Source organism: Amycolatopsis sp. lyj-346, assembly GCF_046548975.1.
GTDB lineage: Bacteria > Actinomycetota > Actinomycetes > Mycobacteriales > Pseudonocardiaceae > Amycolatopsis.
The window spans coordinates 114,387-170,743 of sequence record NZ_JAJPWT010000012.1 but is presented as its reverse complement, the minus strand read 5'-3'; the positions used below and the strand labels follow the sequence as shown (position 1 = coordinate 170,743).

52 protein-coding genes (2 of these 52 cut by a window edge) are annotated in these 56,357 nt (G+C 72.0%); 23 read left to right on the top strand and 29 right to left on the bottom strand.

Features of this window, described 5'->3' with window-relative positions:
* The 4 genes from ACLJQE_RS30740 to pknB all read right to left on the bottom strand — a co-directional run.
* Positions 1-695, bottom strand: partial view of a hypothetical protein gene (locus tag ACLJQE_RS30740; protein ID WP_410643007.1) — the 5' portion only. 7 nt of this gene lie to the left of the window's left edge; the window shows 695 of its 702 coding nt (coding positions 1-695); its start codon is at positions 693-695; its stop codon lies off the left edge, out of view.
* 138 nt (positions 696-833) lie between these two features.
* Complete coding sequence (locus ACLJQE_RS30735) at positions 834-2,339, bottom strand: SPFH domain-containing protein (RefSeq protein WP_410643006.1); 1,506 nt, start codon at positions 2,337-2,339, stop codon at positions 834-836.
* 54 nt (positions 2,340-2,393) lie between these two features.
* Positions 2,394-2,603: a hypothetical protein gene (locus ACLJQE_RS30730; protein ID WP_410643005.1), complete on the bottom strand. Its 210-nt coding sequence runs from the start codon at positions 2,601-2,603 to the stop codon at positions 2,394-2,396.
* On the bottom strand, positions 2,600-4,600 hold the full coding sequence (pknB, locus tag ACLJQE_RS30725; protein ID WP_410643004.1) for a Stk1 family PASTA domain-containing Ser/Thr kinase: 2,001 nt from the start codon (positions 4,598-4,600) through the stop codon (positions 2,600-2,602). The genes ACLJQE_RS30730 and pknB overlap by 4 nt, the downstream gene beginning before the upstream one ends.
* Positions 4,601-4,703: 103 nt before the next feature.
* On the opposite strand from pknB, the gene ACLJQE_RS30720 reads away from it, so the two are divergent.
* The 3 genes from ACLJQE_RS30720 to ACLJQE_RS30710 all read left to right on the top strand — a co-directional run bounded on the left by ACLJQE_RS30720 (position 4,704) and on the right by ACLJQE_RS30710 (position 6,834).
* Positions 4,704-5,072, top strand: coding sequence for an Rv2175c family DNA-binding protein (locus tag ACLJQE_RS30720; RefSeq protein ID WP_410643003.1), 369 nt, complete (start codon positions 4,704-4,706; stop codon positions 5,070-5,072).
* A 574-nt stretch (positions 5,073-5,646) separates the two neighbouring features.
* Complete coding sequence (locus ACLJQE_RS30715; protein WP_410643002.1) at positions 5,647-6,063, top strand: hypothetical protein; 417 nt, start codon at positions 5,647-5,649, stop codon at positions 6,061-6,063.
* Between the two features lie 249 nt (positions 6,064-6,312).
* Positions 6,313-6,834 carry a CGNR zinc finger domain-containing protein gene (locus ACLJQE_RS30710; RefSeq protein ID WP_410643001.1) on the top strand — a complete coding sequence of 174 codons (522 nt, stop codon included), beginning with the start codon at positions 6,313-6,315 and terminating at the stop codon, positions 6,832-6,834.
* Between the two features lie 55 nt (positions 6,835-6,889).
* Here ACLJQE_RS30710 and ACLJQE_RS30705 read toward each other — a convergent pair whose 3' ends face one another.
* From ACLJQE_RS30705 to merB, 5 genes are all read right to left on the bottom strand, one after another.
* The gene (locus ACLJQE_RS30705) at positions 6,890-7,669 is read right to left on the bottom strand and encodes an LLM class F420-dependent oxidoreductase (protein WP_410643000.1); all 780 of its coding nucleotides are present in this window, start codon (positions 7,667-7,669) and stop codon (positions 6,890-6,892) included.
* A complete protein-coding gene (locus tag ACLJQE_RS30700) occupies positions 7,666-8,589 on the bottom strand; it encodes a phytoene/squalene synthase family protein (protein WP_410642999.1) in 924 nt (307 codons plus the stop codon). Before ACLJQE_RS30700 ends, ACLJQE_RS30705 begins: the two co-directional genes overlap by 4 nt.
* Positions 8,586-10,061, bottom strand: a complete 1,476-nt coding sequence (gene crtI, locus ACLJQE_RS30695; protein ID WP_410642998.1) for a phytoene desaturase family protein — start codon at positions 10,059-10,061, stop codon at positions 8,586-8,588. The genes ACLJQE_RS30700 and crtI overlap by 4 nt, the downstream gene beginning before the upstream one ends.
* 7 nt (positions 10,062-10,068) lie before the next feature.
* The gene (locus tag ACLJQE_RS30690; RefSeq protein WP_410642997.1) at positions 10,069-11,160 is read right to left on the bottom strand and encodes a polyprenyl synthetase family protein; all 1,092 of its coding nucleotides are present in this window, start codon (positions 11,158-11,160) and stop codon (positions 10,069-10,071) included.
* Between the two features lie 61 nt (positions 11,161-11,221).
* Positions 11,222-11,911, bottom strand: a complete 690-nt coding sequence (merB, locus tag ACLJQE_RS30685; RefSeq protein WP_410642996.1) for an organomercurial lyase — start codon at positions 11,909-11,911, stop codon at positions 11,222-11,224.
* 95 nt (positions 11,912-12,006) lie between these two features.
* On the opposite strand from merB, the gene ACLJQE_RS30680 reads away from it, so the two are divergent.
* The 3 genes from ACLJQE_RS30680 to ACLJQE_RS30670 all read left to right on the top strand — a co-directional run bounded on the left by ACLJQE_RS30680 (position 12,007) and on the right by ACLJQE_RS30670 (position 15,702).
* On the top strand, positions 12,007-12,891 hold the full coding sequence (locus ACLJQE_RS30680) for a methylenetetrahydrofolate reductase (RefSeq protein ID WP_410642995.1): 885 nt from the start codon (positions 12,007-12,009) through the stop codon (positions 12,889-12,891).
* Positions 12,892-12,933: 42 nt separating this feature from the next.
* The gene (locus ACLJQE_RS30675; protein WP_410642994.1) at positions 12,934-14,622 is read left to right on the top strand and encodes a DUF885 domain-containing protein; all 1,689 of its coding nucleotides are present in this window, start codon (positions 12,934-12,936) and stop codon (positions 14,620-14,622) included.
* Between the two features lie 216 nt (positions 14,623-14,838).
* Positions 14,839-15,702: a DMT family transporter gene (locus ACLJQE_RS30670; protein ID WP_410642993.1), complete on the top strand. Its 864-nt coding sequence runs from the start codon at positions 14,839-14,841 to the stop codon at positions 15,700-15,702.
* 18 nt (positions 15,703-15,720) lie between these two features.
* Here ACLJQE_RS30670 and ACLJQE_RS30665 read toward each other — a convergent pair whose 3' ends face one another.
* Entirely contained in the window at positions 15,721-16,293 is a 573-nt protein-coding gene (locus tag ACLJQE_RS30665) for a GNAT family N-acetyltransferase (RefSeq protein ID WP_410642992.1), read from the bottom strand.
* Positions 16,290-16,802, bottom strand: coding sequence for a YbaK/EbsC family protein (locus ACLJQE_RS30660; protein ID WP_410642991.1), 513 nt, complete (start codon positions 16,800-16,802; stop codon positions 16,290-16,292). The genes ACLJQE_RS30665 and ACLJQE_RS30660 overlap by 4 nt, the downstream gene beginning before the upstream one ends.
* 216 nt (positions 16,803-17,018) lie before the next feature.
* Between ACLJQE_RS30660 and ACLJQE_RS30655 the strand changes: the two genes are divergently transcribed.
* The 5 genes from ACLJQE_RS30655 to ACLJQE_RS30635 all read left to right on the top strand — a co-directional run bounded on the left by ACLJQE_RS30655 (position 17,019) and on the right by ACLJQE_RS30635 (position 21,645).
* The gene (locus ACLJQE_RS30655; RefSeq protein ID WP_410642990.1) at positions 17,019-18,113 is read left to right on the top strand and encodes an SAV_6107 family HEPN domain-containing protein; all 1,095 of its coding nucleotides are present in this window, start codon (positions 17,019-17,021) and stop codon (positions 18,111-18,113) included.
* Complete coding sequence (locus ACLJQE_RS30650) at positions 18,103-18,870, top strand: maleylpyruvate isomerase family mycothiol-dependent enzyme (protein WP_410642989.1); 768 nt, start codon at positions 18,103-18,105, stop codon at positions 18,868-18,870. The genes ACLJQE_RS30655 and ACLJQE_RS30650 overlap by 11 nt, the downstream gene beginning before the upstream one ends.
* Before the next feature lie 58 nt (positions 18,871-18,928).
* Positions 18,929-19,660 (top strand): VOC family protein, encoded by a 732-nt coding sequence (locus tag ACLJQE_RS30645; RefSeq protein ID WP_410642988.1) that lies wholly within the window; start codon positions 18,929-18,931, stop codon positions 19,658-19,660.
* A 15-nt stretch (positions 19,661-19,675) separates the two neighbouring features.
* Positions 19,676-20,509 carry an alpha/beta fold hydrolase gene (locus ACLJQE_RS30640; RefSeq protein WP_410642987.1) on the top strand — a complete coding sequence of 278 codons (834 nt, stop codon included), beginning with the start codon at positions 19,676-19,678 and terminating at the stop codon, positions 20,507-20,509.
* Positions 20,510-20,583: 74 nt separating this feature from the next.
* Complete coding sequence (locus tag ACLJQE_RS30635; RefSeq protein WP_410643148.1) at positions 20,584-21,645, top strand: GNAT family N-acetyltransferase; 1,062 nt, start codon at positions 20,584-20,586, stop codon at positions 21,643-21,645.
* 2 nt (positions 21,646-21,647) lie between these two features.
* On the opposite strand, the gene def is transcribed toward ACLJQE_RS30635, so the two are convergent.
* The 5 genes from def to pdxA all read right to left on the bottom strand — a co-directional run bounded on the left by def (position 21,648) and on the right by pdxA (position 30,228).
* Entirely contained in the window at positions 21,648-22,148 is a 501-nt protein-coding gene (gene def / locus ACLJQE_RS30630; RefSeq protein WP_410642986.1) for a peptide deformylase, read from the bottom strand.
* Between the two features lie 330 nt (positions 22,149-22,478).
* Positions 22,479-27,176, bottom strand: coding sequence for a DEAD/DEAH box helicase (locus ACLJQE_RS30625; protein ID WP_410642985.1), 4,698 nt, complete (start codon positions 27,174-27,176; stop codon positions 22,479-22,481).
* Complete coding sequence (locus ACLJQE_RS30620) at positions 27,166-27,954, bottom strand: DeoR/GlpR family DNA-binding transcription regulator (protein WP_410642984.1); 789 nt, start codon at positions 27,952-27,954, stop codon at positions 27,166-27,168. The genes ACLJQE_RS30625 and ACLJQE_RS30620 overlap by 11 nt, the downstream gene beginning before the upstream one ends.
* Positions 27,926-29,203 (bottom strand): MFS transporter, encoded by a 1,278-nt coding sequence (locus tag ACLJQE_RS30615; RefSeq protein WP_410642983.1) that lies wholly within the window; start codon positions 29,201-29,203, stop codon positions 27,926-27,928. Before ACLJQE_RS30615 ends, ACLJQE_RS30620 begins: the two co-directional genes overlap by 29 nt.
* Positions 29,200-30,228 carry a 4-hydroxythreonine-4-phosphate dehydrogenase PdxA gene (gene pdxA, locus ACLJQE_RS30610; protein WP_410642982.1) on the bottom strand — a complete coding sequence of 343 codons (1,029 nt, stop codon included), beginning with the start codon at positions 30,226-30,228 and terminating at the stop codon, positions 29,200-29,202. Before pdxA ends, ACLJQE_RS30615 begins: the two co-directional genes overlap by 4 nt.
* A gap of 309 nt (positions 30,229-30,537) precedes the next feature.
* Between pdxA and ACLJQE_RS30605 the strand changes: the two genes are divergently transcribed.
* From ACLJQE_RS30605 to ACLJQE_RS30590, 4 genes are all read left to right on the top strand, one after another.
* Positions 30,538-32,373, top strand: coding sequence for an Hsp70 family protein (locus ACLJQE_RS30605; protein WP_410642981.1), 1,836 nt, complete (start codon positions 30,538-30,540; stop codon positions 32,371-32,373).
* Positions 32,374-32,418: 45 nt separating this feature from the next.
* Positions 32,419-32,613: a DUF3046 domain-containing protein gene (locus tag ACLJQE_RS30600; protein WP_410642980.1), complete on the top strand. Its 195-nt coding sequence runs from the start codon at positions 32,419-32,421 to the stop codon at positions 32,611-32,613.
* A 236-nt stretch (positions 32,614-32,849) separates the two neighbouring features.
* On the top strand, positions 32,850-33,896 hold the full coding sequence (gene recA / locus ACLJQE_RS30595; RefSeq protein ID WP_410642979.1) for a recombinase RecA: 1,047 nt from the start codon (positions 32,850-32,852) through the stop codon (positions 33,894-33,896).
* 85 nt (positions 33,897-33,981) lie between these two features.
* A complete protein-coding gene (locus ACLJQE_RS30590) occupies positions 33,982-34,509 on the top strand; it encodes a regulatory protein RecX (RefSeq protein ID WP_410643147.1) in 528 nt (175 codons plus the stop codon).
* A gap of 207 nt (positions 34,510-34,716) precedes the next feature.
* Here ACLJQE_RS30590 and ACLJQE_RS30585 read toward each other — a convergent pair whose 3' ends face one another.
* The 4 genes from ACLJQE_RS30585 to edd all read right to left on the bottom strand — a co-directional run bounded on the left by ACLJQE_RS30585 (position 34,717) and on the right by edd (position 40,735).
* Positions 34,717-36,030 carry an MFS transporter gene (locus tag ACLJQE_RS30585; RefSeq protein WP_410642978.1) on the bottom strand — a complete coding sequence of 438 codons (1,314 nt, stop codon included), beginning with the start codon at positions 36,028-36,030 and terminating at the stop codon, positions 34,717-34,719.
* A 22-nt stretch (positions 36,031-36,052) separates the two neighbouring features.
* Positions 36,053-38,020 (bottom strand): PEP/pyruvate-binding domain-containing protein, encoded by a 1,968-nt coding sequence (locus tag ACLJQE_RS30580; protein WP_410642977.1) that lies wholly within the window; start codon positions 38,018-38,020, stop codon positions 36,053-36,055.
* 214 nt (positions 38,021-38,234) lie between these two features.
* Positions 38,235-38,849: a bifunctional 4-hydroxy-2-oxoglutarate aldolase/2-dehydro-3-deoxy-phosphogluconate aldolase gene (gene eda, locus ACLJQE_RS30575; protein ID WP_410642976.1), complete on the bottom strand. Its 615-nt coding sequence runs from the start codon at positions 38,847-38,849 to the stop codon at positions 38,235-38,237.
* On the bottom strand, positions 38,846-40,735 hold the full coding sequence (gene edd, locus ACLJQE_RS30570) for a phosphogluconate dehydratase (RefSeq protein WP_410642975.1): 1,890 nt from the start codon (positions 40,733-40,735) through the stop codon (positions 38,846-38,848). Before edd ends, eda begins: the two co-directional genes overlap by 4 nt.
* A gap of 235 nt (positions 40,736-40,970) precedes the next feature.
* Between edd and ACLJQE_RS30565 the strand changes: the two genes are divergently transcribed.
* The 5 genes from ACLJQE_RS30565 to ACLJQE_RS30545 all read left to right on the top strand — a co-directional run bounded on the left by ACLJQE_RS30565 (position 40,971) and on the right by ACLJQE_RS30545 (position 46,018).
* Positions 40,971-41,258 (top strand): hypothetical protein, encoded by a 288-nt coding sequence (locus ACLJQE_RS30565; RefSeq protein WP_003054488.1) that lies wholly within the window; start codon positions 40,971-40,973, stop codon positions 41,256-41,258.
* Positions 41,255-42,079 carry a hypothetical protein gene (locus ACLJQE_RS30560; RefSeq protein ID WP_410642974.1) on the top strand — a complete coding sequence of 275 codons (825 nt, stop codon included), beginning with the start codon at positions 41,255-41,257 and terminating at the stop codon, positions 42,077-42,079. Before ACLJQE_RS30565 ends, ACLJQE_RS30560 begins: the two co-directional genes overlap by 4 nt.
* A 61-nt stretch (positions 42,080-42,140) precedes the next feature.
* Positions 42,141-44,057, top strand: coding sequence for a fumarate reductase/succinate dehydrogenase flavoprotein subunit (locus tag ACLJQE_RS30555; RefSeq protein WP_410642973.1), 1,917 nt, complete (start codon positions 42,141-42,143; stop codon positions 44,055-44,057).
* A complete protein-coding gene (locus ACLJQE_RS30550) occupies positions 44,054-44,806 on the top strand; it encodes a succinate dehydrogenase/fumarate reductase iron-sulfur subunit (RefSeq protein WP_360184347.1) in 753 nt (250 codons plus the stop codon). Before ACLJQE_RS30555 ends, ACLJQE_RS30550 begins: the two co-directional genes overlap by 4 nt.
* A gap of 90 nt (positions 44,807-44,896) precedes the next feature.
* Positions 44,897-46,018 carry an amidohydrolase family protein gene (locus ACLJQE_RS30545; RefSeq protein WP_410642972.1) on the top strand — a complete coding sequence of 374 codons (1,122 nt, stop codon included), beginning with the start codon at positions 44,897-44,899 and terminating at the stop codon, positions 46,016-46,018.
* On the opposite strand, the gene ACLJQE_RS30540 is transcribed toward ACLJQE_RS30545, so the two are convergent.
* From ACLJQE_RS30540 to ACLJQE_RS30510, 7 genes are all read right to left on the bottom strand, one after another.
* Positions 46,012-46,200 carry a DUF397 domain-containing protein gene (locus ACLJQE_RS30540; protein WP_410642971.1) on the bottom strand — a complete coding sequence of 63 codons (189 nt, stop codon included), beginning with the start codon at positions 46,198-46,200 and terminating at the stop codon, positions 46,012-46,014. The genes ACLJQE_RS30545 and ACLJQE_RS30540 overlap by 7 nt on opposite strands.
* A gap of 3 nt (positions 46,201-46,203) precedes the next feature.
* Positions 46,204-47,055 carry a helix-turn-helix domain-containing protein gene (locus tag ACLJQE_RS30535; protein WP_410642969.1) on the bottom strand — a complete coding sequence of 284 codons (852 nt, stop codon included), beginning with the start codon at positions 47,053-47,055 and terminating at the stop codon, positions 46,204-46,206.
* A gap of 367 nt (positions 47,056-47,422) precedes the next feature.
* On the bottom strand, positions 47,423-48,160 hold the full coding sequence (locus ACLJQE_RS30530; RefSeq protein ID WP_410642967.1) for an SDR family NAD(P)-dependent oxidoreductase: 738 nt from the start codon (positions 48,158-48,160) through the stop codon (positions 47,423-47,425).
* A 73-nt stretch (positions 48,161-48,233) separates the two neighbouring features.
* A complete protein-coding gene (locus ACLJQE_RS30525; protein ID WP_410642966.1) occupies positions 48,234-49,094 on the bottom strand; it encodes an amino acid ABC transporter permease in 861 nt (286 codons plus the stop codon).
* 73 nt (positions 49,095-49,167) lie between these two features.
* Positions 49,168-49,815 carry an amino acid ABC transporter permease gene (locus ACLJQE_RS30520; RefSeq protein WP_410642964.1) on the bottom strand — a complete coding sequence of 216 codons (648 nt, stop codon included), beginning with the start codon at positions 49,813-49,815 and terminating at the stop codon, positions 49,168-49,170.
* A gap of 86 nt (positions 49,816-49,901) precedes the next feature.
* Complete coding sequence (locus ACLJQE_RS30515) at positions 49,902-50,828, bottom strand: glutamate ABC transporter substrate-binding protein (RefSeq protein WP_410642963.1); 927 nt, start codon at positions 50,826-50,828, stop codon at positions 49,902-49,904.
* A 55-nt stretch (positions 50,829-50,883) separates the two neighbouring features.
* Complete coding sequence (locus ACLJQE_RS30510; protein ID WP_410643146.1) at positions 50,884-51,612, bottom strand: amino acid ABC transporter ATP-binding protein; 729 nt, start codon at positions 51,610-51,612, stop codon at positions 50,884-50,886.
* 281 nt (positions 51,613-51,893) lie between these two features.
* Between ACLJQE_RS30510 and ACLJQE_RS30505 the strand changes: the two genes are divergently transcribed.
* The gene (locus ACLJQE_RS30505; RefSeq protein ID WP_410642961.1) at positions 51,894-52,568 is read left to right on the top strand and encodes a response regulator transcription factor; all 675 of its coding nucleotides are present in this window, start codon (positions 51,894-51,896) and stop codon (positions 52,566-52,568) included.
* A 3-nt stretch (positions 52,569-52,571) separates the two neighbouring features.
* The gene (locus tag ACLJQE_RS30500; protein ID WP_410642959.1) at positions 52,572-53,969 is read left to right on the top strand and encodes a sensor histidine kinase; all 1,398 of its coding nucleotides are present in this window, start codon (positions 52,572-52,574) and stop codon (positions 53,967-53,969) included.
* On the opposite strand, the gene ACLJQE_RS30495 is transcribed toward ACLJQE_RS30500, so the two are convergent.
* Complete coding sequence (locus ACLJQE_RS30495; protein WP_410642958.1) at positions 53,966-54,892, bottom strand: TAXI family TRAP transporter solute-binding subunit; 927 nt, start codon at positions 54,890-54,892, stop codon at positions 53,966-53,968. The genes ACLJQE_RS30500 and ACLJQE_RS30495 overlap by 4 nt on opposite strands.
* A 38-nt stretch (positions 54,893-54,930) precedes the next feature.
* Positions 54,931-55,839 (bottom strand): 2-dehydropantoate 2-reductase, encoded by a 909-nt coding sequence (locus ACLJQE_RS30490; protein WP_410642956.1) that lies wholly within the window; start codon positions 55,837-55,839, stop codon positions 54,931-54,933.
* Positions 55,840-55,886: 47 nt separating this feature from the next.
* Between ACLJQE_RS30490 and ACLJQE_RS30485 the strand changes: the two genes are divergently transcribed.
* Positions 55,887-56,357 carry the 5' portion of a CGNR zinc finger domain-containing protein gene (locus ACLJQE_RS30485; protein ID WP_410642954.1) on the top strand. 93 nt of this gene lie beyond the right edge of the window, so only the first 471 of its 564 coding nucleotides appear in the window; the start codon lies at positions 55,887-55,889; the stop codon falls past the right edge of the window.

The window sequence follows — 56,357 nt, the reverse complement described above, 5'->3', positions numbered from 1 at the left end:
CCTGGTGCAGGCCGGGGTTCTTCCGCCTGGCCGACCGGGGCCCCCCAATCGGGGGTGAGCGCGACCTGCTTGCCGACGCGGCGCACCGGCAGGCCGTTCACCTGCCGCCGGTCGAGCCCCGGCCAGATTTCCGCGGCGTCCTTCGCCGCGGACCGGATCGCACCGCCGTCGAGCGTCGTGCGGGTCTCCGGGATTTGCCGGTCCGCCCACTGCACGACCAGCTTCAGCGGGCCTGCGGAGGGGAGCGGCCAGAGGAACACCTCGTGCTCGACGGCGAACCGCGTGCCGCCGACCGGCTGGGCCCGCAGCACCGGGGCCTCCGGTTCGGACGCGGACGGCACCGAGATCGTCTCGGAGCTCGCCCGGCTGCCGTCGGCGTAGAGCACGCCGATCAGCAGCCCGTTGTAGTCGGGTTTGCGCCGGTGGTCGATCAGCCCCTCGGCGGGGTCGTCGACCAGGCTGTCGCGGGAATACACCGTGACGCGCAGTGTCAGCGCCTCCGGCCACACCTCGATGGTCCGCAGCGCGACCACCGTGCGGTCCGAGCGGCCCAGCGGCTGCGCCCACGGCAGCACGGCCGGGACGATGTGCTCGCGCGGGGGATCGGTCCAGTGCCGTCCGTTGAAGGCGTAAAGCTCCTGCTCCGGAACGGGGAACAGGGGACGCTCACGGGGACCGCCGGTGAAGAAGCTCATCGGACGGCCCGCGACGCACGGTCCGGCACCATGCGCCCACGGTAGGACAAGCGAGCGGGAATTTCCGCCCCCGAACGGGGGTACGGCCCCCGCAACCCGGGATCCGGGACACAGAGGCCGTACACCCAGAGTGATGGATCAGTCGCTGAGCTTCAGTTCGCCATTGCGCCGGGAGGCCTCGTCGAGGTCCTTCCCGTCCGGCTTGCCCATGGCGTCCATGAGCTGGCGGGCCAGGCCGAGGCCGGTTCCGCCGAGCGACAGCGCCTTGGCGAACATGTCGGACATGCCGTCGGCGCCGTTGAGCACGACCAGGTGGTCGATGTTGCCGAACGCGCTTGCGCCCGCCTCGACGATCTCCGGCCAGCGCTCGGCCAGCTGCTGCGCGACGACGGCTTCCTGGTTCTCCGCCAGCGCCGCCGCGCGTGCCTTGATGGCGTCGGCTTCGGCGAGGCCCTTCGCGCGGGCTGCCTCGGCTTCGGCGAGGCCACGCGCCTTCGCGGACTCCGCCTCCGCCAGGCCGCGGGCCTTGGCCGCGGCGGCCTCGGCCTCACCGGTCGCCCGGGTCGCGCCCGCCATCGCCTCGGCACGCGCCTTCGTGGCCTGCGCCTCGGCCTCGGCGGCGGTCTTCACCCGGGTCGCGTCCGCCGCGGCCCGCAGCTCGGTCTCCTTCGCCTCGGCCTGGGCCTTGGCGATCGAGGCGTCACGGGCGGCGTCGGCGGCGGTCCGGGTGTCGTACGCCTTCGCGTCGGCCGGCTTGCGGACCTGCGACTGCAGCCGCTGCTCGGCCAGTGCGGCCTCCAGCTCGGCCGCCCGCGTCTCCTGGACGACGACTTCCTGGCGCGCGGTCGCCTCGGCCAGCGGGCCGGACTGCGACGCCTTCGCCCGCGCCTGGTCGACCTCGGCCTGGTAGCCGGCCTGCTGGATCTGGCTCTCGCGGACGGCGGCGGCCTTCTTCGCGGCGGAGACCTGCTCGACCTCGGCGGCCTCCTGGTCGCGCTGGGCTTCGGCGATCCGGGCCGACGCGGCGATCGCGGCGGCGTGCGGCTTGCCGAGGTTGTTGATGTAGCCGGACTCGTCGTCGATCTCCTGGATCTGCAGCGAGTCCACGATCAGCCCGAGCTTGATCATCTCGGTGGCCGAGGACTGCCGCACCTCGCCGGTGAGCGCGTCCCGGTTGTGGATCATCTCCTCGATGGTCAGCCCGCCGACGATCGAGCGCAGGTGCCCGGAGAACAGCTCGTGGATCGTGTCGTTCATGCCTTTTTGCTGGTCCAGGAACCGGCGGGCGGCGTTGGCGATCGAGGCGAAGTCGTCGCCGACCTTGTAGATGACGACGGCCCGCACGGTGACCGGCAGCCCCTGCTTGGTCACGCAGGAGACCTGCAGGTTGACGCCGCGGGTGTCCAGCGACAGCCGCCGGGCGGTCTGGAAGCCGGGGATGACGTTCACCCCGCGGCCGGTGATGATCTTGAAGCCGAGGCTGTCCGCGGTGTCCGCCCGGTCGACGCGGACGCCGAGCCCGGAGATGATCAGGGCTTCGTTCGGTTCGGCCACTTTGTACAGCAGCCGCAGGACCCCGAAGACGACGATCAGCACGGCGACAAGCCCACCGGCGGAAACCAGCAGGATTTCCACGAGACTCATGGCACCGACCCCCTCGCTTTTCTGTTGTGGGTGTGTGGTGCCTCTTCGACGCCGTCAGCGGGTCAGCGGTTGCCACCGCTCGACGTAAACCGTGCGCGGCGGTTCGAAGTCGACCACCAGCACCTGCGTCCCGGACCTGAACGTCTCCTCCGGGTCGGCCGGGTACGCGTAGAAGGCCTCCGTGCCGCCCCGGACGTTCAACAGCACCTCGCCGATGAGGCCGGGGCCGATCGTGCCCGTCACGCGGCCTCGGTTGCCGATCATCCCCCGAAGCCCTTCAGCTTGACCTTGGAGCCCTTCGCCACGAACGTGCCCGGCTCCGGGTCCTGCTGGAAGACGAAGTCGAACCCGCCGCCGTTGCCGCGCCCGCGGCCGCCGTCGCGGTCGGCCTTGAGGCCGGCCTGCTCCAGGAGCTTCTGGGCGTCGTCGAACGACCGGAACCGGACGTCCGGCACCTGGACGGCGTTGTTGACGAACACGCCGATCCGCTTGGCCCTGGCCTGCGAGCCGCCCGGCGGGTCGGTCCGGGTGACGGCGCCGGCGGGGACGTCCTGCTTGAACTCCTCGCCCGCCTGGAACGGCTCGAACCCGGCCTGCTGCAGCAGCTGGAACGCCTCGTCCTTGGGGCGGCCCGTGACGTCCGGCACCGGGGGCAGCGGGATCGGGCCCTTCGACACGATGATCGTGACCTGGCCGCCGATGGTCAGCTGGCTGCCCGCCGACGGCGTCGTGCGGATGACCGCACCCTGCGGGACCTCGGCGTCGAAGTCGTCGGCGCCGCGGACCGGCGTCAGCTGCGCCGCCTTGATCGCCTGTTCGGCGTCGGGCAGCGCGGTGCCCGGCCGGATGTCCGGCACCTGCGGGCGGCCCTTCGACAGCACCACCGACACCGACGAGTTGGGCGAGAGCGTCGTGCCTTCGGCCGGGTCGGCGCGCAGCACGGTGTTCGACGGCACCGTGTTGTCGAACTCCTGGCTGAACTGCGGATTGAGCTTCACCGCCCGCAGCGCGTCGCCGGCCGCCGCCTGGTTCAGCCCGACCAGCTTCGGCACCCGCGCGGTCTTGTCGCCGCCGGTGTCGGTGAGGATGAACGCGAACGCCCCGATCAGCCCGCCGAGCAGCAGCACCGCGGCCGCGATCACGAGGATGCGCTTGCGGTTGTCCGGCGACGGCTTCTCCGGCTCGGGCCGGCTCCGCCGCCGCGGCGGCGTCGGGGGAAGCACCGGGGGCGCGGCGTGGCTCAGCGCCCGCGTCGCGTTCGGGCGGTGCACCGGCATCGTCTTCTCGGTGTCCGGCACCTGCGGGATCCGCGGCAGCGTGCGCTCGGTGTCGGCGAGGTCGCCCTGGCCGTGGGACACCGGGATCGGCACGGTCACCGGCAGCAGCCCCAGCCGGGCGCGCACCGCGGTCAGCTCGGTGAGGAACTCCCCGGCGTCGGCCGGGCGCAGCTGCGGGTCCCGCCGCGTCGCGCGCACGACCAGGTCGTCCAGCGCCGGCGGCAGGTCGGGACGCAGCTCGCTCGGCCGCGGCACGTCGTCGTTCACGTGCCGGTAGGCGACCGAAATCGCCGTGTCCCCGGTGTAGGGCACCCGGCCGGTCAGCATTTCGTACAGCAGGATCCCGGCCGAGTAGACGTCACCGCGCGCGGACGCCGAGCCGGTGGCGACCTGCTCGGGGGAGAGGTAGCCGACCGTGCCGAGGATGACGCTCGAACTGGTCGTGCCCGCGCTCGCCACGGCCCGCACCAGGCCGAAGTCGGCGACCTTCACCGCCCCGCCGGTGTGCTGGCCGACCCGGCCGATCAGCACGTTCTCCGGCTTCACGTCCCGGTGCACCAGCCCGGCCCGGTGGGCGGCGGCCAGCGCCGACAGCACGGGCTCGGCGACGCTCAGCGCCAGCGCGACGTCCAGCGGGCCCTCGTCTTCCAGCAGGTCGCGCAGCGTCCCGCCGTCCACCAGCTCCATCACCAGGAACGCCAGCCCCGTCTCCGCACCCGGTGGCAGGTCGAAGCCCTGGTCGTGCACCGCCACGACGTGCGGGTGGTGCAGCTGCGCCGCGGACTGCGCCTCGCGCACGAACCGGTCCACGAACGACCGGTCGTCGGCGAAGCGGGGGTCCATGATCTTGATCGCGACCGGACGGTCCAGCCGGGTGTCCGTCCCCCGATAGACGGAAGACATTCCGCCGTGGGCGAGCAGCCGGTCCACCCGGTAGCGCCGCTCCAAAAGCGTGCCGACCAGGCTGGGTTGGGTGCGTGTCACGAGTATGGATCGTACGGAACCGCGCACGCCTCGTGGAGGAGACCTCGCGGGTCACCCGTGCGCACTAGCGGGTGCGGGGACGGAATGTGGCACAGTGTCACCTGTGAGTGGGATTCCTGTCGCCGAAGACATTCTCGACACCGCCATCGCGGTCCTTCCGTTGCCGGAGGTGGCGAACGTCCTCGGAACCTCGACCAACAAGGTCCGGCAGATGCTGCGCGACGGGCAGCTGATCGCGCTCAAGCGCGGCGGCGAACTGTGCGTGCCCAGCGCCTTCTTCGTCAAGGACGGGGTCGTCAAGGGCCTGACGGGCACGATCACCGTGCTCGCCGACTCCGGCTTCAGCCGCACCGAGATGCTGCGGTGGCTCTTCGCCACGGACGACACGCTGCCCGGGAACACCCCGGTCAACGCCCTGCGGACCAGCCACGGCACCGAGGTCAAGCGGCGCGCGCAGGCCATGGCGTTCTGACCTGCAGCTCTTTCGGGGGTCCGGGTGGCGGAGTCCCCGGCCTGGGGCGAAGCCCCGGATGTCACTGCTCTTTCGGGGGTCCGGGTGGCGGAGCCCCCGGCCTGGGGCGAAGCCCCGGATGTCACTGCGGAGATAGGTTGCCGCGGCGATCAGCTGGACGGCGGCCGCGGTCACCAGGCACGCCGGCAGCGACCACGCGGCCAAGGGGCCGGCCAGTGCCGCGCCCGCGGCCAGCCCGGTGATCTTCACGCTCGCCGCCGTCGTGAACACCTGCGCCCGCACGTGCTCCGGCGCTTCGCGGTGGCGGATCGCAAACAACGCCGTGAGCTGCGGACCTTCGGCGAATCCGGCCAGCACGGCCGCGACGACGACGCCGTGCCCGCTCGCCGCCAGGAGGCAGCTCGCCGCGAGCAGGAGCGTGCTCAGCCAGACGGACCGGTCGGGCGCCCACGGCAGCGGTTTCCTCGCCAGGACGGCGTTGGCCAGCAGTGACGCCACCGCCAGGACGGTCAGCAGCAGCGCGCCGTCCGCCGGGCCGCGCAGGTGCGCCGCACCCAGCAGTGGGTAACACACGGTGACCATGCCGATCCCCGCGCACGAGACGGTCGAGGCGACGGTCGCCCGCCGCAGCGGCGTCTGGCGGACCAGGACCCTGAAGCCGTCCTTGAGGCGGGTCTTCGCCGGTTTCCGCTTCGGCAGGGTCCACGCCACCGGGATCGCGGCGGCGACCATGCCGACCGCGACCACGAGCCCGGCCGGACCGCCGAGGAGGCCGGCCAGGCCGGGCCCGGCGAGGGCGGCGGCGGTGAACGTCATGGCGTCGAGGCGGCTGGCCTTCGGCAGCGCCGGTCCGGCGACCGCGGGCAGTTGCGCGGTCCAGCCGCCGGCGATGGCGGGGTTGAGCAGGCCGGTCACGACCGCCACCGCGACGACGGCTTCGAGCGTCAGGTGCCCGAAGGTGGCGGTGACCAGCGCGATCCCGCCCGCGTAGCCGCCGAGTGCGACGGCGAGCAGCCGTCCCGGCGCCGGGCTGCGGTCCAGCAGTGCCCCGAGCACCGGCCCGCCCACGGCGGCGGCCGCGGTCAGCCCGGCGAGCAACGCCGCGCCCGCGTGCGGGCCCGCGGTCATCCCGAGCAGCAGCAGGGCGGGTCCGGACAGTTCGTCCCCGGTCCGGGCGAGCGTGGCGCTGGTGAGGTAGCCCCCGTAACGTCTTGGCATTGTCAAGACGTTACAGTGAAGCATGGCCTTTCCGCACCGGGATTCCGTGCAGCGCGCGGTGGACCTGCTGAGCGTGTTGCTGGTGCCGTCCCCCGACCCGGCCACGGTGGTGCGGGTCCTGCGCGAGCACGGCGAGCCGGAGCACACGTTGTCCCCGGAGGACATCGCCGAGCTGCGTGCGGCGGCCATGGAGCTGCGCGAAGTCTTCGCGGCGCGTGACGCCGCTTCGGCGGCTTCGGTGCTCAACGCGTTGTTCGCGGCCTACGCGAGCCCGCCACGCCTGACGGACCACGAAGACGGCTACGGCTGGCACCTGCACGCGGACGCGGCCGACGACGGGCCGTGGGGCGCGTGGCTGGTGACGTCTTCGGCGCTGGGGCTGGCGGCACTGTTGGCGGCGCGCCAGGACGTGCCGGGCGGGCTGTGCGCGTCACCGGCGTGTGGGAAGCCGTTCGCCCACACGGGCGGCGGCAGCCCGCGGAGGTACTGTTCGCCCCGGTGCGCGACGCGCGAACGCGTCGCCGCGCACCGGGCGCGCGGGTGAAGCGTGCGGGTGAAGCGTGCGGGTGAAGCGTGCGGGTGAAGCGTGCGGGTGAAGCTCAGCCCTGGGTCTTGTCGCGCCAGGCGATCCAGGACTTGAGCTCGTCGAGGTCGTGGTCCGGGCCGCCCACGCCGACGGTGAACGTCGTGACGCCCAGCTCCAGGAGCTTCGGGCCCAGCTCGTCCGGCTCGCCCTGGACGCCGCACGAACGCTCGATCTCGGCCGGGTCGCGGCCGACGTCCGCGCAGTGCTGGTCGAGGATCTTGACCTTGCGGCCGACGACCTCCGGGTCGCCGAAGCCGTGCCAGATGTCGCCGTGCTTGGCGACCAGCTTGAGGGTCTTCTTCTCGCCGCCGCCGCCGATCAGCACCGGGATCTTGCGGGTCGGGGCCGGGTTCAGCTTGCCCAGCCGGGACTCGATGCGCGGGAGCGACTCGGCGAGGTCGTCGAGCCGGCCGCCGGCGGTGCCGAACTCGTAGCCGTATTCCTCGTAGTCCTTCTCGAACCAGCCGGAGCCGATGCCGAGGATGAGCCGGCCGCCGGAGATGTGGTCGACCGTGCGGGCCATGTCGGCCAGCAGCTCGGGGTTGCGGTAGCTGTTGCAGGTGACGAGCGCGCCGATCTCCACCCGGGACGTCGACTCCGCCCATGCGCCGAGCATCGTCCAGCACTCGAAGTGCAGGCCCTCGGGGTCGCCGTACAGCGGGTAGAAGTGGTCCCAGTTGAAGACGATGTCGGCACCGAGGTCTTCGGCGGCCGACGCGGTGCGCCGGATGGAGTCGTAGTCGGCGTGCTGCGGCTGGAGCTGCAGGCCGATCCGGATGCGTCGTTCGGTCATGATCGCAGCCTACGACCGGCGCGGAGCGTCTCGCTCGCCCAGACCGCGGCCAAGGGTGGTAGCGCGACTACCAGCCTCCGCCGCTTCGGGACCACGGCCCGGCGCGTCAGGATGTCGTAGTCCAGGGCGGTGATCTCGTCGAGGATGCCCTCGTAGAGCGTCAACGCCGTCCGGACGCACGGCCGCGATTCCGGGCGCAGCAACGCCACGCCCGCCTCGGCCTGCCGGTACACCGCCCGCGTCCGCGCGACGAAGTACGCCAGCGCCGCCCGGATCCGCGGGTCGGGCCGCCGCGCCTCGAGCAACGCCCGCGAGACGCCGAAGGCCGCCAGCTCGTCGAGCGGCAGGTAGAGCCGCCCGCGGTCGAGGTCTTCGCCGACGTCGCGCAGGAAGTTCGTCAGCTGGAACGCCTCGCCCAGTGCGATCGCGCCCGGTTCCGCGTCCGCGAGCGGGCCGACCGTCCCGAAGACCGGGAGCATCTGCAGCCCGATCACCGCGGCCGAGCCGTACACGTAGTCGCCGAGCTCGGCGAACGTCCGGTATTCGACCGGCGAAAGGTCCATCCGCATCGACTTCAGGAACGCATCGAACAAGTCCCGCGAAAGGCCGTGGCGCCGCACGGTGTCGGCCAGGGCCACGAGCACCGGATCGGCGGGGGTGCCGCCGTCGAAGACGACGTCCACCATCGCCGCGACGCGGTCCAGGGACTCCGCCGGGTCGCCCGGTGCCGGGTTGTCGACCAGCTCGTCCGCCATCCGCGCGAAGCCGTACAGCGTGTGCGCGGCGGGCCGGGCCCGGGCCGGCAGCAGCCGCGTCGCGAGGAAGAACGTGCGCCCGTAGTGGGCGTTGATGCGGCGGCACTCGGTGTAGGCGGCGCGCAGGGCCGGTCCGGTGATGCCCGCCGCGTCGAGTTCGTTCACCGGCCGGTGATCCTTTCCGCCGCCAGCCGGCCGGAGATGAGCACCGGCGGGATGCCGACGCCGGGGGTGGTGCCGCAGCCGGCCAGCACGACGTTGCCCGCCGCGCGGACCAGGTTCGCCGGCCGGAACGGGCCCGTCTGGGTGAACGTGTGCGCGAGTGAGAACGGCGTCCCGGCCGTGAGCCCGCGGGCCGCCCAGTCCGCCGGGGTGATCGTCTCGTCGACGGTGAACTCGCTGCCGAAGCCGGTCAGCCCGCGTGCCTCCAGCGTGCGAAGCAGCTCTTCGCGGTACGGCCCGCGGATGCGGTCCCAGTCGAGGGGTCCGCGCCGCAGGTTCGGTGCGGGCGCGAGCACCGAGACGATTTCGCCGCCGCGCCCGGCCAGCCCCGGGTCGGTCGCCGTGGGCCGCGTGACCAGCAGCGACGGGTCGCTCATGAGCTTGCCCTCGCGGATGATCTCGGCGAACGTCCGCTCCCAGGCGCCGCCGAAGAAGATCGTGTGGTGGCCGAGGTCCCACTTCGCGCTCGTCCGCCCGTGCAGGACCACGGCCGACGGCGAATAGCGCAGCGGCAGCGGACGGCGGGGGCGCGCGCCGAGCAGCCGGTAGGCCGTGCCCAGCTCGGTGGCCAGCACGACGGCGTCGCAGGCGATCCGCTCGCCCGAGCGCGTCCGGACCGCACGCACCCGCGAAGGCACCCGCTCGAGCCAGGCGGCTTCGGTGCCGAACCGGACGTCCGCGCCCGCCCGCGCGGCGGCGCCGGTCATCGCCCGGCCGATCTCGCCCATCCCGCCTTCGGGGTAGTAGACGCCGCCGACGGTGTCCATGTAGGCGATGACGCCGTACGCGCCGATCGCGCTCGCCGGGTCGAGTCCGGCGTACAGCGCCTGGAAGGTGAAGAGCCGCCGGACGCGTTCGTCGAGCAGGTAGCGGCCGACGCGCGGGCCGAGCCGCCCGAAGCCGCCCAGCGCGGCGAGCTTCGCCAGCTCGGGGCGGGCCAGGCCGAGCGGCGAGTCGAAGTTCGCCGCCAGGAAGTGGTCCTTCTGCACGGCGTACAGCTCGGTCAGCCAGCGCCGCAGCGCCCGGTAACCCGCCGCCTCGCGCGCGCCGGCGAAGGCGCGGATTTCGGCCTCCATCGCGTCGCCGTCCGTGCGCAGCGCCAGCGAACTGCCGTCGGCGAACCGTGCCCGGTACGCCGGGTCGAGCCGGGTCAGGCGCAGGTTCTTGGCCAGCGGCTCGCCGACCGCGGCGAACGCTTCTTCGAGCAGCTCCGGCATGGTGAGCACGCTCGCGCCGGTGTCCACGGCGTTGCCGTCGAAGTTCTGCTGCCCGGCCCGCCCGCCCGGGACGTCCGCCTGCTCCAGCAGCGTGACCCGCCGTCCCGCGCCGAGCAGGTGCAGGGTCGCCGAAAGCCCGGCCAGCCCGGCCCCGATGACGACGACGTGGTCGGCCGCCCCGACGGACCTTCTGTTCATGCGCACGTCAGTACGTCCGCTGGGTGGCCTTGACGACCAGCCCGGTCAGCGCGGCGGGCGCCGGCTCGGCCAGGTGCGCGCGGTCCAGCGCGGCCATCGCCGCCGTCGTCAGTTCGTCGATCCGGCGCTCGACCGCGTCGACCGCGCCGACCTGCTGCAGCGCCATCCGGACGGTCTCGACGCCCTCGTCGGACAGGTCCGCGTCGCCGATCGCGTCCGCGATCACCGTGGCCGCGGCCTGCTCGCCCTTTTCCGCGGCGAGCTGCAGGCCGAGCGCGACGAGCAGGGTGCGCTTGCCTTCGCGCAGGTCGTCGCCGGCGGGCTTGCCGGTGACCGACGGGTCGCCGAACACGCCCAGCAGGTCGTCACGCAGCTGGAACGCCACGCCGACCTCGCCGCCGAACTCCAGCAGCGTGGCGATCAGCTCCGGGCCGGCGCCGCCGAGCGCGGCGCCCAGGTGCAGCGGCCGCTGCACGGTGTAGGCGGCGGTCTTGAGCCGGTCGATCTTGAGCGCGGCCTCGACGGAGGAGTCCCCGGTGGCCTGGGTGCGGACGTCGAGGTACTGCCCGGCGAGGACCTCGGTGCGCATCGCGCGCCAGGCCGGGCGCGCCGCGGACAGCGTCTCGGCGGGCAGCGGCGCGTCGGCGAACATGTCGTCGGCCCAGGCCAGGGCCAGGTCGCCGACCAGGACCGCGGTGGCCAGGCCGAACGTCGCGGGGGAGCCGAGCCAGCCGCGGTCGGCGTGCAGCTTCGCGCCGGCGATGTGCACGGTCGGGTGGCCGCGGCGGGAGTCGGAGGAGTCGATGAGGTCGTCGTGGATCAGTGCGCACGCCTGGATCAGTTCCAGGCTGGACACCGCCTGCAGCACCCCTTCGGCGTCCGGGCCGTCCGGGTCGCCGCCCGCGCCGCGCCAGCCCCACCAGGCGAACGTGGGGCGCAAACGCTTGCCACCGCTCAGGACGAACCCGCGCAGCGCGTCGATCCCGGCGGCCACGGTGGGCTCGGTTCCGAGGATCGCGGTGCCCGCCCGATCGAGGAACCCGGCCAGCGCACGCTCGACGTCGGCGGGCAGGTCACGGTCGGCGGCGAGCGCGTTCATACCCGTAATACTCGCCGAACGCGCGGGGGCGCGGGCCGCCGGGGCACCCGGATGTGGCGAATCAGACTCCGGCCGTGGCGGCCCAGAACGGACCGGTGAGGCCCGCTTCGGCGAAGTAGGCGACGGCGTCCTGCGGCTCGCGACGCCGGTAGCCGCGCTCCAGCCGGCCCGCGTACCAGCCGCGGGCGAGCCGCCAGAGCGTGACCAGATCGAGCACGGACCCCTTGGGCTGCCCGGTTTCCGCCAGCCAGGCGTCCACACAGGACTCGCAGCAGAAGAGCCGCTGGTTCGCGCACGAGTGCAGCACGTCGTCCCACATCCGCGCCGCGGGCACCAGGAAGTGCGCCACCTGGGCGCCCTCGGGCGGCACGCTGCGGTTCACGACCAGCGCGTGCGGCTGCCCGCAGCCCGGGCAGCGGGTCGAGACGAGCACCTCCGGCTCGGCCTCGACCAGGTGGGGGATGGCGAAGGAGTCCCACGCGCAGCCACCCCACCACAGCGTGTGCGCGCCCATCACGGAGAAACCGAGCGACTTCGCGGCGAAGGGATGGGCCAGGACGACGTGCTCGCACTCGTCGAGCACCAGGTGGTGGGCGGCCGCGAGGCGGTGCAGGGCCTGCTTCGCGACGGCCAGCGAGCCACCCGCGGCATCGGCCAGCTCAGGGCCGGTCGGCGCGCGGCCGTGACGGGCGAAGGCGCGGTACACCGCGAGGCGCACTTCCTCGTCCCAGCTCGCGTCGTCGTCCCTCATCGCCCCAGTTTATTCCTCGAAGGTGACTCGAATGACTGTCTCGCGACGCGGACGGGGGCTCCCGCATAGCGGGCGATGGCCCTTAACATGCCGGTATGACGTCGGTGATCGAGCGGTTGCGCGGAGACGGGCCGAAGTTCTCCATCGAGTTCTTCCCACCCCGTGACACGGCGGACGAGGCTGTCCTCTGGAAGGCCATCCGGGAGCTCGAGCCGTACGACCCGGCCTACATGTCGATCACCTACGGGGCCGGCGGCTCCAGCCGCGACGGCACCATCCGCAGCATCGCCCGCGTCGCGACCGAGACGACGCTGGTGCCGATGGCGCACCTGACCGCGGTCAACCACTCCGTCGCCGAGCTGCGCAACGTGATCGGCTGGTACGCCTCGGTCGGCGTCCGCAACATCCTCGCGCTGCGCGGCGACCCGCCGGGCGACGTCTACGGCGAGTGGATCCCGCACCCGGAGGGCCTGCAGTACGCCGAAGAGCTCGTCCAGCTGGTGCGTTCGCTCGGTGACTTCTGCGTCGGCGTGTCGGCGTCCACCTACGGCCACCCGCGCTCACCCGACCTCGAAACCGACACGAAGTACCTGGTCCGCAAGCTGCAGGCGGGCGCGGACTTCGCGATCGCGCAGCTGTTCCACGACGCCGAGGACTTCCTGCGGCTGCGCGACCGGGTGGCGGCGACCGGCTGCGACGTCCCGGTGCTGCCCGGCGTGATGCCGCTGACGACGTGGCGGACGCTCCAGACGACGATCAAGCTGTCCGGCGCGCCGGCCCCCCGGAAGCTCCTGGACCGGCTCGAACCGCTGGCCGAGGACCCCAAGGCGTTCCGCGCGGCGGGCATCGACGTGATCACCGAGCTGTGCGAGAAGCTGATCGCCGAGGGCGTGCCGAGCCTGCACTTCTACACGTTCAACCGCTCGAAGGCGACGCGAGAGGTGATCGCCCGGCTGGGCCTCGTCCCAGCCCGTGCTTAAGTGCGTACCGCACGGTACGCGTGGCCCGGTAGCGTGCGGCCCATGGCTTCTACTGCTTCCGAAGGCGTGCACGAGATCTGTGACCGCTACGTCGACGACTACGTGGCCGCGGACCCGGTTGCGGCGACCGTCCACGGCGTCGTCGGCCACGACCACCGGCTGACCGACTACTCGGCGGAGGGCTTCGCCGAGCGCGCCGGGCTGGCCGCGCGGGCACACGCCGCCGTCACCGCCGCCGAGCCGCGGGACGCCGCCGAGCGGGCGGCGCAGGCCGTGTTCACCGAGCGCGTCGGCCTGGAGCTGGAGATCCACGAGGCCGGCCTGGACGTGGCGAGCCTCAACGTCATCTCCAGCCCGGTGCATGACCTGCGGATGGCGTTCGACCTGATGCCGTGCGAGACCGAGCAGGACTGGGCGGTCGTCTCGGCCCGGATCGACGAGGTCCCGCGCGCGCTCGCGAGCCTCCGCAACGGCCTGCTCTCGGCGGCCGACGCGGGGCGCGTGTCGGCCCTGCGGCAAGTCGCGAAGGTGGCCGAGCAGTGCGAGACGTGGGCGGGCCTGAAGGAGGAGACGGGCTTCTTCACCGGCTTCGTCGGCGGGGCGTCTTCGCAGGGTTCAGCACTGGCGGCCGACCTCGGGCACCGCGCGCGGGCCGCGGAGGAGGCGTTCGCGGAGTTCGCCGGGTTCCTGCGGGCCGAGCTGGCACCGAAGGCCCCGGTCAAGGACGCCGTCGGCGAAGACGTCTACCGCCTGTGGTCGCGGTACTTCGTCGGCGCGGCGCTGGACCTGCGGGAGGCCTACGAGTGGGGCTGGGCGGAGTTCGCCCGGATCGAGGCCGAGCTGCGCACGGTGGCGAACCGCATCAAGCCGGGCGCGAGTGTGGCCGAGGCCGCCGCGGCGCTCGACGCCGACCCGCGTTACCGCGTCCACGGCCGCGCGGAGTTCGAGGCGTGGATGCAGCGCCTGTCCGACGACGCGCTGGAGTCGTTGCGCGGCAAGCACTTCGACATTTCCGACCGGGTGATGGCCCTGGAGTGCAAGATCGCCCCGCCGGGCGGCGGTGTCGGCGCCTACTACACGGCGCCCAGCGAGGACTTCTCGCGTCCGGGCCGCATGTGGTGGTCCCTGCCGGCGGGCCGCGACGAGTTCAGCACCTGGCGCGAGACGAGCACGGTGTACCACGAGGGAGCGCCGGGCCACCACCTCCAGATCGCGACGGCGGTGGACCAGTCGGGCGGGCTGAACAAGTACCAGCGGCTGATGGCGTTCACGTCGGGCCACGCCGAAGGCTGGGCCCTGTACGCGGAGCGCCTGATGGAGGAACTGGGCTACCTGTCGGACGACGGAGACCTGCTGGGCATGCTGTCGGAGCAGCTGTTCCGCGCGGCGCGCGTGGTGGTGGACCTCGGCATGCACCTGGAGCTCCCGATCCCGGCGGGCACCGGGTTCCACGAGGGTTCCCGCTGGACGCCGGAGCTGGGCCTGGAGTTCATGCTGACCCGCACGATCACCGACCAGGCCCACATCCGCGACGAGATCGACCGGTACCTGGGCTGGCCGGGCCAGGCCCCGGCGTACAAGATCGGCGAGCGCCTGTGGCTGGCGGCCCGGTCGGAGGCCCAGGCCAGGGCGGGCGCCGGGTTCGACATCAAGCGGTTCCACACGGAGGCGCTGAAGATGGGCGGAATGGGGCTGGACACGCTGCGGGAGCAGCTGTCCCACCTGGACTGAGTGCCCGTGGGCGGAGTCACCGGAAAACCGGTGGCTCCGCTTCCCGCGTTCCCGTTAGGTTCCTTCTCGTGCGCCGAATGCTCTTCGTCACCCCACCGCCCCGCGCCTGAGCGGGGTGGTCCTCCGCCGCGTGGCCCGCCGGGCCCGCGGCTGATTCGTGTGCGCACCGCCCCGCGTCGTCGAACTCCCTTTTCCTTCGACGCAGGAGCGTTCCCCTTGGTGTCTCTGCCCACGCGCGCCCGTTCTTCGGCCGCGCTCGTCATCGCCGGTGTCCTCTGGGGCACCGGCGGCCTCGCCGGCTCGCTGCTCGGCGGCCTCGCCGGCCTCCACCCGCTCGCCGTCGCCGACTACCGGCTGCTCGTCGGCGGCGCCGTCGCGGCCCTCCTCCTGAAGGGCCGCCCCCTTCCGCGCACCGCGGACGCGGCCCGGCGCATCCTCGCCGTCGGCGCGCTGTTCGCCCTGTTCCAGGCGAGCTACTTCGCCGCCGTCGCGCTCAGCTCGGTCAGCGTCGCCACCATGACCACGATCGGTGCCGCGCCCGTCTTCGTCACCCTCGCGTCGGTGCGGAAACTCCGTCGCTGGACGGTGGTGTCCGTGGCGGGCACCCTCGCCGGTCTGGTGCTGCTCCAGTGGTCACCGGGCGAAGCGGTCTCCTTCGGAGGCCTCGGCTTCGCCCTGCTCGCGGCAGCCGGCTTCGCGACCCTCACCCTGGTCACCGCGAAGCCCGTCGAAGGCCTGGAGCCGCTGTCGACGACGGCGTTCGGCTGCCTCACCGGCGGCCTGCTGCTGCTCCCGGTCGCGAGCTGGCCGGGCATGGCGATCCCGCTGCACGCGGACGTCCTCGCGGTCGTCTGCTACCTCGGCGCCGTCCCGACGGCGCTCGCGTACGCCGCGTACCTGCGCGGGCTGGCCGACGCGCATCCCGTGCTCGGTTCGCTGTCGGCGGTGCTCGAGCCGCTGACCGCCGCGGTGCTGTCCGCCGCGCTGCTCGGTGAACGGCTGAGCGTCACGGCCTGGTGCGGCGCCGCCGTGCTCGTCGCGGCGCTGGCCGTCGGCTACTGGCGGCCCGAACCGCGGTGAGGGACGCGGCCCCTCGGCTCAGCGCGGGTCGAGGGGCAGCGCGCGCCCCAGGATCGCGAACGGCCGCGGGTCGCCGGCGAAGTGGTAGTCGCGCAGGACGTCGACGAACCCGGTGCGGCGGTAGAGCTTCCACGCCCGGCTGGTGCCTTCGGGCGTCGACAGCAGCACGTTCGCGCTCGGGACGCCCTCCAGCAGGCTGCGCAGCAGGTCCTCGCCGATCTGGTGGCCCTGGTTCTCCGGCCGGACGTGGATCTCGGTCAGCTCGAAGTAGTCCGAGAGCCAGCGGTCGGCTTCGGCGGCCCCGGCCCGGCGGCTCAGGCCGTGGCGCACCTGCTCGTGCCACCACTGCCCGGCCCGGCCGCGGTAGCCGTAGGCCACGCCGAGCAGGACGTCGTCGGCGTCGAGCGCGGCCATGCAGCGCCAGCCCTCGCGCAGTGCGTGGGTGAGCCACATCGGCGCACGCTGCTCGGCGGTGCCCGCCGGGTACCGCATCGCCCGGACGTAGATGTCCAGTGCTTGGGGCAGGCGGGCGCGGAACTCGTCCGGGGAGAGCTGGACGTATCGAGAGCAGCCGGCGGGCATCGCGGTCACGGCTGTCCATTCTCCTCCGCGCCGCCGAGCGCGCCCGGGGTGCCCCCGGTCAACGCCACCAGCCCGGCGAAGGTCGTGGGGAACACGGCCTTCGGGTGCCCGGCCGCGGCCCAGACGACGTCGTGGGCGCGCAGCGCGGTGTCGACCAGGGTGGGCAGCGGCTCGGGGTGCCCGACCGGGGCGACGCCGCCGATCGGCTGTCCGGTGTGCGTGCGCACGAAGTCGGCGTCGGCCTTGCCGATTTCGCCGCCGGCCAGCCGTTCGAGGGTGTCCGGGTCGGCGCGGTGGGCGCCGGACGTCAGCGCGAGGAGCGCTTTTTTGTCGGACCCCAGGCGGAAGATGAGGCTGTTGGCGATGGCCCCGACGGGCACGCCGAGCGCTTCGGCCGCCTGAGCGGCGGTCCGGACCTCGGCGGGCAGGACACGGATGCCCTCGGCGGCGCCGCGCTGCCCGGCTTCGGCCAGCGCGGCCGCCACCTTGGCGACGGCGGGGTGCTCCAGCGAACTCATGAACCTATGAGATCACGCCACCGAACTGGTGTCCCGCCCCACGTCCGGGGATCGGTCCCCGGGGTTGAGCGCGCACCGGTTCGGGGGTTACTCTGGAAATCGTTCGAACAGGCGTTCGACATTCGGTGAGCGTGCACCGGCCAGGTGCCCGGAGCCCGGGAAGCATCCCCGGTGTGGGCATCCGGCCGGGCTCACCCGCGCAGGAGGAGGGTCGCCATGTCCGTCAAGGTCGTGTCCCCCACGGATCCCGGGCAGCCGGAGCTGCCCATGTCGCTGCGCCCGCAGCCGGTCCCGGCCGGCACATCCCGCGGGCGGTCCCGGCAGTGCTTGTCGGCGGCCCAGGAGTCCCACCGGCGCCCCTCGGCGACGGTGGATTCCCGGCAGCCCCAGCTCCCCATCTCCCTGTGCACCTCGGCTGAGGCGGATGCCGGGCAGGCCGAGCTGCCGGCTTCGGCGATCCCGGAGCAAACCCGCCCGTCGGACGTGGGCGCCGACCGGCCAGAGCGGCCCGCGGTGGCGGAGTCCGGGCAGCTCGAGCTGTCGGCCTCGGCGGAGCCACACCGGCCGACAGCATCGCCATCCACCCACCCGGCGGCGGCTGAGTCCGGCCCGCCCGATCTGTTGCTTCCCGTGGCTCCGATGGCGGCCGGCTCCAGCTCGTCGCTTCCTGCGCCCCCGGCGGCGGCCGATTCCGGCCTGTCGCTTCCTGCGGCGCCGGCGGCGGCCGATTCCGGCCCGTCCGGCCGGTCGCGTCCCGAGGCCCCGGCCGTGGCCGACTCGGGCCCGTCCGACCCGCCGGTTCCCGAGGCCCCGGCGCCGGCCGGTGCCGACGCGTCGCCCGAGCTGCCCCTGTCGCTGCGCCCGCCCGGCACCGGCTCCGACCAGTCCCAGCTGCCCATGTCCCTGCGTCCCCCTGCTTCGCCTGCTGCCGCCGGGTTGCTGGCCCAGGCGCGGCGCGGGCTCGCCGAGGCCGCTCAGGAAAGCCGGCCCGCCGAACGCTTCATCGGTGCCTACCTCGCCGCTCTGCGGGGCGCCGCCGCCGTGCTCGCCGCCCGGGGGCGGCCGCACCGGGGGCGTGCCCGTCCCGCCAGCACCTGGGTGCTGCTGGACTCCGTCGCGCCCGAACTGCGGGAGTGGTCCGCCTTCTTCGCCAGCAACTCGGCCACGCGCGCCGCCGCGCAGGCCGGGATCACCGGGAAGGTCACCGCCGAGTCGGCCGCCGGGCTGGTGGGGGCCGCCACGCCGTTCCTCGAACTCGTCCGCCGTCTCGTGCACGGCCTGCCGATCACCGGGGGAGCCCATGTCGCGTGAGCACGGCCCGGTCGACCAGGGGCGGTTGCTCACGGCGTTGGGAATCGAAGGCAGGCTGCTGGCCGAAGCGGTGCACGCGGCGCCGACCGAAGCGCCGGTGCCCGCCTGCCCCGGCTGGTCGCTCGGCGAGGTCGCCCGGCACGTCGGGAGCCTCTACCGGATGGTCCGGCGCCGGCTGACCGACGGCCGGAGCCCCGACGACTGGCCGCGCGACCCCGAGCCGGGCCAGAGCCTCCAGGAGTTCCTGGAAGCGGGCCTCACCGAGCTGCTCGACGAGCTCGCCGCGCACGACCCGGAGGACCGCGCCGACACCTGGTGGCCGGCGGACCGGACCTACGGGTTCTGGCGACGGCGGATGCTCCACGAGACGGTCGTCCACCGGGTCGACGTCGAGCAGGCGGCGGGTGCGGAGCCGCGCGGCGTGCCCGACGACGTCGCGATCGACGGCATCGACGAGGTGCTCACCCTGTGGTTCGGGCAGAAACTGCCGATGCTCGGCCTGACCGGCACGAAGGCGGGCTCGGTCGGCGTCCGGGCCGGCGCGCACAGCTGGATCGCGCGGGCCGGACCCGTCACCACGGAGGCCTGGCGCTGTTCGGCCGAGGAGGCCGAGGCCGCGGACGACGTCGTCACGGCCGGACCCGCGCAGCTTTACCTGTGGCTCTGGGGCCGGGCGTCGCTGACCTCGGTGACCGTGCGCGGCGTGCACGACCAGGCCGCCCAGCTCTGGGCGCTGCTGCGGCTCGCGACCCGATGAACCGGCCGGTGGGGAAGCCGAACCGGAATTGTCGGAGGTGGCGGTTAGCCTGCGGCGCATGACCACGCGCCTGGTGAACCTGGTGATCGACGCGGCGCGGCCAGAAGTCCTGGCGAGCTTCTGGGCCGCGCTGCTCGATGGGCACGTCGTCGCCGGGGAGTCCGGCGAGATCGACGTCCGCCCCCCGGAGAGCGACGGCTGGGACCTGGACCTGGTTTTCGTGCCGGTCCCCGAACCCAAGGAGGTCAAGAACCGCATCCACCTGGACCTGGCGAGCACGACACCGGCGCACCAGGCCGAGCTGGTGGCCCGCGCCCTGGAGCTGGGCGGCCGCCGGGTCGACCTCGGGCAGGGCAACGTGCCCTGGGTGGTGCTCGCGGATCCGGAAGGCAACGAATTCTGCGTCCTGGAACCCCGCGAGCAGTACGCGGACACCGGCGCGGTGGCGTCGATCGTGGTCGACGCGCACGCCCCGGGGCTCCTGGCGGCCTTCTGGGCGCGGATCACCGGCCGGCCGATCCAGGCCCGCGAAGGCGACGTCCTCGTGGGGCTGCGCGCTCCGTCCGGCCGGGGGCCGTGGCTGGAGTTCCTGCGCAACGACGACGTCAAGCGGGTCAAGAACCGCGTGCACCTGGACGTCGCGCCCCCGGCGGAGGCCGGGCACACCGCGGCGGTGGCGGAGGTCGTCGCGGCCGGTGCGGCGCCGGCGGACCCGGGCGGTCCCGAGCTGCCGTGGCGGGTGCTGACCGATCCGGAGGGCAACGAGTTCTGCGTGCTCACCCCGCGCTGACCTAGCGTGGGGATCATGGAGATCTTCGACTGGCAGGGGCGCCGGATCGCCTGGGAGCGCGCCGGATCGGGGCCTGCGGTGGTGTTCTGCCACGGCACGCCGTGGTCGTCGTGGCTGTGGCGGCCGTTCGCCGAAGCGCTGAGCACCGAGTTCACCGTCTACCTCTGGGACATGCCCGGTTACGGCCGTTCGTCGAAGGACCCGGAACACCCGGTCGATTTCGGCGTCCAGGCCGAGGCATTCCAGGCCCTGCTCGAGCACTGGGAGCTCGACCGCCCCCACGTCGTCGCCCACGACTACGGCGGCGCCGTTTCGCTACGCGCCCACCTCGTCCACGGCGTGCCGTACGCGTCGCTGCTGATGGCCGACGTCGTGGCCATCCCGCCGTCGGGCTCGCCGTTCTTCCGGCTGGTCAAGGAGCATCCCGACGTGCTCGCCCGGGTGCCGCCCTACATCCACGAGGCGCTGGTCCGCGCCTACATCGGCAACGCGAGCTTCCGGGAACTGCGGGAGGCCGACCTGGCCGAGCTCGCGGCGCCGTGGCTCGGGGAAGAGGGACAGCCGGCGTTCTACCGCCAGATCGCCGCCTACGACGAGCGGTACCTGGTCGAGAACGCAGCGCGGCTGGACCGGATCGACCTGCCCGTGCGCGTGCTGTGGGGCGCCGAGGACACGTGGATCCCGCAGGCCACCGGCGAGCGGCTCGCCGACGGCATCCGCGGCGCGACGTTCGCTCCGGTCGCCGGCGCGGGGCACCTCCTCCAGCTGGACGCCCCGGTCGCGCTGGCGACCGAGCTGCGGTCCTGGCTGAGTGTTTCGGCGGCGTTGCCGGGGCACGTCGAACGCTGACCTGCGCGAAACACCGGTGTCCTGGGGAGGCAACAACCCCGGGGGACCGTGGGGGCATGGAGACCTCCAGAGCGTTGCCCCAGCCGAGCCGGACGGCCGCCGTCGAGGAGCCGGCGGCGCCGTCGGCGTGGCGGGTGCGGATCCGGATGCACGACCACCCGGGCACCCTCGCCCGCATCGCCATCCGGCTCGCCGACCTCGAGTGCAACATCCTCGGCCTGTCCGTGCTGCCGGTGCCCGGCGGGGTGCTCGACGAGATCGTCCTGCGCCCCGCGACCGGCCTGCCCCGGCGGCACCTGGTCGACGCGATCCGCGCCGAGGGCTGCGAGTGCACCGCGATCATCGACGCCGACGTCCACGAGCTCGTCGACCCGTCGGCGTCGACGCTGCTCGCGGCCCGCCGCGCGATCGACGACCCGGCCCGTCTCGCCGAAGTGCTGAAGGACGTCCTGGCCGCCGACGTCGTCACGTTCGTCCCGGTCGCCGAGGCCAACCCGGCGCGCACGGAAAGCGGGCACCGGGCGGTGTTCGCGCTGGCGGACGGCAGCGCGCTGGTGGCGCGCCGCCAGTGGGCGCCGTTCGTGCAGCTGGAGCTGACCCGCGCCGAAACCCTGCTGGCCCTGCTCGCGGCGGCAGCCCGGAACGCGGCCGGCCCGGTGGTCCTCGACCGCCCGGACGGCGCGGCGATCGTCCTGCGCAAGGGCGTCCCCGGCGACGCCGACGCGGTGGCCGAACTGCACCGCCGCTGCTCGATGGCCACGCTGTTCCGGCGCTACCACACGGGCGTGCGGACGGTGCCCCGCCGCCGCCTGCACCGGCTGCTGGTGCCCCCGCGCGGCACGAGCGTGCTCGCCGTCTTCGGCCGCGAGGTGATCGGCATGGCCCAGCTCATCCCGATGACCACGGGCGGCGCCGAAATCTCCCTCCTGGTGGAGGACGACTGGCAGCGGCAGGGCATCGGCACCGCCCTACTGGCGCGGCTCACGGTGCTGGCGGAGGCCCAGGGCATCACGGAGCTGTCCGCGGACTGCCTGGCAGGCGACGAAGTCCTCCCTCGCACCGCGGCCCGAGCCGGCCTGCGCACGGAACGCAGCACCGAGGACGGCGCGCGGCTGAGGCTGTTCCTGCCGGCCTGAGCTCAGCGCTTCCAGAACCAGTCTTTGTCGCGCGCTTCACGCAGGGCGGACTTCTTGCGCTCGGCGGTGAGCCGGTCGAGGTAGAGAACGCCGTCGAGGTGATCGGTCTCGTGCTGCAGGCACTGAGCCAGCACGTCCTCACCTTCGACCTCGATCGGCTCGTTGTGGACGTCGACGCCGCGAACCTTCGCGTGCTTGGCGCGCTTGGTCGGGAACCACAGTTCCGGAACGGACAGGCACCCTTCGCTGATCTCGTGCGTTTCTTCGGACAGTTCGACGATCTCGGGGTTGACGACATACCCGGTCAGTCCGGCAACGTCATAGCTGAAGACGCGAAGCCCCACCCCGATCTGCGGCGCGGCCAGCCCGGCCCGCCCGGCGGGTTTGACGGAGTCGACCAGGTCCCGCACGAGCGCCTCGAGCTTCTCGTCGAACACGGTGACCGGATCGCAGACGGACTTGAGGATCGGATCCCCGAAATAGCGCAGTTCGCGCATCGCCATGAGCAGAACATCCTTCGTGCGTGTCGGACTGGCAGCTTAGGCCAGCCCGGAAGCCGGTCGCGCGGGAATCACCAACCCCGCCCCGCCCGGGGCCGGACGGGGACGCGCTGCCGAGGTCGGGGACGGAGTTCGCGGCGCGGCGGGTCGGCTTGGCCTGGCGGGGTCGAGATCGCGGCGAGGCTGGCCGGCTTGGCAGGTGGGCGAGGCAAGTCGCGGCGGGTGCCAATGCCCCGGTCGGCGACTTCGGATCCCTGCCGAGAGTTTCCCCCGCCCGAGCCCGAGCCCGAGCCCGAGCCGGAGCTCCCGCCCCCGTCGCGGACTGCTGTGGCCTCAGGCCCGTAGGCGCAGGCCGGCGGGGGTGGCTCGGAAGCCTGCCTCCTGGAGCACCTCCGCCAGCTCCGAGGTCAGTGCCTGCTCGCCGTCCGCGCGTTGGACCGACAGCTGGCCCAGCCAGCCCTCGCGGACCGCGGCCGACAGGGCCTGGGCTGCCTCCGACAACGCCTGGCGCTCCTCCGTGAAACTCAGCAGGGATCGGCCTCCTCGCTCCACGTACAGGGCCGGGACCCCGTCGACCAGGACTGCCAGTGCGCCGGCCTTGCGGGCGGGGCGGTGCTTCGTGTCGCCCGTTGCCGCCGGCCAGGGGAGGGCTGCGCCGTACGGCTGGGCCGGGTCCGCCGCCGCCAGGACCACCGGGCGGCCCGGTGCCGGGCGGCCCGGGCCCGACAGGGCGCGCAAGCGGTCCACCGCGCCCTTGGCCGCGAACTGGGCCGCGCCGAGGCCCTCGACCACGTAACCGCGGATCACCTGGCCCGTGTCCTCCATGCCGCGGAGGACCTTGTAGATCCCCGAGAACCCGCCCGTGACACGTTCGGTGTCCAGCGCGCCGCGGGTCAGGACGCCGTGGCGCTCCAGGAACGCCTCCGTCCGCGCGTGGGCGCGGCGGGTTGCGTCGGTTTCCCGCGGCGGGGTCAGCGCCCACCGGCCCGCGACCGTCGGCGGCCCGGACCGCGACGGCATCTGCGGCCGCCCCGCCCGCAGCCGGGCGTACCGGCCGCGGGGTGCCTGACGGCGCGGCTTGTGGGCGCCGTGCCCGGCGACCTGGGCCCGCAACGGGCCCAGCGTGTCGCCCGTCACCAGGCCCGCCCAGACCAGGTCCCACAGCGCCGCCACGACTTCGGCGTCGTTCGGTGCCTTGTCCACCAGTACCGTCGCGCGGTCCACCAGCTGGCGGAAGAACAGTGCGCCACCCTCCAAAGTGGACACGATCGCGTCGTGCAGCGGGCCGGTCGGGATGTCCTCGACGACTTCGGGCAGCAGGAGGTCGGCGACGTCGGCCGGGGCGAGGGCGATCCAGCCGTCGCCGCCGGAGAGCGCGCCGCAGCCCGCCCACGTGACCTCACCCGCCGTGGTCAGCTCGTCCAGCAGCGCGGGGGAGTAGCCCGGCAGCCGGCCGGGCAGGATCAGCGACTCCACCGCGCTCGCCGGCAACGGCGCCCCGGCGAGCTGCTCGACCACCGACAGCACGTCGTCCGCCGTCGGGGCCGACCGGACGCGGCCGCCGAACCCGTGCCACGCGGGCAGGAACCGGCCCAGCGCCGCCGGTTCGACCGGCTCGACTTCGGCCCGCAGCTTCGCCAGCGACGCCCGCCGCAGCCGGCGCAGCACGGCCGCATCGCAGTACTCGACGCCCACGCCGTGGGTTTCCGGATGCCCGACCGGGCTCAGCTCGCCGCGCACCAGGCGGCCTTCCCCGGTCAGCCGGTCGAGCACCCCGGTGACGACCGCCGTGCCGAGCCCGAACCGCGCGGCCGCATCGGCCGCCGCGAACGGGCCGCGGCCGCGGGCGTAGCGCGACAGCAGGTCCCCGAGCGGGTCCGCCACCGGTTCGGTGAACGCCTCGGGCACCCCCACCGGCAGCGCGGTGCCCAGCGCGTCACGCACCCGGCCGGCGTCCTCGATCGCCAGGAACCGTTCCGTGCCGCCGATCCGCACCCGGATCGCCCGCCGGGCGGCCTCCAGCTCGGTGAGCCACCCGGCCTGGATCCCCCGCTCCGCCGCCTCTTCGACGGTCAGATCGCCGAGGAACCGCAGCAGGTCGGCGGCGTCCTCGGCCGAGCGCGCGTGCCTGTCCGGGGCGAGCCGCTGCAGCGACCGTTCCACTTCGGCGACGGCTTCGGGGTCCAGCAGCTCCCGGATCGCCTCGGTGCCCAGCAGCTCGGCCAGCAGCGCCGAATCCAGCGACAGCGCCGCCGCCCGCCGCTCGGCCAGCGGTGCGTCCGTCTCGTACAGGAACATCCCGATGTAGCCGAAGAGCAGGCTGCGCGCGAACGGCGACGCGGCCGGCGTTTCGACCTCCACCAGCCGGACCTTGCGGGCCCGGACGTCGGCCATCAGCTCACGTAGCCCGCTGACGTCGTAGACGTCCTGCAGGACCTCCCGCATCGCCTCGAGCACGACGGGGAACCGCTCGTACTTCGCCGCGACCGACAGCAGCTGCGACGCGCGTTGCCGTTGCTGCCACAGCGGGGTCCGGCGCCGCGGGTCCCGGCGGGGCAGCAGCAACGACCGCGCCGCGCACTCCCGGAACCGCGCCGCGAACACGGCCGAACCGCCGACCTCGGCGACGATCAGCTGCTCGACCTCCTCGGGGTCGAGCAGCACGTCGTCCGCGCCGATGGTGACCTCTCCGCCGTCGGCGTCCAGCGCGTCCGGCAGCCGCAGGACGATGCCGTCGTCGGAGTGCGCCACCTGCGCGTCGACCCCGCGGTTTTCCCGCAGCCGCGCGGCGATGGCCAGTGCCCACGGCGCGTTCACCTGCGCGCCGAACGGCGAGTGCACGATGATCCGCCAGTCGCCGAGCTCGTCGCGGTAGCGCTCCAGCAGGATCGTCCGGTCGTTCGGGACGTGCCGGGTGGCGGCCTTCTGCTCGGCGAGGTAGGCGAGGAGGTTGTCGCACGCCCGCTCGTCCAGCCCCGCCGCCTCGGCCCGCGCGCGGGCCTTCACATCGTCCGAAGTGGACAGTTCGCGGACGAATTTCCCCAGTGCCCGGCCGAGTTCCAGCGGACGCCCCGGCGCGTCGCCCTTCCAGAACGGCATCCGCGCCGGTTCGCCGGGGGCCGGCACCACGATGACGCGGTCGTGCGTGATGTCGGTGATCCGCCACGACGACGTGCCGAGCAGGATGGTGTCGCCGACGCGCGACTCGTACACCATTTCTTCGTCGAACTCGCCGACGCGCGAACCCGGCTTGTCGTCCGCGCCCGGGGTCATGACGGTGAACAGGCCGCGGTCGGGGATGGTGCCGCCCGACGTGACGGCCAGCCGCTGCGCGCCGGGCCGCCCGCGCAGCTCGCCGCCGATGCGGTCCCAGGTGATGCGCGCCCGCAGCTCGCCGAACTCCTCGCTCGGGTAGCGGCCCGCGAGCATGTCGAGCACCGCGTGCAGGGCGTCGTCCGGCAGCGCGGCGAACGGGGCTGCCCGCCGGACCAGCGACGCCAGATCCGGCACCGTCCACGGCTCCAGCGCCACCATGGCGACGACGTGCTGCGCCAGGACGTCCAGGGGGTTGCGCGGGTAGCGGACCGCTTCGATCGCGCCGCTCGCCATCCGCTCCGCGACGACCGCGCACGAGACCAGGTCGCCGCGGAACTTCGGGAACATCACCCCGGACGACACCGCGCCGACCTGGTGCCCCGCCCGGCCGACGCGCTGCAGCCCGGACGCCACCGTCGGCGGCGCCTCGATCTGCACGACCAGGTCGACCGCGCCCATGTCGATGCCCAGCTCCAGCGACGACGTCGCCACCACGCACGGCAGCTGCCCGGACTTCAGCGACTCTTCGACGTGCGTGCGCTGCTCCCGCGACATCGACCCGTGGTGGGCCCGGGCGATCGCCGGCGGCGCTCCCGTGCTGACGCCGGACTGCGCGATGGCTTCCGCCGGGAACGTGTCGGCCGGAGTCAGCTCGGTCTGCTCGGCGGCCAGCTCGTTGAGCCGGGCGGTGAGCCGCTCGGTCAGGCGGCGCGAGTTGGCGAAGACGATGGTCGAGCGGTGCGCGCGGATCAGGGTCAGCACCCGCTCCTCGACCGCCGGCCAGATCGACGGCCGCTGCACGGGGTTGCCGGCCAGCTCCTCGAGCGTGCCCAGGCCGCCCGGCGCGATGCCCCCGGGCGGGAACGACTCCAGCGACTCCAGCGACTCCAGCGAGTCCGGCGACTTCAGTGCCTCCAGCGCGTCGAGCGGGCTCGGCGCCGGGCCGCTGCGCGGGGCGTCGAGGTTGCCCATGTCCTCGACCGGGACCTCGACGCGGACCTCGATGGTTTTCGCCAGCTTCGGCTGGACCACGCGCACCGGACGACCGCCGGCCAGGAACGCGCTCACCTCGTCGACCGGGCGGACCGTCGCCGACAGGCCGATCCGCTGCGCCGGCTTCGTCAGCAGCGCGTCCAGCCGCTCCAGCGAGAGCGCGAGGTGCGCCCCGCGCTTGCCGCCGGCCACCGCGTGCACCTCGTCGACGATCACGGTCTCGACGCCGCGCAGCGACTCGCGCGCCGACGACGTGAGGATGAGGAACAGCGACTCCGGCGTGGTCACCAGCACGTCCGGCGGGGTCTTGGCGAACGTGCGGCGCTCGGCCGCGGTGGTGTCGCCGGTGCGCATGCCCACCTCGATCCCGGGCGCCGGCAGCCCGAGCCGCCGCGAAGCCTGCGAGATGCCGGCCAGTGGCGCGCGCAGGTTCCGCTGGACGTCGACGGCGAGGGCCTTCAGCGGCGAGACGTAGAGGATCCGGCACCGTTTCGTCGCTTCCGGCGGCGGCGGTTCCACCGAGAGCCGGTCCAGCGCCCAGAGGAACGCGGACAGTGTCTTGCCGGACCCGGTCGGCGCGACGACGAGGGCGTGCTCACCCGCGTGCGCGGCCCGCCAGGCCCCTTCCTGCGCCGCGGTGGGCGCGGCGAAGGCCCCCGCGAACCAGTCCCGGGTCGCGGGGGAGAAGAGGTCGAGAACGTCAGCTGCCACGTCATTCATCATGCGCGGCACCACCGACAGTTTCGGACTCACCGGGCAGGATCACGCTCTGGGCGAACTGCGGGAACACGACGTCGACCCGCGGTTCGTCGGTGATCAGCCGGTAGTCGCGGTCCAGCGGCGTCCAGTAGGAAAAAGGGGCCTGGTCCAGCTTGGAGTGGTCGGCCAGCACGTACGCCTCGGCGCCCGCGTGGAGCATCGCGTGCTTGACCACCGACTGTTCCAGTGACGGGCAGCACAGCCCGCGGCCGGCCACGACGCCGTCCGCCCCCAGAAACACCCGGTCGGGTGAAATGTGCCGCAGCTGGGCCAGCACGCTCTCGCCGAGGATCGCTTCGTTGCGGTGCCGCAGCCGGCCGCCGAGGACGATGAGGTCGATCCCGGAGAAACCCGCGAGCTCGCGGATCGCGGTGACGCCGTTGGTCACCACGGTCAGCCCCTCGCGGTGGGCGAGGTGGCGGGCGAGCCTGCCGGTGGTCGAGCCGGCGTCGAGCAGCACCACCTCGCCGTCCTGGACGAGCGCGGCGGCCTCCCGGGCGATGGCGTCCTTGGCCGCCGCGTGCTCGCGGTCCTTCTCGCGGGGACTGTGTTCGGTGTCGAGCGCGCCGCCGTAGGTGCGGACGACGTGCCCGGCGCCGGCGAGCGAGGCGAGGTCGCGGCGGATCGTCGACTCGGAGACGCCGAACTCTTCGGCCAGCTTCGCGATGCTGCCGGAGCCGTCGCGGACGGCTTCCAGGAGCATCGCGCGCCGGTCACGAGTGCCTGGTCGCGGCTGGGACATGCGCCGACTCTTCCACAGTCGTGGGTTTCAGCCCGAAGAACGCCAGCCCGGCGGCCACGGCGAGGAACGCGGCCAGGACGACGAACCCGGTGGTCGCGGTGCCGGTGACGTCGGTGAGCCAGCCGACCAGGTAGGGGCCGGCGAACCCGCCGAGGTTGCCCAGCGCGTTGATCAGGCCCATCGCGACGGCGACCGCCTCGATGCCCAGTATTCGGCTGGGGATGGCCCAGAACGGCCCGTACGGCATGTGGACGCCGGTCGCCACCACGCAGAGCAGCATCAGCTGCACGGCGGCCGGCCAGTGCCCGAGGTTGCCCACCAGCAGCCCGGCGATCGCGACGAGCAGCGGCACTGTGACCGCGAGCCGCCGGTTGCCGGTGCGGTCGGACCAGTGCGCGCACGCGACCATCCCGGCCAGCGCCAGCACGTACGGCACGGCCGACAGGAAGCCGACGGCGGTGGCCGAGCCGCCGGTCATCGTCTTCACCACCGACGGCAGCCACAGGGAGAAGCCGTAGAAGCCGGTGATCCAGGAGAAGTAGACACCGATCAGGAGCAGCACCTGGCGGTTCGCGAGAGCTTGCCGGTAGCTTTGTTTCGCGAATGCCGGCTTCGCGTCTTCTTCGGCCTGCAAAGTGGTTTCGAGGTAATCGCGTTCCGCCGGGGAGATCCACCGCGCCTGCGACGGCCGGTCGGCCACCGCGAACCACCAGACGACCGCCCACACCAGCGGCGGCAGTCCCTGCAGGACGAACACCCAGCGCCAGGACAGGTGGTCGAGCATGAACCCGGACAGCGGCGACATGAGGATCGCCGAGATCGGCAGGCAGGTCATCCACAGCGCGTTCGCCCGTGCCCGTTCCGCCTGCGGGAACCAGGACGCCAGCAGGATCAGCACGGCGGGCCACACTCCGCCCTCGAACAACCCGAGCAGCAGCCGGGCCAGGTGCAGCTGGGTCTCGTTCTGCACGAGCCCGCACAGCACCGCCGCGACCGCCCAGGCGATCATCAGCAGCAGCACGGTCTTGCGGGCACTCCACTTCGCCGCCAGTACCGCCGCGGGGATCTGCAGCACGAGGTAGCCGACGAAGAAGATGCCGCTCGCCAGCCCCTTCGCGCCGGCGGACAACGGGAAGTCGTCGCCGATGTAGGGCAGGATCACCGCGACGTTCGTGCGGTCGAGGTAGGCCAGCATGTACATGACCACCGCGACCGGGATGACGTACGCCCAGCGCTGGCGGGGGATCACCGGAGGCTCGGTGGGTAGATGGCGGGCAGCTTCCGCGCGTACGGCGCCAGGGTGGCCGCGGCCTTGAACGCCGCCCGCATGGTGCCGTGCGACGCCCGGCCGGTGCCGGCGATGTCGAACGCCGTGCCGTGGTCGACCGACGTGCGCAGGATCGGCAGGCCGACCGTCACCGACACCGTGCCGTCGAAGTCGTACGTCTTCGACGCGATGTGCCCCTGGTCGTGGTAGAGCGAGAGCACGCCGTCGAACCGGCCCTGGATCCCTTGGTGGAACACGGAATCCGCGGGAATCGGGCCGACCACGTCCAGCCCGGCCACCCGCGCGGCGGCGACCGCCGGGGCGATCGCGACGATCTCCTCGTCGCCGAACTTGCCGTTCTCGCCGCCGTGCGGGTTGAGTGCCGCCACGGCCAGTCTCGGTTTCTCCGTGCCGAACACCTCCAGCGCGGTGTACGCCTCCCGGATCGCGTGTTCGATGTTCTCCCGCGTGATCCGGTCGAGCGCCTGGCGCAGCGAGAGGTGCCGGGTGGCGAAGAAGATCTTCAGCCCGGAGACCCAGAACATCGTGTTGAACCGGGTCGACCCGGTCAGCTCGCCGAGCATCTCGGTGTGCCCGAGGTGCGGCGAGCCCGCCGCCCAGATGGCCTCCTTGTTGATCGGCGCGGTCACCACCGCGTCGACCTCGCCGGCCAGCGCGAGCCGGGTGGCGACCTCGATCGCCCCGACCGCCGCGGCGCCCGCGGTCGCGTTCACCTCGCCCCACGGCAGGTCTTCGGTGACCACGCCGAGGTTGAGCACGTCGATCACGCCGGTGGTGAAGCGTGCGTCGGCGACCGTGGCGATCGGGTTGATCTCCAGGTGCAGGCCCAGGTGCCGGACCAGGCGTTCCAGCACGATCGCGTCGCCCACCGCCACCCCGCGCGCCAGCTGGAGGGCTTCGGGCTCGGCGAGGGTCTTCAGGGTGATCTCGGGGCCGATGCCCACGGGGTCGCCGAGGGTGACGGCGAGGAGGGGGAGGTTGCTCACGGGTTCTTCCTTCCGCTGACCAGGGCGTGGTTCAGGTGTTCCAGGCAGGCGACTGTGACAACCGGGGCTTCGCCGCCCGCACCGCCTGCGCGGCGTGTGGTGGCGCGGCGTGCCGGGTACCCAAGTTCATCGTTCCCTTCTTGCGCAGTTCGGTCAACTCTGATGACCGAACTGTGCAACTATCGTGCACCTTGATCGCCGTCCGCGTCAAGGAGCAGTGACTTTCCCGGGTCCGCACGCACGGTGACCGCGCGCATGGCAGCATCACCGCGGGCGCCGTCGGCGCTTGTTTTCGCGAAGGGGAGTGCTGTGCGGATCCTGTCGGTGGACCTCGGGACGTCCAACACCGTCGCCGTGCTTTCGGCGCACGGTATGCCGCCCCGGGTCGTCGAAGTGGACGGCTCGGCCAACATGCCGTCGGCGGTGTTCGCCACCGAAGAGGGCACGATCATGGTCGGCCGCGACGCCGAGCGGCGCGCCCGGCTCGACCCGACGCGCTTCGAGCCGAACCCCAAGCGCCGCATCGACGAGCAGACCCTGCTCCTCGGCACCGACGTCGTCCCGGTGACCGACGCGCTGGCCGCCATCCTGCGCCGCGTGCTCGAAGAAACCTCCCGCCAGCTCGGCGGCGAGCAGCCCGACGAGGTCCGGCTGACCCACCCCGCGCAGTGGGGGCAGACGCGCCGGAACGTGCTGATGTCCGCCGCCCGGCTCGCCGGGATGGGCCCGAACATCCTGCTGGTACCCGAGCCGGTGGCCGCCGCGGCGCACTTCGCGTCGTTCCCCGGCAAGTCGCTCGCGCCCGGGCAGGCGCTCGCCGTCTACGACCTCGGCGCCGGCACCTTCGACGTAGCGGTCGTCGGCGCCACGCAGAACGGGTTCACCGTGCTCGCCGAGGACGGCCTGCCCGACCTCGGCGGCCTCGACGTCGACCAGGCGCTGATGGTGCACGTCGGGCGCGAGGTCTCGCACTCCGACCCGCAGCACTGGCAGCGGCTGCTGCGGCCGGAGTCCACCGCCGACCGGCGCACCCGGCGCGCGCTGCAGGAAGACGTCAAGGCGGCCAAGGAGGCGCTGTCGCGGCACCCCCAGACCGAGGTGCCGATGCCCGAGCCGTTCAAGGACGTCCTCGTCACCCGCGGCGAGCTGGAAGGCCTGGTCCGGCCGGCGATGCTGCGCAGCGTGGAACTGCTGTCGCGGACGCTGCGGTCGTCCGGGCTGACCCCGGACCGGCTGGCCGGCATCTACCTCGTCGGCGGGTCGAGCCGGCTGCCGCTGGTCGGCGCGATGATCGCGGAGAAGCTCGGTGTCGTGCCGGGCAGCCTCGACCAGCCGGAGACCGCCGTCGCGCTCGGGGCGCAGCACGTGGCCCGCGACGGGCTGTCCGTGCGCACGCAGAACGTCGAAGGAGCGGTGGCCGCGGGTGCGCCGCCGCGCCGGCCGCAGTACGCGCCCCCGCCTCCGCCTCAGCAGTACTACGGCAATTTCCCGCCCAGTGGCCCGCAGCCGATGCCGTCGAACTTCCCGGCGTACACACCCGCGCCGGAGAAGGCCGAGCCGAAGCCCGGCGGCAAGAAGAAGCTGCTGATCGGGATCGCCGCCGCGGTCGTCGTGGTGCTCGCGGTGGGCGTGACGTTGTTCCTGACGTCGTCGTCCTCGGTGACGACCTACACCGCGGACCAGTGCCGGACCCCCGGGCAGGCCGACGACAAGGGCTTCACCGGGTGCCTGCGCCAGCTCGCCGGGAAGATCGCCGACACCGGCGACTGCAAGCCGGGCATGGGCAACGGCCCGGCGGCGCCGGCGCAGAGCCTGGGGGCCGCCTCGACCTGCTCCGCGCCGGGCCGGGCGGGTACGCAGGTCACCTACGTCCACGGTGACAGCGCCGACACGCTCAAGCAGTACACCGACGGCCTGCTCACCTCGGCGGGCGGCGACCGCACCGAGGCCGACTGGGGCGGCAACGGGCTGAAGGGGCACTACTCGTCGGCCGCGGGGAAGACGTCGGCGGTCCTCGTGTTCACGGTCTCGGACCGGCCGCTGGCCGGGTTCATCTACCAGCTGAACACGAGTGACCAGGCGGCGGCGACCACGCCCGGCACGCTGGCCGACTACTTCGAGGCGAGCGTCCAGCCGGGGCAGTAGACGGCGCGAACGGGCCGTTCGCGCCCGCCGGTTAGAGTGAGTCCGATGCGGATCACGGTTTTCCGGCGGCTGATGGCCGAGGAGTTCGGCCCCGGGCGGGCGCAGGTGCTGGCCAGGGACCACGTCCTGAGCGGGCTCGGCGGACGCACCGTCGACCAGGCGTTGACCGCCGGACTCCCGGCCAAGGAGATCTGGCGCGAGGTCTGCGACGCCTTCGACGTCCCGGCCGAACGGCGCTGACCTGGAGTTGGACGGACGGCACCGACCCGGGCGGGCGAAAACCCTAGCGCAAGGGTGTGTCGCTGCCGACCTCGAACAGGTGTTCGTCTAAGGTGTTGTCCACATCGGGTCCAGCGATCCACAGATTGGGCGCCGCGCCTGGAATTGTCGGTCCCCGCCGCTAGCGTCGGACCGGACAGCTGAAGAACCGACACAGAGAGCCCTCGACGGGGCTCCGACCAGCGAGGTGGACTTCCATGCCTGCAGCACCCGACAAGGACAAGGCGCTCGAGCTCGCGCTCGCGCAGATCGACAAGCAGTACGGCAAGGGCTCGGTCATGCGCCTCGGCGAAGAGGGCCGCGCGCCCATCGCCGTGATCCCCACCGGCGCGATCGCCCTCGACGTCGCACTCGGCATCGGCGGCCTGCCCCGCGGCCGGGTCATCGAGGTCTACGGCCCGGAATCCTCCGGTAAGACCACGGTCGCCCTGCACGCGGTGGCGAATGCGCAGCGCAACGGCGGCATCGCGGCGTTCATCGACGCCGAGCACGCACTGGACCCGGACTACGCCAAGAAGCTCGGCGTGGACACCGACGCGCTGCTCGTCTCGCAGCCGGACACCGGTGAGCAGGCCCTGGAGATCGCGGACATGCTGGTCCGCTCCGGCGCGCTCGACATCCTGGTCATCGACTCCGTGGCCGCGCTCGTGCCCCGCGCCGAGATCGAGGGCGAGATGGGTGACTCGCACGTCGGCCTCCAGGCCCGCCTGATGAGCCAGGCGCTGCGCAAGATGACCGGTGCCATGAACAACTCCGGCACCACCGCGATCTTCATCAACCAGCTGCGCGAGAAGATCGGCGTCATGTTCGGCTCCCCGGAGACCACCACCGGTGGCAAGGCGCTGAAGTTCTACGCGTCGGTCCGGCTCGACGTCCGCCGCATCGAGACCCTCAAGGACGGCGGCGAGGCGGTCGGCAACCGCACGCGCGTCAAGGTCGTGAAGAACAAGATGGCCCCGCCCTTCAAGCAGGCCGAGTTCGACATCCTGTACGGCCACGGCATCTCCCGCGAGGGTTCGCTCATCGACATGGGTGTCGACCAGGCGATCCTGCGCAAGTCCGGCGCCTGGTACACCTACGAGGGCGACCAGCTCGGCCAGGGCAAGGAGAACGCGCGGAAATTCCTGCGCGACAACCCGGACATCGCCAACGAGATCGAAAAGCGGATCAAGGAGAAGCTCGGCATCGGCGCGCAGCTCGACGCGGAAGCCACCGAGGCCGTCCCGGCGCCGGTCGACTTCTGAGTCCTCCGGGGTGGCCGCGTTGTGGTGACGCGCGGCTTGGACTGGTGAAGAACGAGGAGTGACTCAGGTGGCGAGGATGCCGAAGATCCCGCCGTCGGAGCTGCCCCCTGAGGAGCGGTACAAGAAGGCCAAGGAGATCTGCTACGACCTCCTGGCCGTGCGTGCGCGGACTCAGGAGGAGCTCCGGCAGGCCTTGCACCGCAAGGGCTTCGACGAGGAGACCAGCGAAACCCTGCTCGGCAAGCTCGACCGGGCGGGGTTGGTCAACGACGCGGAGTTCGCCGAGCTGTGGGTGAAGTCGCGGCATGCGAACCAGGGCCTGTCCCGGACCGCGCTGGCGGCCGAGCTGCGGCGCAAGGGCGTCGACGACGAGGTCGCCGCGCAGGCGGTGGAAGAGGTCGACCGCGAGTCCGAGGAGCAGATGGCCAGGGAACTGGTCCGCAAGCGCCTCGGCTCGCTCGGCAACGTCGACGAGCAGACGGCCCTGCGGCGGCTGCTCGGCTTCCTCGCGCGAAAGGGCTACCCGCAAGGGCTGGCGTACACGGTGATCAAGGAGGAACTCCGCGAGTACGGCGCGGAGTCCACCCTGCTCGACGACGCCGTCATCGACTGACCGGCACCCGCCGGTCCGGTGGCCCGCAGTTCGGGTGACCCGGGCGGTGGGTGAGGGCCCGGCGGTGGTCGGCCTGGCTTGGCCCTGCGGGCTGTGCCGCGACAGCCCGGCTATCCGGAGCGAGCAGTCCGGAACACTTTCCTGGGGAAAGTGGCGTTTGAGGCGGTGGGCCGGGTGGTGAGCGAGCGCCGGTGCCGGGCCGCTGGGTCAGTTGCGGACTTCGCCTCCCCGGTGCGCGGCGGCCATGGGGATGCCGGTGTGGCCCTCGCCGGTCTGGCCGGGGCGGCGGGCCGTGGGCACCCTTCGGTCCGAACGGTGCTTGCGGACAGCCAGCAACAACAGCGCGAGCAGTCCCATTGCCGCGCACGTCACCACGGCCGTCAGCACCAGGAACTCGTTCAGCTGCCCGGCCGCGAGGTACGCGCCCAGTGCCACCGCGACCAGGGCGCACACCGCTCGGTCCACAATGGACTCCATGGACAGGAGCGTTGCGCGGTAGCGGGAGTTCGGGATGGAGTCGTTCAGCAGCTGCTTCTGGATCGGGAACGCGATTCCCGTTGCCACCGCGAAGACACACAACAGCACCACCGCCGGGAAGGGGCCCACGAAGACCATCACCCCCAGGCACAGCGCCATCACGATCGTCAGCGTGAACACCGAACCCACCGGGCCGATCGCGCGGCGGAGCCGGTGGGGGCGGGCCGCGCCCAGTGCCTCGAAGACCGTCATCGCGGCCAGGACCGCGCCGTACCAGTTCACCGAGAGCGTCTTCGACTCCAGGATCGGCTGGAACAAGTTCACCTGGCAGATCCGCACCAGCGTGAACATCGCGACGCCCTGCACCATCAACAGCACCAGCCAGCGGGACGACCGCAACGTCGACAGCGCGCCGCCGACTCCCGCGAGCAGCGACGCCGTCTTGCCGGTCACCCGGCGGCCGCCGGGGATCGGGGGGAGCTTGCACGCGAAGACGAGGGCGATGCCCGCGTTGATCGCCGTCAGCCAGTACGGAGAGGGGAGGCTCCACGACATCAGCAGGCCGACCACCGGCCAGAACGTGATCTTGCCGACCAAGCTGTACGCGCGGCCGACGCCCTCCACCCGCAGGTAGTGTTCGCCCGCGCCGGAAGCGTTCAGGTACTCGTACAGATACGCGCTCTGCGCGCCGGAGACCAGCGAGCGGGCCAGGGCGATCAAGACGAAGTGCACCAGGAATCCGGTGTACGAGCCCAGGAACACCGGCACCAGGTTCGCGGCCACCAGCACGCCGGCGCCCGCCGTCAGCGAGGTGCGGTAGTCGAAGCGGTCGGCGATCAGCCCGGTCGGGATCTCGAGCAGGCAGAACACGATGTAGTAAATGCTCTGGATGCCGAAGATCTCGCCGTCGGACAGGCCGGCGAGCTTCTGGTACGAGTAGAAGATCGGCACCCACAGCAGCAGACCGAAGAAGAACTGGAAACCGTAGGTCAGCCGGACAGCGCGCTGAACAGCGGGTTTCGCGGGCAGGCGAAGGCCCAGCATGATCGTGTGTCTCCTGGGAAGGTCAGGCCGAATAGGGGCGCAGCTGCACGAGGTGGAGGTGCTCGCCGTCGGCGAGCCACTCGACGTCCACCGGTGAGTCGAAGGTGTAGTCGGGCGAGAAGTGGCCCTGCAGCAGGCGGCCGGCGATCGCGAGGCGCTGCAGCTGGGCGTGCGCGGCTTCGTCGAGGTCCGCGGGCGCGTCGCCCAGGGACAGCGTGCGGCCGCCGCCCTCGACCGTCGAATACAGGTACTGCATCGGCAGCGCCGAACCGTCGACCACGTCGGTCACGCGCGGGGACACGTTGACGTACACCGTGCGGAAGTCCGCGCGGTTCATCGGGTTCGTCGTCACCAGCACCCCGCCGAAGCCGGCCGTGACCTGCTCCTGGATCACGACGCCCATGTAGCACTCGTCGAGGGAGATCCCGGCCTGCTGGCGCAGCCGGACGCTGCGCACGGACACCAGTGACGCCCAGACCTCCTTGACACTGGCGAAGATCCGCTCGGCCGTGGTGACGTGGTTGTGCGACTCGTAGATCCCGGCGGCGGAGAACCCGGCGAGGTCTTCGGCGTTCGACGAACTGCGCACGACGAACGCCCGCACGCCGGCCAGCTGCGACACCAGCGCGGAGTCGATCTCACCGGCGAGCGCGCCCGGCAGGCGCGCGGACCGGATCAGGCCCTGCAGCTCGACGCACAGCGGCTCGATCTCGCGCGCGTCCAGCTCCAGCGCCATCTTCAGCTTCCCGATGGCCTGCTGGATCCGCGGCGACGACTCCAGGAACCGCCGCTGCAGCGAGAACGGCAGCGCGATGCCACGCGGGACGCGGACGTGCTCGTCGAGCAGCCGGCGGGCCGCGGCCGTCAGATCGGCGCCGGGCGGGGCGTTGAGCAGCCGGGCCAGGTGGGGGAGCAGGTTGTCCCGCGGCGGCCGCGGCACCTGGTAGAAGCCGAGCAGCCGCTGCGAACCGGCAGCCAGCACGTGGTGCAGCTCGCCGAGGTTGGCCGCCTTGGTGCCGTAGCGGTGGCGGTCGGCCGCGCGCAGCCGGGCCAGGTTGACGATCGGGCTGTGATCGGCCTCCGGCTGCTCCAGGGTGACGCGCTGGGCGTACCAGGCCGGCGGCGCCGCGTCGGCGGGCTCGTCGATCTCCCGCAGGGAAAGCGCCTGGGCATCCACCGTGTACTCGACCCACTTGCCGTCGAGCCCGCGGCGTTCGACCTCGGCCAGCGCGCCGAGCTGGACGGCGTTCGGGATCTGCCAGCCGGTGGCGAGGACGTTGGTGTGCGACAACGGCGTCGTGTGCCGGGCGTTGACGATCCCCGCCAGCCGCGGGATGTCGTCGGGCACCCGGTCCATCACGATGATGTCGGTCCAGTCCAGCGTCGCGGCCCGGTACTCGGCCTCGGTCCGGAACGCGCGCAGCCGCCCGGTGGCCGTGCCCGGGTTCAGCCCCACGAACGGTGCCGTGGAGAACAGTTCGTGCGCGAAGACGCGCGGCAGTTCGCTCGCCGGGATCTCGCGGACGATCCGCTCCTGCAGCTGGTTGGCCGGCTTGAACAGCAGCGGCAGCGCCGGGTCGACGTACTGGGCGACGAAGGCGTGGAACTCCCTGATCAGCGCGGCCGGCATGGTGTCGACCTCGACCGTCTCCAGCGAAAGCACCTGCGGGTGCAAGGCGAGAATGCCGAGCAGGAACCGGCGGTCCGGTGCGTGGTAGAAGGCCTCGTTGTACGAGTCGATCTCGGCGCGCACGCGTTCTTCCCCGACGCCGAGGATCTCTTCGCCGATATAGATCGCGTGAAAGGAATGCCGCGCGTTGTTCAGGAAGTGGATCGACGCCTGCTCGCGGTCGACCACGACCTTGACGAAGGAATAGCCGCCGAGAGTGCCGCCGAGCTGGTGAAGTGCGGACACCGAAAGGCGTTCGCCGACGAGGGCGGCAACGGTCTCGGGAGCAGGACTGGGCGCGACCACGCTGGTCAGGGACACGGATTCTCCTCGCTGGAATAGCGAAGAGGAACGATAACAGGCAGGTAAATAACTCACCAGTGCGGTAAATGGGCCATTCAGCGGAACACGCCGGGTTTCATGACCGGCGCCACACCCGCTCGGAGCACCGTTCCAACGTTCTGGAACGGTGCTCCCGGAATGCGGACACCCATGCCGCCGTTCGGGTGCGGCGACGACGCGCCAGTGATCTCCGCTACAGCGCGGCAGCCTCCGCCGCCAGCTTCTCGATCTTCGCGAAATCGCGGGTCGCGAGCGAGGACGTCAGCCAGGAGCCCCCGATGCAGCCGACGTTCGGCAGCGCCAGGTACGACGGCGCCGAAGCCACCGTGATCCCGCCGGTGGGACAGAAGCGCAAGGAAGGCAGCGGCCCCGCGATCGACTTCAGGTACGCGACCCCGCCCGAGGCCTCCGCCGGGAAGAACTTCAACGCCGACAGCCCGCGTTCGGCCAGCCGCATCGCCTCGGACACCGTGCTCGCGCCGGGCAGGAACGGCAGCCCGGAGTCGAAGCACGCGTCGACGACGGCGTCCGTGCAGCCCGGTGTCACGAGGAACTTCGCGCCCGCGTCGGCCGCCTGCTTCGCCTGGTCCGGTGAGGTGACGGTGCCGGCGCCGAGGACGATGTCCGGCACCTCCGCGGCGACGCGCTCGATCGCCGACAACGCCGCCGGGGTGCGCAGGGTCAGCTCGATGACCCCGATCCCGCCGGCGAGCAGGGCCCGGGCCGTGGGCACCGCGTCGTCGGCGTCGTCGATCACCACGACGGGCATCACGGGGGACAGCTCGAGCAGGTCCTGACCGGTGGTCACTGACCGACCTCCTGGGTTTCCAAAGCGGGCATTCCGAAGTGCTCCGGAGTCAAACCGCCGAACACGGATGCGCCCTGGTCGGCGGGGCCGACGGCACGGCGCAACGCGGCGAACAGCTCCCGGCCGGTGCCGGTCCAGGATGCTTCGGACGGCGGCGAGTCCACAAGCGCACGGCGGGCGAGTTCTTCGTCACCGACGAGCACGTCGAGGCTGCCCGTGGACGCGTCCAGCCGGATGACGTCGCCGTCGGCGATGCGGGCGATCGGGCCGCCCGCCGCGGCTTCCGGCGTCACCTGGATCGCGGCCGGGATCTTGCCCGACGCGCCCGACATCCGGCCGTCGGTGAGCAACGCCACGGCGTGCCCGCGGTCCATCAGCACCCCCAGCGCCGGGGTCAGGCCGTGCAGTTCCGGCATGCCGTTGGCCCGCGGGCCCTGCTGCCGGATCACCACGACGACGTCGCGGTCGAGCTCGCCGGCCTCGAACGCGGCCGTGAAGCCCTCCTGCGTGGTGAACACCCGCGCCGGCGCCTGGACGACGCGGTGCCCGGGCGCCACCGCGGACACCTTGACCACCGCGCGGCCGAGGTTGCCCTCGACCATCCGCAGCCCGCCGTCCGCGGCGAACGGCCGCCACGCCGGGCGCAGCACCTCCTCGTCGAGGCTGTGGGTGGGCACGTCCCGCCAGACCAGCTCGCCGTCGGACAGGATCGGCTCGGCGCGGTAGCGGTGCAGCCCGAACCCGGCGACCGTGTGCACGTCCTCGTGCAGCAGGCCCGCGTCGAGCAGCGTGCCGACCAGGAACTGGATGCCGCCGGCGGCGTGGAAGTGGTTGATGTCGGCGCTGCCGTTCGGGTAGACGCGCGCCAGCAGCGGCACGACGGCCGACAGGTCGGAGAAGTCGTCCCAGGTCAGCTGGATGCCGGCGGCCGCGGCGATCGCGACCAGGTGCATCGTGTGGTTGGTCGACCCGCCGGTGGCCAGCAGCGCGATGACGCCGTTGACGAACGCCTTTTCGTCGAGGATCCGCGAGACCGGCGCGTACTCCTCGCCGCGGGAAATCGCCACGACTCGCCGCCCGGCCTCTTCGGTCAACGCGCGGCGCAACGAAGAACCCGGCTGGACGAAGCTGGCGCCGGGCAGGTGCAGGCCCATCACCTCGACGACCATCTGGTTGGAGTTGGCCGTGCCGTAGAAGGTGCAGGTGCCGGCCGAGTGGTACGACGCCGCTTCGGCGTCGAGGAGTTCTTCGCGGGTCGCGAGCCCTTCGGCGTACAGCTGCCGGACGCGGGCCTTCTCCTTGTTCGGCAGCCCGGAGTTCATCGGCCCCGCGGGAACCAGCACGGCCGGGAGGTGGCCGAACGACAGCGCGCCGATCAGCAGGCCGGGCACGATCTTGTCGCACACGCCGAGCAGGAGCGCGGCGTCGAACATGTCGTGCGACAGCGCGATCGCCGTCGACATCGCGATGACCTCGCGGCTGAACAGCGACAGCTCCATGCCCGCCCGGCCCTGGGTGATGCCGTCGCACATCGCGGGCACGCCGCCGGCGAACTGGGCGACACCCCCGGCGGAGCGCACGGACTTCTTCAGCCACGCCGGGTACTCCTGCATCGGCTGGTGCGCCGAAAGCATGTCGTTGTACGACGACACGATCGCGACGCCGGGGGCGCGCGCGGCCCGCAGCGCTTCCTTGTCGACGCCGTCCATCGCGGCGAAACCGTGGGCGAGGTTGCTGCACGCGAGCCCACGGCGGACCGGGCCGTCGGCGTGCGCGGCGGCCATGCGGTCGAGGTAGGCCGTGCGGGTCGCGGCACTGCGCGCGGCGATGCGGGCGGTGACCGCGGCGACGACCGGGTGCAACGATGAGGTGGGGACGGTGCTCATGTCCGGCTCCGGATCACTGGTGTGTGGTGGTCCGCGGGACGGCAGCGCTGGCGCCTCTGGGTCGTGACTCTGGCCACACTACCTCGGGAAAACGCCGAATCAAAATCGATTCAGAAGATCGACCCGCGTGACCCCGATCACCTCTGGAACCGTTAGTGTGCTAGTTGTCACACTGCACGACGCGTGGCAAAGCCGGAGCCCGGTTCCCTGCCAGCCCCACCACACGGGAGGCATGATGTCCACCTCCGAGATCGCCGAGCTGCGGCGAACCATCGGCCAGCTCCGGCAGTGCGTCGGCGCACTGCGCTCTCGCTACGGCGACGCCTCGGCGGTGCGCCGGCTCGCCAACGACGTCGAGCGCCTCGACATCGACACCGCGGACCTCGACGGCGTGCCCCTCGCGGTGCCGGCCCAGGCGAAGGCCGCGGAGCGCGTGCCCGTCCCCGACACCCCCTACGACCCGGCGTTGTGGCACGGCGCCGATGACGAAGGCGTCGGCGGCTACAAGCGCGACCAGCGGTGAGCGCACCCGCTGACCACGGCGTCGGCACCGGCGTCCGGGCCCCGAAGCGGGCCCGGATCGCCGAGCGCACCCTTCGCACGGACCGGTGGTGGCTCCAGCCGCTGCTGACCGTGCTCGGACTGTCGGCGTTCATCGTCTACGCGACGGTCCGGTCGTTCGTGCGCACCGCCTACTGGGTGCCCGACTACCACTACCTGACGCCGTTCTACTCGCCGTGCCTGTCCACTTCCTGCGTCGAGGGCTCGAGCCACTTCGGCCACTGGTTCGGCGACCTGCCCGGGTTCGTCCCGCTCGGCTTCGTCGTGCTGCCGTTCCTGCTCGGGTTCCGCCTGACCTGCTACTACTACCGCAAGGCGTACTACCGGTCGGTGTGGTTCTCCCCGCCTGCCTGCGCCGTCGCGGAACCGCACGCCAAGTACACCGGCGAGACGCGGCTGCCGCTGATCATCCAGAACGTCCACCGCTACTTCTTCTACGTCGCGCTGATCGTCTCGCTGGTCAACACCTACGACGCGATCACGGCGTTCCACGGCAAGACCGGCGGTTTCGGCTTCGGGCTGGGCAACATCGTCCTGCTCGGCAACGTGATCCTGCTCTGGGCCTACACGCTTTCCTGCCACTCGTGCCGGCACGTCACCGGGGGCAGGCTGAAGCACTTCTCCAAGCACCCGGTGCGCTACTGGATCTGGACGCAGGTCACGAAGCTCAACACCCGCCACATGACGCTGGCCTGGACGACGCTCGGCACGCTGGTGCTGACCGACTTCTACGTCATGCTCGTGGCCAGTGGCGCGATCTCGGACCTGAGGTTCGTGAACTAGCTCTTCTCCCGACAGTGCTTCCCAACTACAGACGTCCCCAGTTCCGAGGTGGAATCTCTTCATGACCGAGGTCGAACGGCACAGCTACGACGTGGTGGTGATCGGTGCCGGTGGCGCCGGTCTGCGCGCCGTGATCGAAGCCCGCGAACGCGGCTTCCGCGTCGCTGTCGTGTGCAAGTCCCTGTTCGGCAAGGCGCACACGGTGATGGCCGAGGGCGGGTGCGCCGCCTCGATGGGCAACGCGAACTCGAACGACAACTGGCAGGTCCACTTCCGCGACACCATGCGCGGCGGGAAGTTCCTCAACAACTGGCGGATGGCCGAACTGCACGCCAAGGAGGCGCCGGACCGCGTCTGGGAGCTCGAGACGTACGGCGCGTTGTTCGACCGGACCGCGGACGGCCGGATCAGCCAGCGCAACTTCGGCGGGCACACCTATCCGCGGCTGGCGCACGTCGGCGACCGCACCGGCCTCGAGCTCATCCGCACGATGCAGCAGAAGATCGTTTCGCTGCAGCAGGAGGACTTCGCCGAGACCGGGGACTACGAAGCGAAGATCAAGGTCTTCGCCGAGTGCACGGTCACCGAGCTGCTCACCACCGAGGGCCGCATCGCCGGCGCGTTCGGCTACTGGCGCGAGAGCGGGCGGTTCATCCTCTTCGAGGCGCCCGCGGTCGTGCTCGCCACCGGCGGCATCGGCAAGTCGTTCAAGGTGACGTCGAACTCGTGGGAGTACACCGGCGACGGTCACGCGCTGGCCCTGCGGGCGGGCGCGAAGCTGATCAACATGGAGTTCGTCCAGTTCCACCCGACCGGGATGGTCTGGCCGCCGAGCGTCAAGGGCATCCTCGTCACCGAGGGCGTGCGCGGCGACGGCGGGGTGCTGAAGAACTCCGACGGCAAGCGGTTCATGTTCGAGTACGTGCCCGAGGTGTTCAAGGGGCAGTACGCCGAAAGCGAAGAGGAAGCCGACCGCTGGTACGCCGACGCGGACAACAACCGGCGCACGCCGGACCTGCTGCCCCGCGACGAGGTGGCCCGCGCGATCAACTCCGAGGTCAAGGAGGGCCGCGGCTCCCCGCACGGCGGCGTCTTCCTCGACATCGCCAGCCGGCTGCCCGCCGAGGAGATCCGCAAGCGGCTGCCGTCGATGTACCACCAGTTCAAGGAGCTGGCGGACGTCGACATCACCGCCGAGCCGATGGAGGTCGGCCCGACCTGCCACTACGTCATGGGCGGCATCGAGGTCGACCCGGACACGGCCGCGGCGAGCGTGCCCGGCCTGTTCGCGGCAGGCGAGTGCTCGGGCGGCATGCACGGGTCCAACCGGCTCGGCGGCAACTCGCTGTCCGACCTGCTGGTGTTCGGCCGGCGGGCCGGGCTCGGCGCCGCCGAGTACGTGCAGGGCCTCAACGGCAGGCCCGCGGTCAAGGAGTCCGATGTGGACGCCGCGGCGAAGATGGCGCTCGCGCCGTTCGACCCGCCCGAGGGTGCCTCGGCCGAGAACCCGTACACCCTGCACACCGAGCTGCAGCAGTCGATGAACGACCTGGTCGGCATCATCCGCAAGGCGGAGGAGATGGCGCAGGCGCTGGCGAAGCTCGACGAGCTGCGGCAGCGGATCCTGCGCGTCACCGTCGAAGGACACCGGCAGTTCAACCCCGGCTGGCACCTCGCGATCGACCTGCGCAACATGCTGATGGTCAGCGAGTGCGTCGCGAAGGCCGCGCTGACGCGGACCGAAAGCCGCGGCGGGCACACGCGGGACGACTACCCGGGCATGGAAGCCGGCTGGCGCAACAAGCTCCTCGTGTGCTCGGCTTCCCCGGGCGACAACCCGGTGGTGCCGGACATCGACGTCGAGGTGAAGGAGCAGGTGCCGCTGCGGCAGGACCTGCTGGAGCTGTTCGAATTCGGCGAACTCGGGAAGTACTACACCGATGCGGAGCTCGAGACGCACCCCGGGAGCAAGGCATGACCTATAAAGCGAGTTTCCGGGTCTGGCGCGGCGACGACACCGGCGGCGAGCTGCAGGACTTCACGGTGGAGGTGAACGAGGGCGAAGTCGTCCTCGACATCATCCACCGGCTGCAGGCCACCCAGGCGTCGGACCTCGCGGTGCGCTGGAACTGCAAGGCGGGCAAGTGCGGCTCGTGTTCGGCGGAGATCAACGGCCGCCCGCGCCTGCTGTGCATGACGCGGATGTCGACGTTCACCGAGGACGAGGTCATCACGGTGACGCCGATGCGGACGTTCCCGGTGATCCGCGACCTCGTCACCGACGTGTCGTTCAACTACACGAAGGCACGCGAGATCCCGTCGTTCACCCCGCCGGCGGACCTCAAACCGGGCGAGTACCGGATGCAGCAGGTCGACGTCGAGCGCTCGCAGGAGTTCCGCAAGTGCATCGAGTGCTTCCTGTGCCAGAACACCTGCCACGTGGTGCGTGACCACGAGGAGAACAAGGAAGCCTTCGCCGGGCCGCGGTACCTGATGCGCATCGCCGAGCTGGAGATGCACCCGCTGGACGTCGCCGACCGCCGTGACGCGGCCCAGGACGAGCACGGCCTCGGCTACTGCAACATCACGAAGTGCTGTTCGGAGGTGTGCCCGGAGGGGATCCACATCACCGACAACGCGCTGATCCCGATGAAGGAGCGCGTCGCCGACCGCAAGTACGACCCGATCGTGTGGCTGGGCAACAAGCTCTTCCGCCGGGACAAGTAGGACTTTTCCCTCGACGCTCGCGAACTGCGCCTCATGCCGGTTCGCGAGCGTCTTTTTGCCGGCGTGGCAAGGTGGCGGCATGGAGATCGAGTGACGGTGCTCGCCGGGGCGCGGGTGTTCGATCCCGAAACCGGGGAGAGCACGCGCGCGGACGTGCGGCTGGACGGCGACCGGATCGCCGAGGTCGGCGCGGGCCTCGACGGCGACGAGCGGGTCGACTGCTCGGGCGGGCTGCTGATTCCCGGGCTCATCGACTGCCACGTGCACGTGGCCTTCCCACGGCCCGAGCCGTTGCCGCGCAGTGCGCGGATCCTCGAGGCCGTGCCGGTGCTGCGGGGACTGCTGGCGCGCGGGATCACCACCGTCCGGGACGCTTGGGGGGCCGATGCCGGGTTCAAGCACGCCCTGCGCGAAGGGTGGATCGCCGGGCCGGACCTGCTGATCAGCCTGCGTCAGCTGGGCCCGACCGGCGGGCTCGGCGACGGCTGGGAGCCGCCCGCGGGCGTCGTCGACCGCTTCGGTGACCCGTCGCTGCCCGATCCGCTGTTCGACGGGCCGGACGCGGCGCGCGCGGCCGTCCGCCGGATGGTGCGGGCGGGCGCCGACTGGATCAAGGTCGGTGCCAGCGGGGCGATGCGGGCGGTGCGCTCGGGTGCCGACGTCCGTCCGACCGACGACGAGCTCGCCGCGCTGGTCGACGAGGCCCGCCGCTGCGGCCGGGACGTCCTGGCCCACGCGCACACGTCCGCCGCCGTCGTCTCGGCCGCCCGCGCCGGGGCGCGCAGCATCGAGCACGGCACCTTCCTCGACGACTCCGCCGTGGCCGCGCTCGAAAACACCTGGTACGTGCCGACGCTTTCGCCGATCAGCGACAGCGAGTTCGCCGGAACGCACCGCCGTTCACTCCGGCTCGCGGCCGACGCGGGTGTCCGCATCGCCGCGGGCTCGGACCTCGCCCCGCGTCCCCATGTCGACTTGACGACCGAGCTGCGGCTGCTGGCCGCGGTGCTCGGCGAGGCGGCCGCGCTGAAGGCGGCCACCGTCGAGGCGGCCCGGTTGCTCCGCCTCGACGACGACCGCGGCCGCATCGAACCGGGGTTGCGTGCCGACCTGGTGCTGCTGGACGGCACGGATCTGGACGTGACCGACCTACCCGGGCGGACCCGGGCGGTCTGGCACGACGGGAAGCACGTTTCTGATCCGGCTCAGTAGCGCAGCGAGCTGAGCAACGCGCTCCAGGCGAGGTGGGGAACGGTCAGGTGCCCGGCGGCGGGCGCCTTCGAGTCACGGACCGCCGTGGCGCGGGACTCGAGTGCGACTTCGACGCAGGTGCTGTGTTCGGTGTCGGCATCGCTGTGACTGCTCTTGAACCACATCAGTTCGCGGTCTGCCATCGGTCACTCCTTCATGCGCTCGAACTCGTCCGCCAGCCGGATGAGCACCTCCCTCGATTGTCCCTCGGAAAGGGCGGCTTGTTCCAGCCTCGTGGCGAGGACGTAGAACGCCTCCACCGCGACCCGATCGTCGATGAACAGGCCCGCCGCGTAGGTTTCCTCGTAGACGACCGGCGGATGCTCGGGGAATTCCATGAGGGTGAACCGGCTGCCCACGAGGTGGTAGGGCAGCGCGGCTTCCGGCAGGATCCGGATGGTGCAGTGCGGCAGATTGGTCGACAGCACCAGGTACTGCAGCTGCTCGTGCATCAGCGCGGGATCGCGGACGATGGTCCGGAGGCTGCGTTCGTAGATGAAGTAGAGGCAGTGCGGCGGATTCGGCCGCTGCAGGAGCTGTTGCCGGTCGATGCGGGCCTGCACCAGGAGCTGGATGCGGTCCGCGGTGTAGCGGCCGGTCAGTTCGTGGAGTTCGCGGACGTAGTCTTCGGTCTGGAGCATGCCCGGGATGGCGGTGGGGCTGTGCGAAACGATCGTGTCGGCCAGGTTTTCCTGGATGATCAGCGACCTCATCGGGTCGACGAGCTTGTCGAAGTAGGGCCGCACCCAGTACAGGTCGCCGGGCGGCTTGGTCAGTTCGAGGAGCCGCGCGCGTTCGGCGGCCCTGGTCCCGCAGTGGGCGAGGTAGATGGCGGCGTCGATCGGCGAGATGCGGCGGCCGTTCTCCCAGGCCGACACCTTGGACGCCGACCAGTCCGCGCGGCGGGCCACCTCGCGCAGGGTCATCTGTTTCAGCTCGCGCTGGCTCTTCAGTTCGAAGGCCATTTCCCGCGTGCGCACCGTGCTCTTTTCGGTCATGCCACGGACGGTAGAGGGGACCTCCGACAAAACCGGGCAGGCCGCGCGCGGATTCACCGCAAGGAGGTCGCTGTTCTGCCTTTGTGACAACGGATCCGCTGGCGAAGCGCGGCGAAGCGGCTTCGGCGGCGAAGCGGCTTCGCGCTTCCTTTAACGATATATGGTGTCGGATCTAATGGGTCGGACGACCTGAGAAGAATGTGCCGGGCGACGGAATCCGTTCACGGATTCAGGGGGAAACGGTCGCCTGTTCTTCGGCTCCGCGGCGGCGGCGGAGGTGACGCCGCCGCGGAGCCGCCGCAACGTCCACAGAGGACGCAACCGCGTCGGCCATCGCCGCGGCCGGAAGTCCGCACCGGGCCGGGACCTAGCCCAGCGCGCGGCCGCCGTCGACCAGCAGGCGCTGGCCGGTGACGAACCCCGCCTCCTCCGAGGCGAAGAAGCTCACCGCCGCCGCCACGTCTTCGGGGGTCCCCAACCGGCCCGCCGGCACCTCGGCCAGGTAGGCCGCGCGCTCGGCGGGCGACACCTCCGCGTGCCGCTCCACCGGGATGAACCCCGGCGCCACGGTGTTGACCGTGATGCCGTCCGGTGCCAGCTCGCGCGCCCACGCCCGGACCAGGCCGACCTGGGCGCTCTTGGCCGTCGCGTACGCGGAACGGGCGGGTGGCGGGCGGTCCACGACCTCGGAGTCGACGTGCACGATGCGGCCGTGCCCGCGGGCGCGCATCCCCGGCAGGACCGCGTGGCCGAAGAGCACCGGCGACCGCACGAAGAAGTCCAGCTGGGCCAGGTGATCCGGCCAGTCCACCGCGGACAGCGGTGCCTCCGGCTGCGGGCCGGTGGCGTTGAGCACCAGCACCTCGATCGGGCCCAGCACCGCCGTGACCGCGTCGACCAGCTCGCCGACCTGGCGCCGGTCGGTCACGTCCGCGGCGAAGGCGGCCGCGCGGCCGCCTTCGCCGCGGATGGCCTCCGCGGCGGTCTTCAGGCCGTCGTCGTCGTGGCGGCCGTTGACCGCGACGGCGAACCCGTCGCGGGCCAGCCGGCGAGCGATCACCCGGCCGAGACCCCGGGAACTGCCGGTCACCAGTGCGACACCCATGCCGCCGACGCTAGGGGACGTCCTCGGACACGACAAGGCCCCCGGGACGTCCCGGGGGCCTCGGACGGGTGACTCAGGCCGAAGCGGCCACGAGGTCGTCGGTCGCGGAGGGCGGGGCCGCCACGACCTTCTTGTTGCGCCGGTTGCGCCGCTCCAGGTACGTCGCCAGCGCCGTCAGCAGCAGGCACATCACGACGTAGATGGCGGTCGCCACGATCGTCGACGGCACGATCGGCCGCCCGAACGAGCCCTGCGAACCGATGTAGCGCGCGTAGTACAGCAGCTCCTGGAACGTGATGATGAAGCCGAGCGCGGTGTCCTTCAGCAGCACGACCAGCTGGCTGATGATCGTCGGCAGCATCGCCCGGATCGCCTGCGGCAGCAGGACCAGGAACATCACCTGCGTCTTGCGCATGCCCAGGGCGTACGCGGCCTCGCTCTGGCCCTTCGGCAGCGACTGGATGCCCGCGCGGAAGACCTCCGCGAGCACCGAGCCGTTGTACAGCGTCAGGCCGAGCACCACGCCGAGGAACGGGCTCGTCGGCACGCCGACGGTCGGCAGGCCGAAGTAGAACAGGAACATCAGGATCAGCGCGGGGATGGCGCGGAAGAACTCCACGACGAACCCGGCGATCCGGCGGATCCACGCGTGGTCGGACAACCGCCCGGCCGCGAAGACCGCGCCGAAGATCAGGGCGAGCACCGCCGCGGCCGCGAACGCCTGGAGTGTCTGGAGCACCGCGTTGATCAGGTCGCGCTGCACCTGCGCGTACTGCAGCCACTCCCACTTGCGGGCGGTGAACTGGCCGCTGTCGTAGAAGCGCCACCCGATGTAGCCGACGAACGCGAGGACCGCGAGCGTGCCGACCACCGCGTACGTGCGGTACCGCAGCCGGGCCTTCGGACCCGGGACGTCGAAGAGGACGTTGCTCATGCGCACACCTCGCTGGCGCTCAGTGCGGCCTGAGCCGCAGGCGCAGTGTTGAATGATTCGCTCGCAAGCTCGCTCATCGGGCCACGCTCCAGCGCTTCTCCAGGCTGCGTTGGGCGAACGACAGCACGGCGACGAGGATGATGAAGCCGAGCGCGACCCACAGCAGGCCGATCAGCTGGTTCTCGCCGCGTTCGGACAGGTACGAGCGGATCGCGCCGGCCTCCGCGACGGAGAAACCGGCGGCGATGGTGGTGTTCTTCAGCAGCGCGATCAGGGTGCTGATCAGCGGCGGCACGACCGAGCGGAGCGCCTGCGGCAGCACGACCTGGCCGAGGATCTGGGCGAAGGTCAGCCCCAGCGCCCGGCCCGCCTCGGCCTGGCCGACCGGCACCGTGTTGATGCCCGAGCGCACGACCTCGCAGATGAACGCCGAGGTGTACACGGTCAGGGCGACGACCGCGGCCGGGAAGTAGTCCATCTTGACGATGTCCAGCAGCGGGTAGGCGAACACGAAGAACGCGAACACCAGCGTGAGCGGCGTGTTCCGGGCGATCGTCACGTACGTCGTGCCGACGGCGCGGAAGACGGGGACCGGACTCACCCGCAGCATGGCCAGGATCGTGCCCCAGACGAGGCTGCCCACGGCCGAGAGCAGGAACAGTTCGATCGTGGTGAGGAAGAACGGACCGAACAGGTCCAGGTTGTTGAGCAGGACGTCCATGGAGCCTTCCCCGCGTCCGTGGTCAGGTGGTGGATGGAGAAGGCCGGTGGACCGGGAAGCCCGATCCACCGGCCGTCACGCGAGCGTCAGTACTTTTCGAGGGTCGGCTTCTTGGCGGCCGAGCCCGACTTGCCGAGGGTCGCGTCGTAGATCTTCTGCCAGGTGCCGTCGTCCAGCGACTTCTGCAGGATCTCGTTGACCTTGTCGCGCAGGACCTTGTCGTCCTTGTTCAGGCCGATGCCGTACTTCTCCGTGGAGAACGTCTGGCCGATGACCTTCAGGTTGTCCGGGTCCTGGGACGCGAAGCCCTTGAGGATCGCGTCGTCGGTCGTGACCGCGTCGACGTCCTTCGACAGCAGCTTCTCGACGCACTGCGAGTACTTCTGGAACTCGACGATGTTGCCCGGCTCGGTCAGGTTCTCCGAGCGGACCTTCTGGATCGGGGTCGAGCCGGTGACCGAGCAGACCTTCTTGCCCTTGAGGGTGTCCTTGCCGGTGATCGAGCTGTCGTCCTTGCGCACCAGCAGGTCCTGGCCGGCGACGAAGTACGGGCCGGCGAAGGAGACCAGCGCCTTGCGCTTGTCGGTGATCGAGTAGGTGCCGACGTAGTAGTTCACGTCGCCGTTCGCGATCGTCTGCTCACGGGCACCGGAGTCGACCGTGCGGAAGGTGATCTTCTCCGGGTCGAAGCCGAGGCCGGCCGAGACGAGCTTCGCGATCTCGACGTCGAAGCCGCCGAACTTGCCGGTCGTCGGGTCCTTCTGGCCGAGGCCGGGCTGGTCGTCCTTGGCGCCGACGGTCAGCGCGCCCGCCGCCTTCATCTTGGCGAACACCGGGGAGCCGGCCAGGTCGACGCCGGTTGCGACCGGGTACGTCGGCAGCGCCGCGGCGTTCGTGCCGCTCTGCTCGCCCGAGCCCGGCGTGGTCGGCGTGCCTTCCTTGCCGCAGGCGGTCAGCGTGGTCAACGCCAGGCCACCGGCGAGCAGTCCCACCGCGAGGGTGCGGATCCTCATCTGAATCTCTCCTGTGTGTCGTCACCCGAGACGCGAACGGCGCCGCGGAACGTGTTCAGTGGGTCAGGATCTTGCCGAGGAAGTCCTTCGCGCGCTCGCTCTTCGGCGCGGTGAAGAACGATTCCGGCGTCGTGTCCTCGACGATCTCGCCGTCGGCCATGAAGATCACCCGATCGGCTGCCCGCCGGGCGAAGCCCATCTCGTGGGTGACGACGAGCATGGTCATGCCGTCCTTGGCCAGGCCCGTCATCACGTCGAGGACCTCCTGGACCATTTCCGGGTCCAGCGCCGAGGTCGGCTCGTCGAACAGCATGACCTTGGGCCGCATCGCCAGCGCCCGCGCGATGGCGACGCGCTGCTGCTGGCCACCCGAAAGCTGCGCCGGGTACTTGTCGGCCTGGTTGGCGATGCCGACGCGTTCGAGCAGCTCCATCGCCGTCTTGCGCGCCTCGGCCTGCGGGGTCTTGCGGACCTTCATCGGCGCGAGCATGACGTTCTCGACGATGGTCTTGTGCGCGAACAGGTTGAACGACTGGAACACCATGCCGACGTCGGCCCGCAGCGCGGCCAGTGCCTTGCCTTCCGCGGGCAGCGGGACGCCGTCGACGGCGATCTCACCCGAGTTGATCGGCTCCAGCCGGTTGATCGCCCGGCACAGGGTCGACTTGCCCGAGCCCGACGGGCCGAGCACCACGACGACCTGGCCGCGAGGCACCTCGAGCGTGATCTCCCTGAGCACGTGCAGGTCGCCGAAGTACTTGTTCACGGCGGACGCCTTGATCATCGGCGCCGCCACCTCCGCGGTCATCTGGCCTCCCGGGTCGTTCGTGCAATTCGGGCATGGGTCACCACGCGATGGGCGAGAACCTACCGTTGTCGTACCGGCTGGCAAGGCCGCTTGAGCAATACTTAGGGTTTCAACTGAGTATCGATGTCCATTTTGGCGGGTGTCCACCGCGAGGTCACGGCGAGTGACCGATCGAGTGGCCGGTGCGGGCGCCGCCCGGACGTCCTAGAGTTCGCGTCACCGGCCGGTGGAGCAGGTCACCATGGGAGGGCGGACGGGTGCGGGTGCTGCTGGTGGAGGACGACGACCGGGTCGCGGGTGCGCTCATCCCGGCGCTGACCCGCCGCGGCCTGGCGATCGCCCGGCTGGCCACCGGTGCCGGCGTGCTCGACCGGGTGCACGAGGTCGACCTGATCCTGCTCGACCTCGGCCTGCCCGACATCGACGGCGTCACGCTGTGTCGCCAGATCCGCGCGGTCAGCGACGTCGCGATCATCGTCGTCTCGGCGCGCGGCGAGGTCGACGACCGGATCCAGGGCCTGCGCGCGGGCGCCGACGACTACCTCGTCAAGCCCTACGACGTCGAGGAGCTGCTCGCCCGGGTCGAGGCCGTGCGCCGCCGCCGCGGGGAGCACCCCGCCGCCGAACCGGTGGTCATCCGGGTCGGGGACGTCACCGTCGACGTCGCCCGGCACGAGGTGCTGGTCGACGGCAGGACGGTCGCGTTGTCCCGCAAGGAGTTCCAGGTGCTGGCGCTGGTGGCGGGCGCGCGCGGCGCGGTCTGCTCGCGTGAACACGTGCTCACCGAGGTGTGGGGGCACCGCGGCCCGGCGGAGAGCCGTTCGCTGGACGTCCACGTCGCGACGCTGCGGACGAAACTGGGCCGCCCGGCCCTGATCGAAACCGTCCGCGGGGTCGGGTACCGGCTCGGCGGCCAGGTCGCCCGGAGCTGAGGGGTGCGCGTCCGGCTGCAGGGCATCGTGCTGACGCTGGTGGCGTTGCTCGTCTTCGGCCTGGGCATCCCGCTGGCCAGGAGCATCGCCGCCGGCGCGCAGCAGGACCTGTTCCTCGACCGGCTGACCGACACCGCCCGGTTCGCGTCGCTGGCGCAGCGGCCGCTGCTGGACAACAAGCCGGGGCTGATCGAGCCCGACCTGACCCGCTACAACGAGGTGTACGGCGTCCAGGCGGCGGTCGTCGACCAGGACGGCAAGCTGTTCGCCTCGTCGCTCGGGCCGTCCGCCGCGCGGATCGACCTCAAGGACGAACGGATCAGCGGGCCGGTTCACGAGGCGCTGGCCGGTCGCCGGTCCCAGCCCGCGGGGGTGCTGATGCCGTGGGATTCGACGCCGCTGGTGCTCGCCGAGCCGGTGCTCGCCGATGGCGAGGTGCACGGCGCGGTGCTCACCGTGTCCGACACCGGCGCCGAGCGCGCCGACGTGCTGTGGTGGTGGCTGCTGCTCGCCGCGGGCGGGATCCTCGCCTTCACCCTCGCGCTGGCCGTGGCGATCCCGGTGGTCCGCTGGATCCTGCGGCCGGTGCAGCGGCTCGACGACGCGACCGGCGAGCTGGTGACGTCGGTGGTCAGCGGCCGGGAGGCCGAGCCGGTGGGGGAGAGCGGTGGCCCGCCGGAGCTGCGGCAGCTCGGCCGGTCGTTCGACCGGATGGCGGCCAGCGTGTCGGGTGCGCTGGCGGCGCAGCGCGCGTTCGTCGCCGACGCGTCCCACCAGCTGCGCAACCCGCTGACGGCGCTGAAGATCCGGCTCGGCAACCTCGAAGGCCACGTCGACGACGAGGCGGCGGCCGCGGACCTGGAGGCGGCGCGCGTCGACGCCGGGCGGCTGCACCAGATCCTGGACGGGCTGCTGTCGATGGCCCGCGCCGAGGCCTCCGGCGGCGAGCTGGACCCGGTGGTGCTGGACGAGGTGGTGGCGGACCGGGTCGCGGACTGGTCGGTGGTCGGCAAGGCCCGGGACGTCCGGCTGGTCGTCGAGACGTCCGGCGACGGCGCGCGGGTGTGCATGCCCCCGCGCGGCGCCGAGACGATCTTGGACGCGCTGCTGGACAACGCGCTGAAGTTCACCGCGGCGGGCACGGAGATCCTGGTGGCGGTGACCCGGGAGGGTGATCGGGTGCGGTTGTCGGTGCGGGACCACGGGCCGGGGCTGCGGCCGGACGAGCTCGACCGGGCGCTGGACCGGTTCTGGCGGAGCCCGGCCCACCAGAACGTGCCGGGGTCGGGACTGGGACTGGCGATCGTGAGCGAGATCGTCGCCCATTCGGACGGGGAACTGGAACTGGAGCTGCCCGAGGGCGGCGGGCTGCGGATCTCGATGGTGTTTCCGGTCGCCTAGGTCTTTTGCGCCCGGTAGTACCGCAGCGCGCCCGGGTGGAGCGGGATCGGCTGGGTCTCGATGCCCGGGTGGACGTCGATCGACAGGGCCGCCGGGTTGGCGTTCGCCAGCTCGCGGCGGGCGTCGAACAGGCCGCGGACCAGGGCCTCCGCCACGTCCTCGGGCATCGACTCCGGGACCACCAGGAAGTTCGGCACCACCAGCGTCGTCACCGGGAGAAGCTCGTTGTACGTGCTCGCCGGGATCGTCGCGGTGCTGTAGACCGGGCTGCGTGCCTGCATCTTCGGCATCAGGTCGGCGATGTCGAGCAGGCGCAGCCGGCCGCGGTTTTCCGGTTCCAGCAGTTTCGGCGTGGGCAGCCCACCGGACCAGAAGAACGCGTCGACCTCGTGGTTGCGCAGCGCGGCGACGGATTCGTCGAGGCCGCGGGTGATCGTGCTGACCGAGTCCTGCAGCCCGGCCGCGATGAGCAGCCACTTGGCGATGTACTCGACGCCCGACTGCGGTGAGCCGATCGCGACCCGGTGGCCGCTCAGCTGGGACACCGACTTGATGTCGGAGTCGGCCCGGACGACGACGTGCAGGTAGTCGTCGTGGATCCGGGCGAGCGCGGTGAGCTCGGGGTGCGTCCGGTACTGGTCCACGGCGACATCGGCCGCGACGAAGGCGACGTCGGCCTCGCCGGCCAGGACCTTCACGACGTTGTCGGGCGAGCCCTGGGTCTGCAGCACCTGCGGCCGGTCGATGCCCAGATCAGCCTGCCAGGCGCCGGCGAGGGTCTGGGCGAGCTTGTAGTAGACGCCGCCGGAGTTGCCCGCGGCGATCCGCAGCTTGAGCGGGCCGAAATCGGCGGTGCAGGCGGTGAGCACCAGCAGGAGGGCGGCCGCGATCGCCAGTCCGCGCGTCCGCCTGCTGCTGGTCACGGGCCGATCGTGCCAGATTCCGGGCCCGGCGGGCAGCCTCACCGGTCCGCGCGCAGCCGCAGCACCGCGTAGAGGACGTCGTTGACGGGCGTCGGGATGCCGGTCTCGCGGCCCAGCCGCACCACGGAACCGGTCCAAGCGTCCAGTTCGGACGGCCGGCCGGCCGCGATGTCGCGCTGCAGCGACGTGGTGCCCTCGGCGGGCTGCCGGTCGACGAACGCCATCGTGCCGGCGACGACGCCGGCGGGCAGCTCGACGCCGGACGCGCGGGCCAGCCGTTCGATCTCCGCCATCGCCGCCTGCAGCGTCCGCCGGGTTTCGGGATGCCCGCGCAGCTCGCCGAACGGGGCGCCGGTGACCGCGCCCAGCCCGCCGACCGGCGCGATGAACAGGAACTTCGCCCACAGCTCGGCCCAGATGTCCGCCGGGGGCGTGGTGGGGATCCCGGCGGCGCCGAACGCGGCGCGGATCCGTGCGACCCGCTCGCTCGGCCGGTTGTCCCACTCCGCGAAGTCGAGCGAGCCCGGGCCGCCGACGTGCCGGATCGTGCCCGGCCCGGCGAGCGCGGCGATCACCTTCGCGACGCCGGGGAGGACCGCGGCTTCGCCCAGCGTCCTGGCGACCTGCGCGGGGGCGTCGACCCCGTTCTGCAGGGTGATCACGGCGGTGTCCGCGCCCATCGGGAGCGCGGCCACGGCGTCGTCGAGCTGCCAGGTCTTCACCGCCGGCAGGACGACGTCGGCGGGGCCGAGCTCCGCCGGGTCGCCGGTGGCGTGGACGCGCAGCGTCGTGGCTTCCCCGCCGGGGCCGAGCACGGTGAGGCCGCGCTCGCGCACCGCCGTCAGGTGCTCGCCGCGGGCCAGGAAGGAGACGTCGTGCCCGGCGGCGGCGAGCCGGGCCCCGAAGAACCCGCCCAGGCCGCCCACGCCGATGATCGTGAATTTCACCCGTCGCACGTTACCCCTTCAACCGGTAACGGGGTAGTCTGCCCAGCGTGGGAGACAAGCAGGGCTTCCGCTTCCACGGCGGGCGGACCTCGGTGAACTTCACGGCCACGGTCGGCATGCGGTGGCGTGACGGCGGCTTCGAGCGCCTGCCCGACCCCGCGGCGCTCGGCCGCTGGTTCACCGAAGCGGGCCTGACCCCGGCCGATCCGGCCTGCACGGCGGCCGGCCTGACGACGGCGCGCGAGCTGCGGGAAGCCGTCTACCGCTTGCTGCTGGGCCGGCTGTCGGGGGACGCCGCGGCGGCGGAGGACCTCGCGACGGTGAACCGCTGGGCGGCGCACCCACCGCCGGTCACCGCACTGCACGTCACCCCGGCGGGGCTGCGGGCGCAGGTGGTTTCGGTGACCGTGCCGTCCCTGCTGGCCCTGATCGCCGCGGACGCGGTCGCCGTGCTGGGCGGCGACGCCGCCGGCCGCTTGCGCGAATGCGCCGACCCCGAGTGCTCGTTGCTGTTCCTC

Coding starts and splice junctions, on each gene's coding strand:
- ACLJQE_RS30730 (WP_410643005.1), bottom strand. CDS start 2,603: ATGATCGGCAACCGAGGCCGCGTGACGGGCACGATCGGCCCCGGCCTC.
- ACLJQE_RS30540 (WP_410642971.1), bottom strand. CDS start 46,200: ATGGCAGACCGCGAACTGATGTGGTTCAAGAGCAGTCACAGCGATGCC.
- ACLJQE_RS30520 (WP_410642964.1), bottom strand. CDS start 49,815: ATGGACGTCCTGCTCAACAACCTGGACCTGTTCGGTCCGTTCTTCCTC.
- merB (WP_410642996.1), bottom strand. CDS start 11,911: ATGAGGGACGACGACGCGAGCTGGGACGAGGAAGTGCGCCTCGCGGTG.
- ACLJQE_RS30710 (WP_410643001.1), top strand. CDS start 6,313: ATGGCCTTTCCGCACCGGGATTCCGTGCAGCGCGCGGTGGACCTGCTG.
- ACLJQE_RS30645 (WP_410642988.1), top strand. CDS start 18,929: ATGACCACGCGCCTGGTGAACCTGGTGATCGACGCGGCGCGGCCAGAA.
- recA (WP_410642979.1), top strand. CDS start 32,850: ATGCCTGCAGCACCCGACAAGGACAAGGCGCTCGAGCTCGCGCTCGCG.
- ACLJQE_RS30525 (WP_410642966.1), bottom strand. CDS start 49,094: ATGAGCAACGTCCTCTTCGACGTCCCGGGTCCGAAGGCCCGGCTGCGG.
- ACLJQE_RS30735 (WP_410643006.1), bottom strand. CDS start 2,339: ATGAGTCTCGTGGAAATCCTGCTGGTTTCCGCCGGTGGGCTTGTCGCC.
- ACLJQE_RS30625 (WP_410642985.1), bottom strand. CDS start 27,176: ATGATGAATGACGTGGCAGCTGACGTTCTCGACCTCTTCTCCCCCGCG.
- ACLJQE_RS30650 (WP_410642989.1), top strand. CDS start 18,103: ATGTCGCGTGAGCACGGCCCGGTCGACCAGGGGCGGTTGCTCACGGCG.
- ACLJQE_RS30680 (WP_410642995.1), top strand. CDS start 12,007: ATGACGTCGGTGATCGAGCGGTTGCGCGGAGACGGGCCGAAGTTCTCC.
- ACLJQE_RS30555 (WP_410642973.1), top strand. CDS start 42,141: ATGACCGAGGTCGAACGGCACAGCTACGACGTGGTGGTGATCGGTGCC.
- ACLJQE_RS30705 (WP_410643000.1), bottom strand. CDS start 7,669: ATGACCGAACGACGCATCCGGATCGGCCTGCAGCTCCAGCCGCAGCAC.
- def (WP_410642986.1), bottom strand. CDS start 22,148: ATGGCGATGCGCGAACTGCGCTATTTCGGGGATCCGATCCTCAAGTCC.
- ACLJQE_RS30530 (WP_410642967.1), bottom strand. CDS start 48,160: ATGGGTGTCGCACTGGTGACCGGCAGTTCCCGGGGTCTCGGCCGGGTG.
- ACLJQE_RS30515 (WP_410642963.1), bottom strand. CDS start 50,828: ATGAGGATCCGCACCCTCGCGGTGGGACTGCTCGCCGGTGGCCTGGCG.
- ACLJQE_RS30690 (WP_410642997.1), bottom strand. CDS start 11,160: ATGAACGCGCTCGCCGCCGACCGTGACCTGCCCGCCGACGTCGAGCGT.
- ACLJQE_RS30640 (WP_410642987.1), top strand. CDS start 19,676: ATGGAGATCTTCGACTGGCAGGGGCGCCGGATCGCCTGGGAGCGCGCC.
- edd (WP_410642975.1), bottom strand. CDS start 40,735: ATGAGCACCGTCCCCACCTCATCGTTGCACCCGGTCGTCGCCGCGGTC.
- ACLJQE_RS30585 (WP_410642978.1), bottom strand. CDS start 36,030: ATGCTGGGCCTTCGCCTGCCCGCGAAACCCGCTGTTCAGCGCGCTGTC.
- ACLJQE_RS30675 (WP_410642994.1), top strand. CDS start 12,934: ATGGCTTCTACTGCTTCCGAAGGCGTGCACGAGATCTGTGACCGCTAC.
- crtI (WP_410642998.1), bottom strand. CDS start 10,061: ATGAACAGAAGGTCCGTCGGGGCGGCCGACCACGTCGTCGTCATCGGG.
- ACLJQE_RS30660 (WP_410642991.1), bottom strand. CDS start 16,802: ATGAGTTCGCTGGAGCACCCCGCCGTCGCCAAGGTGGCGGCCGCGCTG.
- ACLJQE_RS30535 (WP_410642969.1), bottom strand. CDS start 47,055: ATGACCGAAAAGAGCACGGTGCGCACGCGGGAAATGGCCTTCGAACTG.
- ACLJQE_RS30600 (WP_410642980.1), top strand. CDS start 32,419: ATGCGGATCACGGTTTTCCGGCGGCTGATGGCCGAGGAGTTCGGCCCC.
- ACLJQE_RS30550 (WP_360184347.1), top strand. CDS start 44,054: ATGACCTATAAAGCGAGTTTCCGGGTCTGGCGCGGCGACGACACCGGC.
- ACLJQE_RS30510 (WP_410643146.1), bottom strand. CDS start 51,612: ATGATCAAGGCGTCCGCCGTGAACAAGTACTTCGGCGACCTGCACGTG.
- ACLJQE_RS30565 (WP_003054488.1), top strand. CDS start 40,971: ATGTCCACCTCCGAGATCGCCGAGCTGCGGCGAACCATCGGCCAGCTC.
- ACLJQE_RS30620 (WP_410642984.1), bottom strand. CDS start 27,954: ATGTCCCAGCCGCGACCAGGCACTCGTGACCGGCGCGCGATGCTCCTG.
- ACLJQE_RS30655 (WP_410642990.1), top strand. CDS start 17,019: ATGTCCGTCAAGGTCGTGTCCCCCACGGATCCCGGGCAGCCGGAGCTG.